This window comes from Micromonospora sp. CPCC 205739, assembly GCF_036906795.1.
Taxonomy (GTDB): domain Bacteria; phylum Actinomycetota; class Actinomycetes; order Mycobacteriales; family Micromonosporaceae; genus Micromonospora.
Genome location: NZ_JBAKHS010000016.1, coordinates 55,960 through 113,210 on the forward strand (window position 1 = coordinate 55,960; position 57,251 = coordinate 113,210).

The following is a 57,251-nucleotide window of genomic DNA, read 5'->3' on the forward strand; positions in this document are numbered from 1 at the left end:
CGGTGCGCGGGTCGCGCGGTGCGCGTACACGCTCAGGTCGCAGCGGGAGGCGCTGCGGGCGCTCGGGGCCGACGGCGGCCGACCGCCACTGAGCCAGGCCTCCCGCGACCCGGCCGGCTACCTGCGGGCGCTGGCCGCCGCCTCGGCGGTGGCCGAGCTGACCGACCCGGTCGGCCTCGGCGGGCACTGGTGGCTGCGGCAACCGGTCGGCGTCGACCCGGCGGCGTTCATGGCACGATGACGGACATGACCACGGACGCCGGCGACCTCCGCGAGCTGACCGTCGGCACCGGCGCGGGCGGCGAGCAGCTCGGCGCCGACATGGTGCTCAACATCGGCCCGCAGCACCCGTCGACGCACGGGGTGCTCCGGCTCCGGCTGGTGCTCGACGGCGAACGGGTCGTCGCGGCCGAGCCGATCGTCGGCTACATGCACCGAGGCGCGGAGAAGCTCTTCGAGGTCCGCGACTACCGGCAGATCATCGTGCTGGCCAACCGGCACGACTGGCTGTCGGCGTTCTCCAACGAGCTGGGCGTGGTGCTCGCCGTCGAGCGGCTGATGGGCATGGAGGTGCCCGAGCGGGCCACCTGGCTGCGGATGGCCCTCGCCGAGCTGAACCGGGTGCTCAACCACCTGATGTTCCTCGGCTCGTACCCGCTGGAGATCGGCGCGATCACCCCGGTCTTCTACGCGTTCCGCGAGCGGGAGACCCTCCAGGCGGTGATGGAGGAGGTCTCCGGCGGCCGGATCCACTACATGTTCAACCGGGTCGGCGGCCTCAAGGAGGAGGTGCCCGCCGGCTGGACCGGCCGGGCCCGCGCCGCGATCGGCGAGGTCCGCCGCCGGATGCCCGACCTGGACCGGCTCATCCGGCGCAACGAGATCTTCCTGGCCCGCACCGTCGGGGTGGGCGTGCTCTCCGCCGCCGACGCCGCCGCCTTCGGCGCGTCCGGGCCCGTCGCCCGCGCCAGCGGCCTCGACCTCGACCTGCGCCGCGACGATCCCTACCTGGCCTACGACGAGTTGGACGTGCCGGTGGTCACCCGCACCGCCGGGGACTGCCACGCCCGCTTCGAGGTGCTGCTCGACCAGGTGTACGCCTCGCTCGACCTCGCCGAGCAGTGCCTGGACCGGGTCGACCGGCTGACCGGGCCGGTGAACACGCGACTGCCCAAGGTGGTCAAGGCCCCCGAGGGGCACACCTACGCCTGGACCGAGAACCCGCTCGGCATCAACGGCTACTACCTGGTGTCCCGGGGCGAGAAGACCCCGTGGCGGCTCAAGCTGCGCACCGCGTCGTACGCGAACGTGCAGGCGCTGGCCAGCCTGCTCCCCGGCGCCCTGGTGCCGGACCTGATCGCCATCCTCGGCTCGATGTTCTTCGTGGTCGGTGACATCGACAAGTGACCGGCGGCTGACCGGGGCGGATCAGCGCCAGCGGCCACCGGCGCGCGGCGAGTCGTCCTGCGGCGGGTGGCCGTACCGCTGCTCACCGCCCCACTGCTGACGGGCGCGCGGCTCCGGCTCGGCCGACCGCCACGAGTCGACCGGCTCCCGCTGGGCGGGCGGCCGCCACTGCTCGGCCGGCCGTTCGCCCCACGACTGCTCGGCGGGCTGCTGGCCCCGCGCCGGCCCGCGCCACTCGTGCGGCACCGGCACCCCGCCGGCCGGCAACGCGGGATGCTCCTCCGGCTCGACCCAACCGCCGCCGCCCCACTGCTCGGCGGGCCGGCGGGGCTCGTCGTGGCGGACCGACGCCCACCGGTCCTGCACGCGGAACTCGGCGCCGTCGGCGTGCAGCTCCGCCCGGCGCTCACCGACCCGGACCTCGCGGCCCCGCCCGTCGTCGCGGACCTCGGCCCAACGGTCGCCGGCCCGCACCCCGGACCAGCTCTCCTCCGCCGGGTACGACCCGCCCGCCCGGGACTGGTCGGCGCGGTCGTCGGCGGCACCCGGCCAGGACCGCTCCTCCGGCTGGCCGCCGGACCAGGGCCGCTCCTCGCGCTGACCGCCCGACCAGGGCCGCTCCTCCCGCTGGCCGCCCGCGCGCTCGTCGCGCTGGCCCGGCCAGCCCCGCTCCGGCTCGGCCCGCTCCGACCAGGAGTTCTCCGCCTCCGCGCCGCCCCAGGACGACTCCTCCGGGGCCGGGGACCAGCGGCCGGCGTACCCGGCATAGGCGTTGCCCACCGCCGGGTCCGCCCCGTCGACCACGGTGTGCCGGGTGGTCACGTGCACGGTCTCGGTGTGCCGCACCACCGGCCGGCCGCTCGGCTCCGCCGCTGCCGCGCCCCGCGCCTCGCGGGCCGCGCCGTACACGCCGGCCTGGCCGGCGGCGGGACGCTCCGCGCCGTACCGGCGGCCGGCCGGCTCCTCGTCGTCCCGGTCGGTGGCCGCGCGCCCCCAGGATGCCGGGGCCTCCTCCGGCGCGGCGGCCCGCCGGCGCCCGCCGGACGGGTGGTCGTGCGCCTCCGGGGCGGGCACCCGCGCCCGGCCGGCGCCGGCGGGCTCCTCGGCGACCGCCCCGGTGATGCCGGCGGCCGCGGCGATACCGGCCGCCGCCGCGTCCAACCGGCGGCGCAGCGCGGTCATCTGGTCCTCTACCCGCTGGGACTGATCGAGCGCCTGGTTGCCGCGCTGGGCGGCGGCCACGATCTCGGCCCGCAGTTCCCGGCGCAGCTGCTCCAGCTCGTCGAGGAACTCCTCGCCACGCGGCTGGCCGCCGTCGGCGCGCAGCGCGATCGACAGACCGATCAGGACCACGGCCATGATGGCCAGTACGGCGGCGAACCGGAGCGGACCGTTGCCGTCGGCGATCAGCAGGATCAGCGCCGCGATGGGCGCGATCGCCACACCGATCCAGAACAGGACGGTCAGCAGCTGGGGGTTGTACTTTTCGGGCGCGACCGGGGCGGGCATGGCTGTGGAGCCTACCGAGAGATGCCCTGCGTGGGAACGGTCCCGAGGACCGGATCGCGACGTCGAAAAGGGTACGGCCGGGCGCGGCCGGCGGCGTGCCGCCGCGCCCGGACCGTGGTCAGCTGGTGGCGAGCGCGCCGTCGGAGGAGAGGACCAGACCGACGCTGGCGGTGCCGGTCTTCAGCGCGTTCTTGGTCTGCGGACCACCGGCGTCCAGCGAGCTGAACGAGCCGGCCTTGAAGTTGTAGACCTGCACCAGACCGGCCTGGCACTTCGGCCGCTGCGGGCACTCCGGCGGGCCGGCCAGCACGGTCGCCGAGCCGGAGCACTTGGCCGCCAGGTCGGAGATCGTCGTGAGGCCGTGCTTGTCGGCGAACGCCTTGGTGACGGCGAAGGCGTTCTGGTCCTGGGCGGCGGCGGGCGCGCCGAAGGTGATGCCCACCTTGTCCCCGGCGGCCTTCAGCGCGGTGACGGTCTTGTCCAGTTCCGGCGAGGAGACCGGGGCGGCGTTCTGGCCGTTGGCCTTGGTGTTGAGGAACTCGGCCATGGTCGCCGCGTACTCCGGGACGACCTGGATCTCGCCCTTCTCCAGGGCCGGCTCGTAGAGCTCGCGGTTGCCGATCTGCTGCACCTTGACCTCGTAGCCGGCCGCGGTGAGGGCGATCTTGTACAGCTCGGCCAGGGTCTGGCTCTCGCTGAAGTTGCCGGCGCCGACCACGATCTGCCCGCCGGGGCCCTTGGCGAGCCCGGTGGTGAGGTTGTTGGCCGAGGCGAACTCCTCGGCGGCGGCCTTCGGGGTCTTGCGGTCGACGTCGACCGCCTTGTTGAGCGCGATCAGCTTCGGCGTGTCCAGCGCCGCGGAGACCTTGTCCAACGCGGCGAGCAGCTGCGGGTTGGCCGCGTCGGCGTTGACCGCCGGGATGATGTTGTCGGTGTTCTGGAGCTTCCTGTCGTCCGCCAGGACGACCAGCTGGTCCCCGGCGACCGGGGCGCACCCGGCCCCGCTCGCGCCCTGCTCGGGTGCGTCCGTGCCGGAGGACCCCTCGTCCCCGCAGCCGGTGAGCAGACTCGCCATGGTGAGCGCGCCGATCGCGCCGACCGCCAGTCGTGTCCGTACGCGCATGATCGCGCCCGCCTTCCGTGTCCCGGCGCGACCCGAGGTGGGCCGGCCGCGTGTCCGACGGGCGATCCGATCGGCCGCCCGCGCCTCCAGCCAATATCCTCCGAGCCCGACCGACAAATTTCGGGCGTGGTTCGTCACCGGATCGTCACCGGTGCGCTCAATTTCCGGTGACCGCGGCAGCCGCCCGCCGGGCTGCCCGGCGCCGTGCCCGGCGCAACGGGCGCGGGGTGACGACCCGCTCGACCAGCGCCAACACCCCTTCCACCAGCAGCGCCAACCCGGCCACCAGCACACCGCCGGCGATGATCTGCCCGCCGCCGGCCGCGATGTCCAGCCCGAAGCCGGCCCGGATGATCTGGCCGAGCCCGCCTCCGTTGACGAACGAGGCGAGCGCCGCGGTGGCGACCACCTGCACCGCGGCGGTCCGGAATCCGGCCGCCAGGTACGGCACCGACAGCGGCAGCTCCACCCGGCGCAGCACCTGGCCCCCGGACAGCCCCATCCCCCGGGCCGCGTCCCGGGCCTCCGGGTCGGCCTGCCGCACCCCCGTGTACGCGTTGGCCAGCAGCGGCGGCACCGCGAAGACGGCCAGGGCCGCCACCACGGCCGGCCGGCCGAAGCCGAGGAAGGTCAGCGGCAGGATGGTCAGCAGCGCCAGGGTAGGGATCGCCAGCGTGACGTTGGAGATCAGCAGGACCAGGCCGCCGCCCCGGCCGGTGTGCCCGAGCCAGAGCCCGATCGGCCAGGCCACCAGGCAGCCCAGCAGCACCGCGGCGGCGGAGATGCTCAGGTGCTCACCGAGCCGGTCCAGGATGCCGCCGGGGTTGGTCCAGTTCAGCGGGTCGTTGAGCCAGACCACCGCCTGCTCGACGGGATTGGTGTCCGCCCTGGCGTCCGCGCCGGTCATCCGGTCCGCCCGCGCAGCCACGGCGTGAGCAACCGGCCCACCCCGGCGAGGATCAGGTCCAGCACCAGCGCGAGCAGGACGCAGAGCAGCGTCCCGGTCATGATCTGGGCCTTGTAGAAGTTGTTCTGGAAGCCGGCGAAGATGAGCTGCCCCAGCCCGCCGCGCCCGACCACCACCCCGACCGTGACCAGGGCGACCGTCGAGACGGTGGCGAGCCGCACCCCGGTGAGGATGCCGGGCAGGGCCAGCGGCAGGTCGATGCGGAACAGCCGCGCCCAGCGGCCGTACCCCATGCCCTCGGCCGCGTCGCGGACCTCGGGAGGCACCTGGTTCAGCCCGGCCACCGCGTTTCGCACGATCACCAGCAGCGCGTACAGCACCACCACGGTGAGCACGGTGATCGCGCCGATGCCCAGGTAGGGGGCGATGAAGGCGAAGAGTGCCAGCGACGGGACGGTGTACAGCACGCCGGTGAGCGCCAGGATCGGGCCGGCGAGGGACCGGAACCAGTACGCCGCCACCGCCAGCGGCAGGGCCACCAGGGCGGCGATCAGCACGGCCCGGGCGGTCAGCGAGGCGTGTTCGCGCAGCGCGGCGAGGATCGTGTCAGAGTTGTCCCGCACGTACTGCCAGGAGAACCACGGGTTACCCGGGTCAGCCCGGTAACTGAGGTGGAGGGACACACGTGGACGTTACCCCGGGCACCACCGGCGACGCGGGACACAGCGCGGCCTCGATCACGCTGGACGGCATCCGCAAGCGCTACCCGGACGGCACCGAGGCGGTACGCGAGCTGAGCCTGGAGGTGAAGGCCGGCGAGCTGGTGGTGCTGATCGGCCCGTCGGGGTGCGGCAAGTCCACCGTGCTGCGGATGGTCAACCGGCTGATCGAGCCGACCGGTGGCCGCATCCTGCTCGGCGACGAGGACATCACCCGGGTCGACCCGGTGAAGCTGCGCCGGCGCATCGGCTACGTGATCCAGAACGTCGGGCTCTTCCCGCACCAGACGGTGCACACCAACGTGGGCACGGTGCCCCGGCTGCTCGGCTGGCCGAAGGAGCGGATCCGCCGCCGCGCCGACGAACTGCTGGAGCTGGTCGGGCTGGACCCCGCGCAGTTCGGGCGCCGCTACCCGCACGAGCTCTCCGGCGGGCAGCGGCAACGGGTCGGGGTGGCCCGGGCACTCGCCGCCGACCCGGTGGTGCTGCTGATGGACGAGCCGTTCTCGGCGGTCGACCCGATCGTCCGGACCCGGTTGCAGGAGGAGTTCCTCCGGCTCCAGGCCGAGGTCCGCAAGACCATCGTGCTGGTCACCCACGACCTGGACGAGGCGGTCCGGCTCGGCGACCGGATCGCGGTGCTCTCCCAGGGGGGCCGGCTGGAGCAGTACGACCCGCCGGCCGCCCTGCTCGGCGCCCCCGCCTCGCCGTTCGTCCGCGAGTTCGTCGGCGCCGACCGGGGCATCCGCCGGCTGGCCGTCACCCCGCTCACCCGGGACGCGCTCGCCCCGCTGGCCGGCGTGACCGCCGACCTGCCGGCGGTGCCCCTCGGCGGCTCCGCGTACGACGCGCTGGCGACCATGCTGACGACGGGCTCCGAGGCGGTCGTGGTGACCGCCGACGGCGAACCGGTCGGCGCGCTGAGCCGGACCCGGGTGCTCGAACTCGGCCAGGCCGGGGTCTGAGAAGGCCGCGCCGGCCGGAGGTCGTCGGGGCGGACGACCTGGCCGGTCCGGTGTCAGCTTCGGCGGGCGGTGGTCAGGCCCGACCGCCGAGGCTGGCGGTGCCGATGATCCAGCCGGCGAAGAAGCCGTAGGTCGCGCCCGTGCCGGTGGTCTGGAAGTCGGCGAGCAGCGGCCCGTCCGAGGTCAGCAGCGCCGCCAGCAGGGTCGCGGTCGCGGCGGCGAGGACGTACGCGGCCCAGCCGGAGAGGAACTGGCTGACCGATCCCTGCACCCGGGCCACCTGCGAGGTGGGCAGCAGGTAGAGGAAGGTCGCGGCGAACACCAGCAGCAGGATGGCCCGCAGGTCGGTGGCGAGCACGCTGTGCTCCCCGCCGGCGGCCTCCAGCCGCCAGGCCGGCCAGGCGAGCAGCCGCAGGAACCAGCCACCGGCGGAGTTCGGGTCGGTGTGCGCCTCGGCCCAGTCGACGTACCACGGGCTACCGCCCACCCCGACCAGGATGAGCGCGGCCAGGGTGCCGGTGCCGGCGGCGGTGCCGTACCCGCTGACGGTCCGGGGGCGGTTGGTGAGGGCCATGCGGCGGGAAGTTCCCGACCCACCCCGGCGGGCAAACCTGCCCCACCCGGCGATCCGACCGGTCAGTGCTTCACCAGGTAGTCGATGAACGCCGCCCGCAGCAGCGGCTCCGCCTCCTCGTAGCCGTGGCCGGTCAGCTCCCGCCACAGTGCCGAGGCCTCGTCGATGATCGGGCCGATCGAGTTCGGCGCCCCGTCCAACACTGCGGCCTCGTCGGCGTTCGGCAGGTGCCGCAGCACCGACCAGAAGAAGCCCACATCACGGCGCTCCCGAGCCAGCGCGAAGGCCCGCTCCCGCAGCTCCTCGGTGGAGAGCGCGTCGAGCTCGTCGAAGGTGCGGCCGGTACCGGCGGAAGGAGTCTCGCTCATGCTCGCGAGCCTAACCGCCGAGATCACCTACGGCCCGTCATCCCAGCGGCGCGGCCGCACCGGTCGTCGTCGGACGCGGCACGGTCTCAGCGGGCGTCGTCGTCCCAGCGGCGCGGCCCGGTCTCCCAGCGGGGAGCCTCCCACGGGTCCGGTGGGGTTCCGGTCGACTGGGCCGGCAGCGCGGGCGGCCAGTTGTCGACGCTGCTCGACCGGGGCAGCGACCAACCGGAGCTGATCATGCCGTCGCCGGCGGGCGTCACCTCGGCCGGTTCGCCGGCCGCCCCGCGCGGTCGCCCGCACGCCTCGACCAGCCGGGTCACCACCAGCCCGGCGCCCAGCGCCGCGCCGCCGACCGTCCATCGGGAGACCGTCCAGCCGTGCGCGGTGGCCCAGGTCAGGAAGACCACCACCACGCCCACCGCGAGCAGGGTGCCGAAGATGCCGCCCCGCCGCCCGTACGCGCTGGTGCCGGCGAGCATCGCCACGCCGACCGCCAGCACCGTCCAGTCCAGCCCCGGCACCGGTGCGACCGGGCCGGTGCCGTTGGCGGCCAGCAGCACCCCGGCCAGCATGGCGAGCACGGTCGAGCCGACCAGCGCCACGGCGGTGACCAGGGCCGCCAGCACGCCCCGGCGGCGGGCCGGGTCGACCACCGGCCGGAACCGGCCGATCACCCGCCGGACCGCCCGGATGGCGCCGAAGAGCCCGCCCAGCGCGGCGACGGCCGCGAACCCGGCGAAGAGGTAGTAGGCGGTGCGGCGCGGGTCGTAGTCGGCCTGCACCGCGACCGGGGTGGTGCGCCGCTCGATGTAGACGATCACGCCTGCGGCGGCGGCGAGGCTGGCCGCCCAGCCGGGCACGTGCAGCACCACCACGGCCAGGGCCAGAGCCAGGCCACCGGCGGCGGCGACCACCAGGGCCGGGGTGAGCGCCGCCGTGACACCCCGGTCACCCTGCTCGGCGAAGTGCAGCGCGGCGGCGACCGCGACCGGACCGACCGCCAGATTCACCGCCGCGGTGCGCAGGCTCAGCCCGGCGGCGAGGGCGAGCAGTCCGAGCGCGACCACGTCGACCAGGAGGGTGCGCAGGCCGTCGCCGCGCAGCGTGTCGGCGTCCTCGCGGCGGAGCAGGACAACCAGGGCGACCAGGCCGACCAGGAGGACCGTCTCCCACACCAGGTGCACGGCGACCCGGTCCCGGCCCGGCTCACCGTGCGCGGGATCGTCGAAGACGTTCTCCAGCACGGCGGCGGGCACCCCCGGCGTGGGCTCCACGGACCCGGCCCGGCCTGGTTCGTCGTACGCCATGCCGCGCGCCTCCCACGTGCCCGGCCGTCCCCGTCGACGGCCGTCTGCTCCGGTCGCCAGGGACGGTACCTGCGCGCGCGGCCGGGCGTAACCCCCCTGATCAGCGGCGGGGCTGGGGGCCCTGCCGCTCGCCGGGCTCGCGGTCCTCGTCGTCCTCCTGCGCGGGAACCCGGCAGGCGCGTTCGAGCCAGAGCGCGGCGACGGTCAGGGCCAGCGCGGCGAGCAACCCGGCACCGGCCGCCGGACGGTCGTCCATGGCGGCGTTGGTGTCCTCGAGGAAGAGCCACGCGGTCAGCCCCGCGTAGAAGCCCGTGAAGATCGCCCCGGCCAGCGAGGACGCCTTGGCCAGCACCACGAACCGGGCGACCAGCAGCGGGTTCACCGGGTCCCGGCCGGGCCGGCGCTCGATCCGGCTGCGGGTGTTGGCCGCCGCGTACGCCTCCAGCACCGCGAGCGTGCCCAGCGTGACCACCGGCAGCCAGGGCAGGTCCGGCGCGACGTCGTAGTAGAAGGTGCTGATCAGCAGCACGGCCACCGCTGCGGCGGCCAGGGCGGCGACGACCAGGGTGGAGATCCGGGTGGGGCCCATCCGGAAGCGGTCGGGTTCGCTCCCGCGCGGGGGCTGCGCCTGGGTCATGCCGGCCGGCTCCACTCGGTCATGGGGTCGACTCTAACGCCAGATCGGGCCGGGGGCTCAGTTCCAGCGCGTCACCGGCCAGCGGCTCGGCGTTGAGCAGGTCGGCCAGCCAGCCGTGCCCGGGCAGCCGACCGTGCGGTTCGATGTCGATCCACGGCCGCAGCACGAACGCCCGCAGGTGGGCCCGGGGATGCGGCAGGGTCAGCTCGGGGTCGTCGCTGAGCACCGGCTCGCCGGCGGCGTCCCAGACGGCGACGACGTCCACGTCCAGGGTGCGCGGCCCGAACCGGCGCTCCGGGTCGCGGACCCGGCCCGCCGCCCGCTCGGCGGCCTGGGCCCGGTCCAGCCAGTCGCGGGGGGTCGCCGCCGGGTCCGCGACCATCACCGCCGCGTTGAGGTACGCCGGCTGCTCGGCGTCCCCCCACGGTGGAGTCTCGTAGACGCCGGAGACCACCAGGACCGCGTCGCCGAGCGCCGCGACGGCCCCCCGCAGGTGGGCGAGGCGGTCGCCGAGGTTGCTGCCGAGGGAGAGCACGGCCCGGGTCATCGGGTACGCCGCATCGTCACGGCCACGTCGGCGAAGGTGTGCGGGATCGGCGCCTCGGGCTTGTGGACGGTGACGGTGGCGGCGGCGACCAGCGGCTCGGCCAGGCAGACCGCGAGCAACCGGTCGGCGAGCGTCTCGATCAGCGCGACCGGTTCGCCGGTGATCACCGCGACCAGCTTCTCGGCCAGCTCGCCGTAGTGCACCGTGTCGGTCACCTCGTCGGAGCGGGCGGCCGGGCCCAGGTCGAGTTCGAGCACCGCGTCGACGACGAACTCCTGCCCCTGGGCGCGTTCGAAGTCGTACACGCCGTGCCGGCCGCGCGCCCGCAGGCCGGTCAACTCGATCCGGTCGGTCATCCTGCTCCCTCGTCCCGGCCGGCGCGCCCGGCCGTCCCCACGCCGGACGCGGTCACCGCGTCCGCTCGCTCTCGTACCGCCGGCGTGCCCGGCGACACCTCGGACGCGCTCACCGCGCCCGCTCGCTCTCCCGCCCGCCGCCGGCCGCAGGCGCGCCGACACCGCCGGGATCCCCGGTGTGGAGGCCGGAGCGGTCGGCGGCGGGCTCGGCGGCCAGGCGCGGGCGGCCGGTGGCCTGCCAGACGGCGAGCGCGTCGGCGGTGCCGCGCACGTCGTGCACGCGTATCCCCCAGGCGCCGGCGGCGACGGCGAGCAGACTGGTGGCGACGGTGGCCGCCTCCCGGCCATCGGTGGGCCGCGGCTCGCCGTCCGCGTCGGCCAGCAACCGGCCGAGGTACGACTTGCGGCTCGCCCCGAACAGCAGCGGGAAGCCGAGCGCGACCAGCTCGGGCAGGCGGGCGCTGAGTTCCCAGTTGTGCGCGGCGGTCTTGGCGAAGCCGAGGCCGGGGTCGACGATGATCCGGTCGGCGGCCACCCCGGCGGCCAGCGCCTCGTCGACCCGCTGGCCCAGCTCGGCGCGCACGTCGGCGACCACGTCGGTGTAGCTGGCCAGCTCGCGCATCCCGCGTGAGTGGCCGCGCCAGTGCATCAGCACCCAGGGGCAGCCGGCGTCGCGCACCACCCGGGCCATGTCCGGGTCGGCGAGCCCGCCGGAGACGTCGTTGACCACGGCCGCCCCGGCCGCCAGGGCCGCCTCGGCCACCGAGGCCCGGCTGGTGTCGATGCTGACCGCGACGCCGGCCGCGACGAGTTCCCGGATCACCGGCAGGACCCGGGCCGCCTCGGTCGCGGCGTCGACCCGGTCGGCGCCCGGCCGGGTGGACTCGCCACCGACGTCGACCAGCGCGGCGCCCTGGGCGCGCAGCCGCGTTCCGTGCGCGACCGCGGCGTCGAGGTCGGCGTACCGGCCGCCGTCGGAGAAGGAGTCGGGCGTGACGTTGAGGACGCCCATCACCACCGGGGCCTGGGCCCGTACCAGATCGGTCACGACTAGACGGTACCGGTCGGGCAGGCCCCGCCCGGCGACCCCCTGACATGCGGATTGGAACAGGTGTACGATCGGACGTCCGGGTCGAATCGGGCCGACTCTTCGCGGGTTGTCGCAAAGGGGGGCGGCCCGTACGCTGTGGAATTGCCCAGCATCGAGATGGCGAAGCCTGGAGGGAGGGCCGAAGCGGGAAGAATCCCCCCAAAGCTCGCCACTCTCCGTGGTGGGTAACGAACGTAGCGTCGCCGACGCTGCGCCGAGTGAGCACATTTCCCGCCAGGCTTGCCTACTGCACCGCCGCGGCACCGCCGGCCGCGACATGGGGAGGTTCCAGTGATCGCCTTCGAGCTCATGCAGACGGCGACGTCCGGCGTCGCGCAGGCCCTGCACACCCTGGCGACGGCACCGCTCGCCGAAGCGGCTCCGAAGGGCATCGACACCAACGGCGTCGTCACCTTCTTCGCCAGCAAGATCGCGCCCATCCTGCTCGCCGTGCTCGGCGTCATCTTCATCGGCCGCGCCAGCCGGGGTGAGATCTCCAAGGTGCTCACCAGCTCCGCCATCGCGATCGTCGGCCTGGCCTTCATCGCCGGGGCGGCCACACTCTTCTTCGTCGGTGACTACCTGATCGACCTGATCTTCGAATAGGCCCGGGCGAGACATGCGGCTGCGCACCGACGACGACATCTACCGGGCCCGCCTGGTCTACCTCGGGCCGCCCGGCTACACCCTTCCCGTCCACCTGCCGTACGCCCAGTACGGCCTGTTCATGCTGCTCGTACCCCTCTACATGTTCATCCACTGGTTGTTCACGCTGCAGGTCGAGCTCTTCCCCGCCTGGGAGATCGCGCTCGCCATCGTGAGCACCTCGTTCATCTTCCGGTACGTCGACCCGGACCGGCCGGCACGGATGGTCATCCGCACCGCCCTGACCGACTGGCGACGCACCCGGGAGCCGGCCGCCGAACTGCGGGACCCCCGCCTGGTCGGCAGCCGGATCAGGATCCGGGAGGAACTGGCATGACCGGGCGTACGTCGATCGGGCAGTTGAACCACGCGGGTGAGGCGGTCGCATGAGTCGCTCTTCCACGCCGGGTTTCCCGGCCGGACGGCACAGCGCCCCGCACGGTAACCGTGCGCGGTCGCTCGACTACCCGGAGGAGGAGGCCCGGGACGAGCAGCCGTACGACCCGGCCCTGGTGACCAGCCCCGGGCACGGTGGCGTCGGCGTCTTCCAGGCCCCCCGGCCTGCGAACGGCCGAGGCGTACCGCCGGTCGAGCCGGGCCCGCCGATGCTGGTCGGCGACGGCACCGACATCGACTCCCCGTTCCTCGACCTCTTCGGCGGCCCGGCCGCGCCGCCGCGCCCCGGACCGCCGCCCCCGGTCTCGGCCCCGCGCCACGGCGGCCGGGAGCACCCGCCGATCCCGCACCAGCCGGCGGCCCCGCCCGCGGCGGCCGCACCGGTGCCCGCCATCGAGTCGCCGGCGCCCCCGGCGATCGAGGCCCCGCCGGCCGCCGACCGGCCGACGCGTGGCCGCGTCCCGCACCAGCCCGGTGACCGCCTGCCCGTGCTCCGTCCGCCGGCCGAGGCCGAGACGGTCCCGGACCGACCGGCGCAGCCGCCCGCCCCGCGCTCACCGCGCGCGGGGGACGCCGAGGCACGCACCGCGCGCGAGGCCGCAGAGCGGGGCCGACGGGAGGCCGTCGAACGGGCCCGGCGGGACAGCGTCGAGCGCGCCCGCCGGGAGACCGTCGAACCGGTCCGTCCCGAGCCGGCCGAGCCGGAGTGGCCCGAGCCGGACGAGCTGCCCCGGTCGGTGCCGGCCGGGTCGTCGCGGCGCGGGGTCGGGGAGCCGACCCGCCACGCGGTGGCCGAACCGGGCCGACGCGGGCTGGCCGAGCCCGGGCCGCACGAGCCGGCGGAGCGGGCGTCCCGGGAGCTGGCGCCGCCGCGCCAGCGTGCGGCCAGCCGGCGCACGCCCGCCAAGCCCGTCCGGGTACGCCCTCCGAAGATCAAGTTCGGCGACCGGGACCCGTCGATCGAGCTGGCGATCACCGAGATCGCCGGTCACCTGACCTTCACCCCCAACACCGTCACCGCCTGGTACTGGCTGCCCGAGGTGCGCTGGGCGTTCCGGCCCGACGCCGAACGGGAGGCGCTGCTCTCGGCGATCTCCGAGCAGTACGCCGGCCTGGCCGGGTTCCGGCTGCATCTGCGCCGCACCACCCGCCCGTTCCCGGCCGACGAGTGGGCCCGCACCATCGACACGCACACCGCCGCGCCGCTGCCCGACGTCCCCGGCACACCCGGCTGGGCCGACCACCTGGTCGCCGCCCAGCGGCACCTGATGTCGGTCAACCACGCCGAGGGGCAGACCTACCTCGGGGTCACCTTCGCCCGGCGCTCGCTCGGCGACTCGCTCACCGAACGGGTGCTGCGCGCCTTCGGCCGGGGCACCGCCGACGGCGAGCGCCGCAAGCTGGGCCGCACCGTCGAGCAGTTCGACGAGGTGCTGGGCGCGTTCGGCATGCGCGGTCGCCGGGTGACCGCGCAGGAGCTGGAATGGCTGCTCTACCGCTCGGTCGCGCTCTGCATGGCGCCGCCGGGCACGCTCTCGCCGGTGACCAACGGCCGGTGGGAGCGGGGCGACCTGCTCGCCCTCACCGAGCAGGTCGAGCGCTACCGCACCCCGTACGGCTCGACGGTCAAGCTGGTCAACCGGATGACCGGCGAGGAGCGGCACGTCGCCGTGCTCGCGGTCGGCCGGATGGAGCCGCTGGAGATTCCCGAGCGGCACGAGCCGTGGCTGCACTTCCACGAGCGGCTGCCCTGGCCGATGGAGATCTCCACCCGGGTCGACATCCTCGGCTCCGGTGACTCCTTCCGTAACCTGGAGCACCGGCTGCGGATGATCCGCTCGCAGCAGCTCGACTACGCCGAGCACGGCATCGACGCCCCGCCCGAGCTGGAACGACTGGCCAAGCGGGCGCTGGTGATCGGCGACGAGATGACCACCGGCCTGCCGGTGGACTCCGCCCGCGCGCACGGCTGGCACCGGATCGCCGTCGGCGGCCGGACCCGGGAGGAGTGCCTGGAACGGGCCCGCCGGCTCATCCAGCTCTACTCCCGCGAGCTGCGCATCTCGCTGCAGCACCCGAAGAACCAGGACTGGCTGGCCCGCGAGTTCATCCCCGGCGAGCCGATCGCCAACACCGGATACGTCCGCCGGATGCCGGTCAACCTGCTCGCCGCCGCGCTGCCGCAGGCCGCCTCCACGGTCGGCGACCGCCGGGGCGACCTGATCGGGCGTACCGCCGGCACCTGCCGCCGGCCGGTCTTCCTCGACCTGCACTTCCCGATGGAGGTCCGGGAACGCTCCGGCCTGGCGGTCTTCGTCGCCGAGCCGGGCGGTGGCAAGTCGACCCTGCTCGGCGCCCTGGGCTACCTGGCCGCCCGGCGCGGGGTGCAGGTGACCCTGCTGGACCCGTCCGGCCCGCTGGCCCGGCTCTGCGCGATGCCGGAGCTGCGGCCGTACTCCCGGGTGCTCAACCTGACCGGGTCGGAGCACGGGACGCTGGCGCCGTACTCGCTCATCCCCACCCCGCTGCGCAGTGAGTTCGGCAGCGGCGCGGCCGGCGACCGGGAGTTCGCGATCGCGGTCTCCAACGCCCGCGCCGAGCGCCGGATGCTGGTGCAGGACATCTGCATGATGCTGGTGCCGCCGCAGGTGGCCCGCGAGGCGTCCACCGCGACCCTGTTCCGGCACGCCGTACGCCAGGTGCCGGCGGAGGAGACCTCCACTCTGGACGACGTCGTCGCCTGCCTGCAGGGGATGGACGACGACGCCGGCCGGGAGCTGGCCAACCTGCTGCTCGACACCGCCGAGATGCCGCTGGCGATGCTCTTCTTCGGCCGCCCGTCGGAGGGGCTGCTCGGTGCCGACGCGGCGCTCACCGTGATCACCATGGCCGGCCTGCGGCTTCCCGACCTCAAGATCGAGCGGGAGTACTGGTCCGCCGAGGAGGCGCTGGCGCTGCCGATGCTGCACACCGCGCACCGCCTCGCCGTGCGCCGCTGCTACGGCGGGTCGATGTCGTCGCGCAAGCTGGTCGGCCTGGACGAGGCGCACTTCATGGAGGGCTGGCGCTCCGGCCGGTCGTTCCTGGTCCGGCTCGCCCGGGACTCCCGCAAGTGGAACCTCGCCGCCCTGGTCGCCTCGCAGAACCCGAAGGACATCCTCGGCCTGGACGTGCAGAACCTCGTCTCCACCGTCTTCGTCGGGCGGATCGCCGAGGACGCCGAGATCGCCTCCGAGGCGCTGCGGCTGCTCCGGGTGCCGGTCGACGACGGGTACGAGGCCACCCTCGCCTCGCTCTCCGCCGTCGACGCCACCTCGGCCGACCGGCTCGGCTTCCGCGAGTTCGTCATGCGCGACGTGGACGGCCGGGTGCAGAAGGTCCGGGTCGACGTGTCGTACGTCGAGGGGCTGCTGCAGCACCTCGACACCACCCCCGCCGCGGTCGCCCAGGTGGCCGGGCAACTGCCGACCGTCCTGGCTGACCTGGAGGCGTGACATGGCGAGGGCCCGGGCACGGATCGCGGCGCTCCTCCTCGCGCTCGGCGTACTCGCCGGTGCCACGATCGCCTGGCCGGTGGTCGGGGCGACACCGGCCGCAGCGGCCCCGCCGGTGACGGCCCAGGCGGCAGCGGAGCTGTGCAGCACGAAGGAGTGGCAGGCCGACTTCCGCGCCTGCGTCGCCAAGCTGCAGCAGGTCGCTGACGAGGAGGTGAAGTGCCGCAACGCGCCGGTGCCCACCACCCCGGATTCGGGACTCGCGGGATGGTTTGCCTCGAGGCCCGACTCGTCCAAGCTCGCCGGTCCGAAGGGTTTCTACAGCGACTACGGCTACGCCGGCTACAGCTTCAACACCTACGACCTGGACGAGGGATGCGCATCGTCGGTGCTGCACCCCGACTACAAGTTCACCACCACGGTCGCCAACGGCGAGTTCATGTTCGCCACGTCGATCATCGGCGCCTCGAACGCCCTGCGGGAGCGGGCCTGGGACCCGCGCTCGATGTGGGGCTGGGCCGACCCGCTGGTGGAGAAGTCGACCAAGGCCGTCTACCAGAAGGTGTTCAGCGTCTTCGGCATCGTCACGCTCTGCGTGGTCGGCCTCTACCTGCTCTGGCGGTCCCGCCAGTCGGACATGAGCAACGCGATGACCACGGCTGGCTGGGCACTGCTGGTGATGGTCGCGGTGACCGCCCTGGCCGCCTGGCCCGTCAAGTCCGCCAACATCGCCGACGGCACCCTCATCACCACCCTCGGCGTCGTGCACGACGCGGTCGGTCCGGCGTCCCGTGACACTCCCCCCGGCCAGTGCGACGACCCAAACCCGGCGGCGTGCAGGGACAACCGGCCGCCGGCGATCCGGGCAAGCGACACCGCTACAGAGTCGATGCTCTACCGCAACTGGCTGCGTGGCGTGCTCGGGTCGGCGGACAGCGAGACCGCCAAGAAGTACGGCCCCGCGCTCTACGACGCCAAGTCGCTCTCCTGGGAGGAGGCGGAGAAGCTCCGGCAGAATCCCGCCACCCGACCAGCGACGATCAAGGCCAAGCAGCAGCAGTGGGCCAGGGTCGCCGCTGAGATCGAAAAGGAGGACCCGGAGGCGTACGAATACCTCAAGGGCACCCGGGACATGGACCGGATCGGTTCCGGCTTCATCGCCGTGCTGGCCGCGCTGCTCTTCGCGATGTTCGACCTGACCGCCTCGCTGCTGGTGCTGCTCGGCTTCCTGATCTTCCGGTGGGCGGTGATCGCGGCGCCCATCCTGGGCACGGTCGGCCTGCTGCGGCCCGCCAGTGCCGGGCTGCGCCGCCTCGGCAACGCGGTGGTCGCCGCCCTCTTCAACATCGCCATCTTCGGCACCGGAGCCGCCATCTACCTCTTCGCGGTGGACCTGATCATGAGCACGCCCACCCTGGCCGGCTGGCTCCAGGTGGTGCTGGTCTGGCTCTGTGGCGTGGTCGGCTGGCTGCTGCTCCGCCCGTACCGGCGGATCACCCAGCTCGGAGGCAAGGACAGCAGCGAGGCGGTCAGCTCGGCCGGCTCCTGGCACCGCCGCTTCTTCCGGGACATGCGGGTCGCCGCGCGGCTCGACGTGGTGGAGCCGGGCGGCACGACCGAGCCGGCCCTCGCCCGGCGCCGCGGGCTGGCGCTGGAGCCGTCGAACCTGCGCCCGGAGGCCCGGCGCGAGGATCCCTCGCACGCCTCCACCACCCTCGCGGTGCGGGATCGACCGGACGGTCGGGAACGCGCGGACGAGACGGATCCGCCGGAGGTGCGGTCCGGCGACGGTGCGCGGACCACCGCGCCGCGTCCCCGCCGTCGACAGCCGGCCAGTTGGACGGAGCCGGACTTGCCCGAGGAGTCGCCCGCCTTCGTCGTGTACCGACCGGATTCCGCCGAGCGCACACCGGCCAGCAGGCCGAACCCCCGGGTGCGCTCCGAGGCCCGGTGACGGCGATGCGGCGAGCGATCGAGTTCCTGGTCACCCGGATCCTGCGGTCCCGGATCGGCATCGCGCTCGCGATCGCCGTGCTGGTCTTCGGGGTGATCGGGACCGCCCGCCTGGTAACCGGCCCGGTCGACCCGGCCGCCGGGCTCAGCAACCGCCCGAGCGAGCCGATCACCACGGTGGACCCGGCGGAGGGCGACGACGGCGTACTCGCCACGCCGCTGCCGGCGTCCCCCCGGACGCGTCCCGGTGAGCTGACCCCTCAGCAGACCGCGGACCGGTTCGCCAAGGCGTGGCTCGGTGGGCCGGCCGTCACGGCGGAGAAGTGGCACTCGGACCTGCGCCCGTTGTCCACGGCGGGGCTGACCGAGAAGCTCACGGGCGCCGACCCGGCGGGGGTGCCGGCGGAGAAGGTGACCGGGGAGCTGATCCTCCGGCCGCGCACGGAAGCCTTCGCGGAGGTGCTGGTCCCGCTGGAGACCGGACGGCTCCGACTGGAGTTGGTGGCGCCGGACGGGCGCTGGTTGGTGGACGCCGTGGACTGGGAGCGGGAATGACTGCCGAGCTGCCGGGGGTGGGCCAGCCACCCCGTCGCCGCCTCCGGATCGGCGCCGTGGCCACCGCGCTGACCGCCACCTTCACCCTGCTCTGCTGCGGCGGCGGGACAGCGGCCTTCTTCCTCACCAACCTCGGCGGCGAGGAGCCGAGCCTGGTCTCCACGGAGCAGACGTGCGGCGAGGACCACCGGGTCACCGTCACCGGCAGGATGCCGAGGATGGCCGCCTACGGCGACAGCCAGCTGCGCAACGCCGCCGTCATCATCAAGGTCGGGCAGGAGATGAAGGTGCCACCCCGCGGCTGGGTGATCGCGGTGGCCACCGCCATGCAGGAATCGGCCCTGCGTAACCTGGCCAACAGCACCGTCGCCGGCTCCCGCGACATCCCGAACGAGGGGGTCGGACGGGACCACGACTCGGTCGGCCTGTTCCAGCAGCGGGCCGGCTGGGGCAGCGTCAGGCAGCGGATGAGCCCGGACTACGCGGCCCGCAAGTTCTACGAGAAGCTGCTCAAGGTGGACGGTTGGGAGCAGCTCCCGTTGACCCTGGCGGCCCAGCGGGTCCAGATCAGTGCCTACCCGGATGCGTACGCCAAGCACGAGGACACCGCCGGCCAGATCGTGAACGCGTTGACAGAAGGCGGCGCCCGGACGGTGCTGATCGCCAACAAGGTCGTCTGCGACCGGGCCTCCGCCAAGACGATCGCCGCCTCCGGCTGGACCTCGCCGATCCCCGGCAGAGTGGGTTCCGGCTTCCGGACCGCGAGTCGACCGCAGCACAACGGGGTGGACATCGCCGCACCGAAGCGGACCACGCCGATCCACGCGGCGGCCACCGGGCGGGTACTCGTGGCCCGCTGCGATCCCGACCGCCAGGGCCGGCTCGACTGCGACGTGGACGGCTACCCCGGCAAGGGCGGCTGCGGGTGGTTCGTCGACATCCTGCACGCCGGCGGGTTCATCTCCCGCTACTGCCACATGGTGGAGAAGCCGCTGGTCGTCCCCGGTCAGGAGGTGCGGGCCGGTGAGGTCATCGGACGGGTGGGCAGCAGCGGCAACTCCTCCGGCCCGCACCTGCACTTCGAGGTCCACCGCGACGGCGACCGCAGCTCCCATGGGGCGATCGACCCGGTGCCGTTCATGCGGCAGCGGGGGGCGCCCCTCAACGGCTCGAGCGTGAGGCACGCGGAACGATGACCGGTCCGCTGCCGGATCCCTTCGCCGGCCAGCCCGACTGGGCGCCACTGACACCCCGGCCGGTCGAGATCGTGCCCGCCACCGGGCGGGTGGAGCTGCGTGGCCGGCGGGTGCTGGTCGGGCTGCCCGGTCTGGGCTGGCGGGGTGACCTGCGGGCCGACGAACGGGTGGTGCAGGGCAGCCGCACCTACGTGCCGGTGATCCCCGAGCACGAGTGGTACCGGGCCGAGTCCGACCAGGTCGAGGTCTTCGCGCCGTTGATCCCGGTGGATCGCGTCTGGGTCGAGACGCTCGGCGAGCGCCCGCGCCCGGGAACGGCCGGTCGAGAGCAGGGCATCCGGCTGGTCTCGCTGGACGAGCCGGCCCACCGGACGCCCACGCCGGTCTTCGAGGCGGACACGGTCAGCGGGCGACGGGTGGTGCACGTGGAGGACTCGGTCGAGCACCGGGACCTGCGCGCGGTGACCGAGACCTACTCCGGCGCCGACGGCGACATCTGCGTCCGGGTCACCCCCGAACTGGAGTGGTACCGGTGGGCCTGGCGTGGGCAGGCACCAACCACTCTGGAGGTCCCGGTACATCTCCTGTGGATTGAGTGAGTTGGTCAGGCAACCTTCCGAGCGCCGCAGACTCGCCAGCCATCCTTCGTGTCGACTACATCGAAGGTCCAGTCCTCGCGGCGGCTGCTCCGTTGTTGTCCGTCCGAGGACCCGGCGATCGTCAGGGTGCTGCTGACCGATTCGCCGCCGACCGACTTCGCTCGGGTGAGCGGCCCCCAACTGATCCGGACGACGACGTTGTAGGTGGCCTCGCGCTGCTCCGCCTCGGTCCGCAGGGCCGTGGCCGCGGTGAGGTCCGCATTCCCCTCGCAGACGAGCAGGCTGGCCCGCGCGTCGTTCCGGTTGACCAGATATTCGCGCAGGTAGTTGTCCACCACCACGTCCGGCGCGCTTCGATCCGGCGTCGTGGCCCGGTCGTACAGCACGTAGCCGATCACCGCGCCACTCACGCAGAGCAACGCCAGCACCCCCGCGACCACGGTGAGCACGGTGCGGGTCCGGCGGGGCGGCTGCTGCGGCGCCGGCGCGACGGCAGGGGGCGCCAGTTGGTCCGGCGGGGTCCGCTGCGCCGGTACGCGGGAGACCTGGGAACCGGCGGGGGGCTGCACTGATTCCACCCCCTGAGGCTATCGGCTGAGCGCCTCGTACCCAATGCCCCAGATCCTGCGGATGGTGACAGGACGAACCCGTGACGTGAGAGTTCGGCACGCTTTGCGACAAGACCGCTCCGCGCCGCCGCGCTTCCCGGGCGAGCGGACGGACCTGGGATACCGTCTGAGCTCGGGGAGGTTTCCAACCTCGGAAAGAGGGGTGGACACGGTGGCCGGTCCGAAGTCGCGCACGAACCGTGCCGCCGCTCTGCACCGGCGGGCCGCCGCCACCGCCGCCGCGGCCGCCGGCGTGCTCGACGAGACCCGCCCGGCCCCCGCGGACCAGCGCCGGCAGTACGAGCTGGCGGACCGGCTGCGGACGGCGGCGGCGGTGCTCGCCCCGGGCTGGGCCGGGGCCCCGCTGGACAGCCTGCCGCCGGACACCCCGGCGGGCGAGGTGAACCCGCCCTTCGTCCGGGTCGGTACCGCCGCACCGCTGGACGACGCCCGCTTCCCCGCGCTGGTGCCGCTGCTGGGCACCGGTCATTTGTCGCTCGACGTCGACGCCCGGGAGCCGCGGGCGGTCGGGCTGCTCCGGGCCGTACTGCTGCGTCTGTTGGCCGCGACGCCGGCCGGCTGCCTGCTGGTGCGCGCGGTGGACGGCGCCGGCGCGGGCGACACCTTCGCGCCCTTCGCGGCGCTGGCCGACGCGGGCCTGCTGCCGCCGCCGGCGGTGGACGTGGCCGGCCTGCGGGCGGTGCTCACCGAGGCCGAGCAGTGGGTCTCCCCCGGCACCGGCCGGCCGCGCCGGCACGACCGGACGCTGCTGCTGGTGATCGCCGGGCTGCCGGAGCTGACCGGGCCGAGCGACCTGGGCCGGATCGAGGCGCTGGCCGCGCAGGGCCGCCCCGCCGGCCTGCACCTGGTGGTCGCCGGTTGGCCGCCACCCGGCCCGTACGCGGCTCGCCCGCCGCTGCCGCAGGCCACCCGGTTGGAGCTGCGGACCGCGTACGCGCTGCTCGGGGATCCGCCGGGGAGCCCGTTCAGCGGGCCGGGCGGGGACTCGCCGGGTGGCTTGAACTCGCCGGTCTTCGTGGACGACGACCCCGGGGCGGACCTGATCGTGGCGGTCTGCCGCCGGCTCGCCGAGCAGGTGGAGGCCGGTTCCCGGCTGGGCCTGGCCGAGCTGCTGCTCCCGCCGGAGGAGCCGCTGTGGCAGGCCGGCTCGGCCGACGGGCTCTCCACGACCGTGGGCGACGCGAACGGGCGGCCGGTGACGGTGGGCTTCACCGAGCTGACGCCGCACTGGCTGGTCAGCGGTCGCTCGGACGCCGGCCGGTCGGCGTTCCTCACCAACGCGCTGCTCGGTCTCGCCGCCCGCTACGGCCCGGACGAGCTGGCGCTGCACCTGGTGGACCTCGGCGACGGCGAGTCCTTCGTGGAGTTCCTGCAGACCGAGCGGGACCGCTCCTGGGTGCCGCAGGTCCGGGCCGCCGCGATGGCCGCCGACCCGGAGTACGTGCGCGACCTGTTCGACCAGCTGACGGCGGAGATCCGCCGGCGCGAGGAGGCGGGCGCACGGGCGGGCGGGCAGCGTTACGCGCAGCTACGGGAGCACCAGTCGCTGCCCCGGATCGTCTGCGTGATCGACAACTTCCCGTTGCTGCTGGCGACCCGGGACCCGGTCGCCGCCGACGTGCTCGCCCGGCTCGACGGGCTGGCCCGCGCCGGGCGCGCGTACGGGATCCACCTGGTGCTGGCCGGCGCGGGTGACCTGGGCATCGGCGCAGGGCCGGCGCCGCGGGACTCGGTGCTGGGGCAGTTCCCGGTGCGGGTGGCGCTCTCCGGCGGTGGCGCGGTGCTCGCGCCCACCAACGACGCCGCGGCGGGCCTGGCGGTGGGCAGCGCGGTGGTCAACACCGCGGGTGGACTGGGCGGCCCGCGTGGGGCCACCCGGGGTCATGAGCGGCTGGTCCGCTTCCCCGACCCGCACGACGCCCCGGAGATCGTCGAGCGGCTGCGGCACCGGCTCTTCGAGGCCCGCCCGGAGGGGACCACCCCGCCGGTGGTCTTCGCGGGCTGGGCCCGGCCGCTGCTGCGCAACGACCCCCGGCTGCGGGCCGCCCTGGCCGGGCGGGCCGGTGGGCCGGCCGCCCTGCTCGGCCGGGCGGTGGACGTGGCTCGGACGACGGTGGCCGTCCCGCTCGGCCCGGTGGCCGGGCGTAATCTCGCCGTCCTCGGGGCGGGCGCGGGGGCGGCCGGGCTGCTGGCGAACGCCGCGCGCAGCACCGCCGCCCACCATCCGCCGGGTACGGCCCGGTTCGTGCTCGCACCGCTGGCCGAGGGGTCCGCCGCGGTGGCCGCCGGGTTGTCGGCCGAGCTGGCGCAGCGGCAGCGGGTGGAGACGGTCGACGCGGCGGGGCTGCTGGGCGCGATGGACGGTGCCGGGCCGGCGTACCTGGTGGTGTTCGGGGTGGACCTGGCGACGGCGGAGGAGTTGCCGGTGGAGCGGCTGCGCACGCTGCTGCGCGAGGGCCCGCCGGGCGGGGTCCACCTGCTGGGCTGGTGGCGGACGGTGCCGCCGTTCGCGGCGCTGCTGGCGCCGGACGGCGAGGTGGACAAGCTCGCCGCGGTCGCCGCGGTGGACGTGCCGGGGGCGATGCTCGGTGCGGTCTTCGGTCGGCCGGTGGAGTGGCGGCCCCGCCCCGGCCGGGTGGTGCTCTGGGACGGTCCGGGTGAGCGGGGCACCGTGCTGGTGCCGTTCGCCGACGGGGAGGAGCCGGCGTGAGCGGGCGTGGTGAGGGGGCTGCCGTGGTGGGCGTCGGCGAGGCGACGACGCCGGTCCGGCAGCGGGTCGGTGACGAGCCGGTCGGCGCGGTGGCCGCCGCGTGGACGGACTACCTGGCCGCCGCCCGGCAGCTGGACGGGGTACGCCGCGCCGCGGCGACCGCCGCCGCGGAGCAGGCCCGGGCGGTGGAGGCGGCCCGGGGGGAGCTGACCGAGCTGCACGCTCGGTTGGCGCCGCAGCAGGCCGGGCTCCGGGAGCAGGGCGTACCGGCGATCTCGCTGACCCCGACGCCGCCGGAGCTGACCGAGGCGGTCCGGTCGATGGTCGGCGGCCCGGCGGCCGTGCTGGCCGCGCTGCGGGTGGCCCGCGGGTGGGCGGACGCGGCCGACGCGACGCTGGCCGCGCGGGGTCCGCTGCGGCCCGCGGCCTGGCCGCCCCGGGCCCGCAACCTGCTGGTGTACGGCCCGTTGGCGCTGCTGGTGCCGGTGGTCCAGCTGGTCGTCCTCGTGCTCGCCGGGCCGGGCGCGGCGAGCCTGGTGGCGCTGGTCGTGGGGCTGCCGATGCCGGCGGTGGCGTTCGGGACGGGCTGGGTGGCGGTGGGTCGGCTCTTCCCGCCCCGCCCGGGTGAGCGGCTGGACCGGACGCCCCGGCTGGGCGCGCTGACCTGCCTGGTTCCGGCGGTGGCGACCGCGAGCGCGATCATGCTGGCGATGCTGGCCGGCTGAGACGCGGCGGCCGCGCCGCTCCCTCGGGGAGCGCCGCGGCCGGTCGGACGGTACGGATCAGCGCGGGATGATCAGGGCCATCGCCTCGGCGCGCGACTTCGCGTCGTGCTGGAGGGTGCCCCGCACGGCCGAGGTGATGGTCTTGGCGCCGCTCTTCTGGATGCCGCGCATCGCCATGCACATGTGCTCGCAGTCGAGCACCACGACGACGCCGCGCGGTGCCAGCTTGCTCATCAGCAGGTCGGCGATCTGCGAGGTGAGCCGCTCCTGGACCTGGGGGCGCCGGGCGAAGACCTCGACCAGCCGGGCCAGCTTGGACAGGCCGGTGATCCGGCCGTCGGGCCCCGGGATGTAGCCGATGTGCGCGCTGCCCCGGAACGGCAGCAGGTGGTGCTCGCAGAGGCTCATCACGTCGATGTCCCGGACGAGCACCAGTTCCTCGTGGTTGGCCTCGAAGGTGGTGCTGAGCACCTGGGCCGGGTCGACCCGGAGGCCGGCGAAGAGTTCCGCGTACGCCCGGGCCACCCGGGCCGGAGTCTGCTGGAGTCCGTCCCGGTCGGGGTCCTCCCCGACCGCGATGAGGATCTCGCGGACGGCCTTCTCGATCCGGCCGAGGTCCATGGTGTCCTCGATCGGGCGGCCGGTCAGCTTGCCGCTGATCAGTCGCGCGGCCACGTAGTCCAGGGCCTCGTCGCCGTCGGGTTCGGTCGACGAGGCGGCCAGCCCCGATCGCTCGGGGCTGGCCGCGGCGTCGGTGTTCAGTGGGTACCGTCCGAGTTGTTCGAGCCGCCGACGGACAGGCCGTCGGCCTGGGCCTGCGCCTTGAGCTTGTCCTTCTCGGCCGGGGTGAGCACCGGGGGCTCGGTGGAGGGCTGACGCTTGCCGAAGCCGTTGTAGGGGGCCATCGGCGGGCGCTTCGCCACCCGGGCGCAGATCCGGGCCATGTCGGCGGTGGAGAGAGTCTCCTTCTCCATCAGCTCCAGGACGATGTTGTCCAGGACGTCCCGGTATTCCACCAGGATCTCCCAGGCCTCGTCGTGGGCCAGCTCGATCAGGGCCCGCATCTCGCCGTCGATCTCGGCGGCCACCGCGTCGGAGTAGTCCCGCTCGTGGCCCATGTTGCGGCCGAGGAACGGCTCGTCGCCGCTGGTGCCGTACTTGATCGCACCGAGCTTGGAGCTCATGCCGTACTGGGTGATCATCGCGCGGGCCAGCTGGGTGGCCTTCTCGATGTCGTTGCCGGCGCCGGTGGTCGGCTCGTGGAAGACCAGCTCCTCGGCGGCCCGGCCACCCAGCGCGTACGCCAGGGTGTCGACCATCTCGGCGCGGGTCTGGGTGTACTTGTCCTCGGTCGGCAGGACCAGGGTGTGGCCCAGCGAGCGACCACGGGACAGGATCGTCACCTTGTGCACCGGCGCGGCGTGCGGCAGCGCCCAGGCGACCAGCGCGTGGCCACCCTCGTGGTACGCGGTGATCTTCTTTTCCTGGTCGCTCATCACCCGGGTCCGGCGCTGCGGACCGGCGATCACCCGGTCGATCGACTCCTCCAGGGAGTCGTTGGTGATCGCCCGCTGGTCCTTGCGGGCGGTGAGCAGGGCCGACTCGTTGATGACGTTGGCCAGGTCGGCACCGCTGAAGCCGGGGGTCCGCCGCGCCACCGAGTCGAGGTCGACGTCGGGGGTGAACGGCTTGCCCTTGGCGTGCACCCGCAGGATCGCCTTGCGGCCCTCCATGTCGGGGGCGTCCACCGGGATCTGCCGGTCGAAGCGGCCCGGGCGCAGCAGCGCCGGGTCGAGGATGTCCGGCCGGTTGGTGGCGGCGATCAGGATGACCCCGCCCTTGGTGTCGAAGCCGTCCATCTCGACGAGCAGCTGGTTGAGGGTCTGCTCGCGCTCGTCGTGGCCGCCGCCCATGCCGGCGCCACGGTGCCGGCCGACGGCGTCGATCTCGTCGACGAAGACGATCGCCGGGGCGTTCGCCTTGGCCTGCTCGAAGAGGTCGCGGACCCGGCTGGCGCCGACACCGACGAACATCTCCACGAAGTCGGAGCCGGAGATCGAGTAGAAGGGCACCCCGGCCTCGCCGGCCACCGCACGGGCGAGCAGCGTCTTACCGGTACCGGGCGGGCCGAAGAGCAGCACGCCCTTCGGGATCTTGGCGCCCAGGGCCTGGTACTTCGCCGGGTTCTGCAGGAAGTCCTTGATCTCGTGCAGCTCCTCGACGGCCTCCTCGGCCCCGGCCACGTCCGCGAACGTGGTCTTCGGCGTGTCCTTGGTGATCATCTTCGCCTTGGACTTGCCGAAGTTGAGCACCCGGGAGCCGCCGCCCTGCATCTGCGACATGAAGAAGATCAGCAGGAGCACCAGCAGGGCGATCGGGAGCAGGTTGACCAGCAGGCTCACCCAGATGCTGTCGGACGACACCTTGGCGTCGGCCGGGCCGGTCACCCGGTTGGCCGCCTTGGCCGCGAGGACGTCGTTCCAGACCTCGTCGCCGACCTCGTACGGGAACTGGGCCTCGATCCGGTCGGTCGTGGTGTCGCCGAACTTGGTCTTCTGGGCCAGGTTGAGCTGGAGCGTCTGCTCCTTGTCCTGGAAGACGACCTTGTTGATCTTGGCGGTGTGGAGCTGGTCGAGCGCAACGGAAGTGTCCACGCGGTGGTAGCTGGGACCAGCGGTGAACAGCTGACTGAGCACAACGGCGCCGAGGATGACCAGGATGATCCAGACCACCGGTCGGCGGAAGAAACGCGTACGTTCCATGCTGTTGTCGAGCGCCGAGACGCCCGCATCCTCCTGATCGACGTCCTGACCGTCTGAATGGTGTCGCCGCCTTGGCGGCGCCGAGCCGCCGTGCGGGCCGGCCTCGACCCCGAGGCGCGCCAACTGCCGCGCCGCGGTCATTCGACGGTACACCGTGTGCGCCAGCAGTGAGCTTCTGAGCCCAGCACTTACGCGGACGGCGAACCAGGGTTTCAGCCGGTGTGGCGGGAGCTCCGCACCCGGCCACCCGACCGCCGGTCACACACGGGTCGAGGGGTCGGGCGTGGAGACTACCTCCACGCCACCGGCACCTACCGTAGTCCGATTTGCTGAGAGCCCGCTGAACGTCCGCTCGATGAAAGCCGATACGACCAGCTCCCGAGCCGGTCGGGCGAGGGCTCAGGCCCGGGCGTAGACCTCGGGCTTGAGCACGCCGACGTAGGGCAGCTCGCGGTAGCGCTCGCCGAAGTCGAGGCCGTAGCCGACCACGAACTCGGTCGGGATGTCGAAGCCGACGTACTTCACCGGCACGGGGACCTTCACCGCGTCCGGCTTGCGGAACAGGGCGACCACCTCGACGCTGGCCGCGGAGCGGGACTCCAGGTAGCGCAGCAGCCAGGAGAGGGTCAGCCCGGAGTCGACGATGTCCTCGACGACGACCACGTGCCGGCCGGCGATGTCCCGGTCCAGGTCCTTGAGGATGCGGACCACCCCGGAGGAGGTGGTGCCCTGGCCGTACGAGGAGACGGCCATGAACTCCAGTTCGGCCGGGGGGCCGTGCCGGCCCAGCGCCCGGGCGAAGTCGGCCATGAACATGACCGCGCCCTTGAGCACGCAGACGAGCAGGAGTCCGTCCTCGACGCCGGCGTAGTCCGCCGAGACCTGCTTGGCGAGTTCCGCGGTCTTCTCGCGGATCTGCGCCTCGGAGATGATCACGTGATCGATGTCGGCGTCGTACCAGGAGCCGTCAGCCATGCTCCTAGCCTGCCGTACGCCGACTGACCTCCGTCGGCGGGGCCGCCCCTTTTGGCGCGGTCCCGCCGTGGATTTTTTCGGCAATCCGGACCAATCACCTCAGCAGGTGCGGGACTGCCAGCGGCGACCCTGGTCGGTCGGCTTCCAGTCGGCCGAGTCGTGGCTGTCCGCGGTGAGGCCGGCGGCCGAGGCGACGGCCAGGGTGACGAGGAAGAGCAGTAGCAGCAGCAGTTCCATGGCGGCGCTCGCTTTCGCGTTGGTTTGGAGTGTTTTCGCCGCCGGTGCGCACCGGACTGGTACCAGTTTCCGCCCGCCACCCCGACCCGGACAGTGGCAGAAATGCCATTGCCCCTCGATTTACTGCCATCGGTGGCGTTACCCTCGTCACATGCTTCGATCCGTCGCCGTCGTCGCCCTCGACCAGGTCGCCCCGTTCGAGCTCGGCGTGCTCGCCGAGGTCTTCGGCACCGACCGCACGGCCGACGGTTTCCCCGGCTACCGGTTCGCCGTCTGCACCGCCGACGGCGGCCCCGTCCGCACCTCCTCCGGCTTCGGCCTGACGCCGCACGCCGACCTCGGCCCGGTCGAGGAGGCCGACCTGGTCGCCGTGCCGGCCCACAGCCAGGGCTGCGCGGTGCCCGAGCCGGTGCTGGACGCGCTGCGCCGGGCGGCCGATCGGGGGGCGTACCTGCTCAGCGTCTGCTCCGGCGCCTTCGTGCTGGGCGCGGCCGGGCTGCTCGACGGCCGGGAGTGCACCACCCACTGGCGGTACGTCGACGAGCTGCAACGCCGCCACCCGGCCGCCCGGGTCCGCTGCAACTCGCTCTACGTCGCCGACGGGCCGGTGCTCACCAGCGCCGGCACCGCCGCCGGCATCGACGCCTGCCTGCACCTCGTCCGGCAGGAGCACGGCTCGGCCACCGCCACCCGGCTGGCCCGCCGGATGGTCGTCCCCCCGCACCGCGACGGCGGCCAGTCCCAGTACGTCGAGGCGCCGATCCCGGTCACGCCGGAGGCCCCCACCCTGGAACCGGTGCTGAGCTGGCTGATCGGGCACCTGGACCGGCCGACCACCGTGGACGAGCTGGCCGCCCGCGCGGGCATGTCGGCGCGGACCTTCGCCCGCCGGTTCCGGGCCGAGACCGGCACCACCCCGCACGACTGGCTGACCAACCAGCGGGTGCTGCTGGCCCGGCGGCTGCTGGAGGAGACCCGGCTGAGCGTGGAGACCGTGGCCGACCGGGCCGGCTTCGGCGACGCCGCCGCCCTGCGCCACCACTTCACCCGCCGGGTCGGCACCACCCCCCAGGCCTACCGCACCACCTTCCGCGACCGCGTCACCGCCACCACCTGACGTCGCGCACCGCCACCTCGCCCGCCGGCTCCCGGCACCACCGCAACCACCGCAACCACCAAAGATCCCCACCCCGCCGGCGCTGGTCCCCGGCCCGGCCACGAGGTTTCGCCGGAGCCCGACCCGCGCAGGGATCAAGCCTGACCGCCCGGAGCGGGTCGGGCTCCGGCGAAACCCCACCCCGACAACGACGGACCGCAAACCTCAGAACCCGACCGCCGCCCCGTCCACCCGCGACTCCGTCCCCGCCACGTAACCCCCCGAGGACACCCGCCACAGCGCCTGCCCGTACCCGAACACCGAAGGCTCCGCGGCGACGGCGACCTCGTGCCCCCGGGCGCGCAACCCCGCGACCAGGCCGGGCACCGCGGCCAGCGCCGGCTCGACCAGCAGGGTCCGGCCGGTGTGCCAGTACCAGCGGGGGGCGTCCAGCGCCGCCTGCGGGTCGAGGCCGGCGTCGAGCGTGGCGCAGACCAGCTGGACGTGCCCCTGCGGCTGCATGTGCCCGCCCATCACGCCGAACGGCCCGACCGGGGCGCCGTCGCGGGTCAGGAAGCCCGGGATGATGGTGTGGAAGGGACGCTTGGCCGGCCCGACCACGTTCGGGTGCGCCGGGTCGAGGCGGAAGCCGAGGCCCCGGTTCTGCAACGCGAAGCCGTACCCGGGCAGCACCACCCGGGAGCCGAACGCCAGATAGGTGGACTGGATCAGGCTGACCATCATCCCGCCCGCGTCGGCGGTGCAGAGGTAGACCGTGCCGCCCCGCTCCGGGTCGCCGGCCGCCGGGTCGCCGGCCCGCTCGCCGACCAGGGTCCGGCGGGCCGCCGCGTAGCCGGGGTCGAGCAGGGCGGCGGTCGGCACCGGGGCCCGCTCCGGGTCGGCCACGTGGGCGTGCGCGTCGGCGAAGCCGAGCTTGACCGCCTCGATCTGGCGGTGCAGCCGGGCCTCGGGGTCGAGCGCGGCGAGGTCCGCGCCGTCCAGGATGTTCAGCGCCAGCAGGGCGGCGATCCCCTGCCCGTTGGGCGGTAGCTCCCAGACCTCGTGCCCCCGGTAGCGGGCGCTGACCGGGTCCACCCAGGTGGAGGCGTGCCGGGCCAGGTCGTCGCCGGTGAGCAGGCCACCCGTGCGGGCCGCGTGGGCGTCGAGCGCCGCGGCGATGTCCCCCCGGTAGAAGTCCTCCGCGCCGGTCTCGGCGATGCGGCGCAGGGTGCGGGCGGCGTCCGGGTTGCGCCACCGCTCGCCGGGGCGCGGCGCTCGCCCGCCGACGGTGAACACCCGGTGGAACTCGGCGTACTCCTCGCCGCCCGGCTCGACCCGGGCGGCCAGCGCCCGGTCCCAGGTGGCGGCGGTGCCGGTGGCGACCGGGTAGCCGTGTTCGGCGTAGGAGATCGCATCGGTGAACAGCTCCGCGAAGGGCAGCGACCCGAAGCGGTCGTGCAGGTCCCGCCAGCCGGCCGGCGCGCCCGGCACGGTCACCGGCAGCCAGCCCCGCGCGGGCATCGCCGGGCCGCGTGCCTGCGCACCCCCGAGCGCGTCGACCGCCGCCGGCGCGTGCCGCCCGGTCGCGGTGAGCACGACCTCCCTGGTCAGCGCGGCCGGGGACCGGCCGGAGGCGTTCAACCCGTGCAGCCGCTCGCCGTCGAAGACGATCGCGAACAGGTCACCGCCGATGTCGTTCGAGGGCGGCTGCACCACCGTGAGCGCGATCGCCGTGGCCAGCGCGGCGTCGACGGCGTTGCCGCCGCGCCGCAGCACGGCCAGACCCGCGGCCGCCGCGAGCGGCTGGCTGGTCGCGACGGCACCGTTCGGGGCGAAGAGCGGCTGTCGGGGGTACGCCATCCGCCATGTCTACCGCCTCCGGCGGCTCCCGGGGAGAGTCGGCGTCCCCTGCTCATGATCGGGATACCGGAACCACCCCGACCCGCCGTCGAAGCGTTAACGGCGCGATCGCTGCTACCTCAGTCGACCCGGATCAGCCGGCCGCCGCGGCGGGCCACCCGCAGCCCGCCCGGCAGGTGCGTCGCCCCCTGCCCGCGCCAGTCGGTGACCAGCGCGTCCAGCGCCGTCACGTGCCGGTGCGACAGCGCTGCACCGGAAGCGCCCAGTTCCCGCGCCCAGGCGTGCAGCACCCGGGTACGCACCGCCGGAGCCAGCCCGGCCAGGGCCGCCACCGAGAGCCCCCCGTCGACGGCCCGCACCCCCACCGGGCCGGCGAGGGCGGCGGCGGCCAGGTCGTCCAGCGCGGCGGTGTCGGCGGCGACCAGCCGGGCGGTGCGGGCCAGGTTGTCCAGCACCCCCGGGCCGAGCGCCCGCAGCAGCACCGGCAGCACGTCGGTGCGTACCCGGGCCCGGGCGTACGAGGGGTCGGCGTTGTGCGGGTCCTCCCACGGGGTCAGCCCGAGCGCGGCGCACGCCTTGCGGGTCTCGTCCCGGGTGACGTCGAGCAGCGGACGCAGCAGGGGCACCCCGTCCAGCTCCCGGCGCTCGGGCATCCCGGCCAGCCCGCGCGGGCCGGCGCCCCGGGTCAGCGCGAGCAGCACCGTCTCGGCCTGGTCGTCGCGGGTGTGCCCGACCAGCAGCGCCGCCGCGTCGTGCCGCCGGGCGGCGTCGACCAGCGCCTGGTAGCGGGCCTCGCGGGCGGCCGCCTCCGGGCCGCCGGGGCGCCCGGCCACGGTCACCGGCACCGCCTCGACCGGAGCCAGGCCGGCCTCGACCGCCCACCGCGCCACCGCCCCGGCCCGCTCGGCGGAGCCCTCCTGCAACCCGTGGTCGACGGTCACCAGGCCGGCCGGCAGGCCGAGCCGGGGCGCCACGAAGGCGGTCGCGGCGGCCAGGGCGAGCGAGTCGGCCCCACCGGAGCAGGCCACCAGCACCGGTCCGTCGGCCGGCAGCCCGGTCAGCGCGCGGCGGACCGCGACCCGGATCGCGGCGACCGGCGGGGCGAGGGCGGCCACGGCCGTCCGCTCAGCCGGCGCTCGGGGTGGCGCCGGCCGGCCCGTGCACCCGGGCCACCCAGGCGTCCGGGTCACCCAGCTCGTCCAGCCGGGGCAGGGTCAGCGGGGAGCCGAAGATCTTGTTGAAGCCGTCCATGCCGACCCGGTCGACCACGCCGTGCACGAACTTGCGGCCCTCGGCGTACTGGCGCATCTTGACGTCGACGCCGAGCAGCCGGCGGATCGCCTTCTCCAGCGGGTTGCCGGCCTCGCGGCGCCGGTTGAACCCCGCCCGGATCCGCTCCACGCTGGGGATGACCTGCGGGCCGACGCCGTCCATCACGAACTCGGCGTGCCCTTCCAGCAGGGTCATCAGCGCGGTGAGCCGGTCCAGCACGGCCCGCTGCGCCGGGGTCTGCACGATGTCCAGCACGCTGGTGCGGCTCTCCGGGTCCTTGACCGCGTCGGAGAGGGTGGCCACGCCGCGGCGCAGCCGTTCCAGCAGGTGCTCGTTGCCCTGCGAGGCGTCGACGAAGGCGTTCACCTCGCCGAGGAAGTACGCCCGCATCCAGGGCACCGAGGTGAACTGGGTGCGGTGGGTGACCTCGTGCAGGCAGACCCAGAGCCGGAAGTCGCGCGGGTCCGCCTCCAGCTTCCGCTCCACCTCGACGATGTTCGGCGCGACCAGGAGCAGCTGCCCCGGGTCGCCGGAGAAGACCTCGTACTGGCCGAGGACCCGGCCGGAGAGGTAGGCGAGCACGGTGCCGGCCTGCACCCCGGTCAGCCGGGAGCCGATCGCCTCGGTGAGCGGGCCCGGGCGCTTGTCGCCGGAGAGCCGGCTGACCAGCGGGGAGATCACCTCCCGCAGGCCGGCGATGTTGGCGGCCGCCCAGTCCCGGCGGTCCACCACCCGTACCGGCGGGTGCGTCACCTGCGAGCGCAGCCCGGTGTAGTCGGCGACGTGCCCGGCCGCCTCCTCGGTGAGCCGACGCAGGTCGACGACCACCTCGGTGGCCTCGGCGTACGACACCCGGGGGCCCGACTTGCTCAGCGCCCCCGCGGTCGCGGCGGCCAGATCCCAGTCCACGAACTGCGCCATGCACCCACCGTACCCGCGCCGGAACACCCCGGCCCGGCACGCGAGCAGGGGCTCCGGCGGTCGGGTCAGCGGCAGCCGCAGCCGGCCAGGGCGCCGGCGATCCGGTCGAGGGCCTGGCGGGTGACGTCCGGGTCGCCGGCCGGGGCCCGGTCGGTGAGCACCGCGAAGGTGAGCAGCCGACCCTCGGCCGTGGTGACCAGCCCGGCGAGGGCGTGCACCCCGGTCAGCGTGCCGGTCTTGGCCCGGACCACCCCGGCACCGGCGGCGGTCGTGGTGACCCGGTAGCGGTCGCCCAGGGTGCCGGACCAGGCGCCGACCGGCAGGCCGCCGAAGATGGCGCCCAGTTCCGGGTGGTCGCCCTTGCCGGCGAGCGCGATCAGGTCGGTGAGCAGGGACGGGCTGATCCGGTTGTTCCGGGAGAGCCCGCTGGCGTCGGCGAGGCTGATCTCGTCGGCCGGCAGGCCCAGCTCGCCGATGACCTCGTCCATCGCCGCCGCCCCACCGGCGAAGCTCGCCGGCTTGTTGCGGGCCAGCGCCACCTGCCGGGCCAGCGCCTCGGCGATCACGTTGTCGCTGTCGCTGATCATGATGTCGACGAGCCGGATCATCGGCGGCGACTCGACCTTGCCCAGTTCGGTGCCGGGCGCCGGGGCGCCGGTGGCCGCGGCGCCGCCGGCCGCCGGGGCGGTGCCCTGGGTCACCTGGGCGTCCCCGCCGAGGCCGAGGAGCCGGGCGAAGGAGCGGCCGGCGGTCAGGTCGGGCCGCGGGACCCGCTCGGCCGCGCCGTGGGTGTCGTCGAAGGTCCTCCGGGCCGCCTCGGGGTCGCGGCGCGCGCCGTCGGTCATCAGCGCGGTGATCGACGCGCCGAAGCCATCGACCGGGATGTCCTCGGTCCAGCCGGGGGCGTGCACCGGGCCGGGGAAGAGCGAGGAGTCGACGGTGACCTTCGTCGGCGCGGTGCCGCCGAGCGCCTGCTTCACCTGCTTGGCCAGCGTGTCGAGGCGGGCCGCGCCGGGGTAGAAGCCGTCACGGTCGACCGCCAGGGTCGGGTCGCCCCCGCCGACGAGCACCACCTCGCCCGGGGTCGCCCCGGCCACCGCCCGGGTGGGGATCCGGTACCCGGGGCCGCGGGCCTCCAGCACGGTCACGCCGGTCGCCAGCTTGGTCACCGAGGCGGGCACCGTGCCGTCGTCGCCGCCCCGGGTGTAGAGGGACTCCCCGGTGGTCGCGTCGGCCACCGAGATGTTCACCCGGCTGCCGAGGGCGGCGGCCCCGAGCAGCGGCTCCACGGCGGCGCGTACCCCGGCGGGGGTGGGCTGCGGGGCGTTGGCGTCCGGACCGGCGAGCACCGGCGACGGGTCGGGCTCCGGCGCGCCGGCGGAGGCCGCCGGCCCGGCGGCCTCGTCGCCGAGCCACCCGGCGACCGGCCCGGGACGAACCACCACGGCGACCCCGGCCAGGACCAGCAGCAGCACGGTGGCGAGCACCGCGACCGGCAGCAGCCGGCGACGTCGGCGCGGCGCGGGTGGCGGCGGGGACAGCGGCCCGGCGCCGGCCGGCGGCGGGGAGATGGGTGCGGCGGCGGCCGGGGAGACCGGCGCGGCGCCGTAGAGCTGACCCGGCCCGCTCACCGGGGCCTGCCAGGACTGCGGCGGCCCGGACGGCACCCGGGCGGAGCCGGCGGCGGGTCGACCGGGCGGGTTCACCTCGGGGAACCGGCCGGCGTTGCGGGGATCGCCCGGCCAGACCGGTGGAGCCTGCCCCGACGGCGGCTGCCCGGCGCCCGGCCCGTGCGGGGCCGGAGACCGGTCGGCCGGGTGCACACCGGGCACCGGGACCCGCCCGCTCGCGGATCCGCCGGACCCGCGTCCGTCAACCCCCTCTGGGCGGTAGTGTGAATCTTCCCTCCCCACGACCCCCTCCTCCCGCCTCCGGAACCAGCCTGGGTGACACTACTTCGGTCCGAAGACTATGCGGCGTCCGGAGCCGGCGGGTGGCCAATCACCCGTACCGGGGGCGTCTGTGGTTCCGTTCAGCCAGCGTGGGCAGACGAGGGAGCGTGGGAGATGGATTTCGACGTCACGGTTGAGATCCCGAAGGGTCACCGAAACAAGTACGAGGTGGACCACGTGACCGGCCGGATCCGGCTGGACCGCACCCTCTTCACGTCGACCCAGTACCCGGCCGACTACGGCTTCATCGAGGGCACCCTCGGCGAGGACGGCGACCCGCTGGACGCGCTGGTGCTCGTCCCCGAGCCGACCTTCCCGGGCTGCCTGATCCGCTGCCGCACGATCGGCATGTTCCGGATGACGGACGAGAAGGGCGGCGACGACAAGGTCCTCTGCGTGCCCTACGAGGACCCGCGCCAGGAGCACCTGCGCGACATCCACCACCTGGGCGAGTTCGACCGGCTGGAGATCCAGCACTTCTTCGAGGTCTACAAGGACCTCGAGCCGGGCAAGTCGGTCGAGGGCGCGACCTGGGTCGGCCGGGTGGAGGCCGAGGCCGAGATCCGCGCGTCGTACCAGCGGGCCAAGGACGCCGAGGAGCACGGCGACGCCGCGCACTGACACCAGCACCTCGACGAAGGGCCCGGGAGCGTTCCCGGGCCCTTCGTCGTCGGCTCAGCCCAGCAGGCCGCGGGCGGCGTCGTAGAGGCCCAGCACCGCACAGGCCACCGGCACGACCGCGACCACCAGCGCGGTGTCGGTCAGGTCGGCCACCCGACCCACGTACGGCGACACCGGCCGCCGGGCGTACGTGGTGCCGCCCGCCACGGCGGTGAGCGCCACCAGCAGCCCGCCCACGGTCAGCACCGGCAGCCCCGCCGCACCGGCGCCGACGGCGAGCCCCACGCCGAGCACCGCGAACCCGGCCAGCCCGGCCAGTACCGGCGGCACCCGGTGGCGTACCGCCACGAAGAGCCGGGAGCGCAGCAGCAGCACCGCCGAGACGACCGCCACCAGCAGCCGCCCGGCCAGCCCGCCGGTGCCGCCGAGCACCAGGGCGGCGGCGAGCGCCAGCCCGGCGTGCCCGATCAGCATCCCGGTCAGCATCTCCTCGGTCCGGGCCACCGCCGCGTGCACGCGGGCCCGGTCGGGCAGGTCCCGGACGCCGTCCGGGCCGCCGGTCGGACCGGTCGGCAGAGTGATCGGCGGCAGCGGCATCTTGCCGAGCCGGATCGCCAGCAGCGGCAGCCCGCCGAGGGCGAAGACCAGCACGCAGAGCAGCACCGCCGCGGTGCCGGCCGGGTCGAGCAGGAGCCCGCCGAGGGCGGCTGCCGCGCCGACCGCGCCGACCGTGGCGCCGGCCACGAAGACCCGCAGCCGGGTGGCGGTGCCGAGCAGGCCGAGCACCGACACCAGCAGCAGCGCCACCGCGCCGGCCAGCAGCTCGGGGGCGCCCAGCCAGGGCAGCGGCCGGAACGTACCGACCGGGTCGCCGGAGCTGACCGCGAGGGCGCCGGCCGCCGCGGCGTACGGCAGGGCGTACCCGCCGAGGGTGGCGCCGGTCGGGCCGTCCCCGTACGCCCGGGAGGCGACCGTGCCGGCGAGCGCGAGCAGCAGCGCGACGGTGACCGCGAGCGGCCAGCCGGCGGGGTGCTGCGGCCCGCCGGCCAGGACGGCGACCAGCCCGACTGCGAGCGGCACGCCCGCCCCGGCGAGCGCGGCGGCCCGGGTGGCCGACGGCGACCAGGCGCTGCCCCGCCGCCGGGCACCGTCGGCGATCGCCTCGACGACGTCGTCGTACTCCAGCTCGGGCCACTCGGCGTGGGCCGGGACGAGGTGCAGCACCTCGCCGTCGCGCACCCCCTGGGGCAGCAGCGCCTGCGCGGTCGCCAGCACCGCCCCGTCCGTGCGACGCAGCACCCAGCCGCCGTGCCGCTCGCCGTCGTCGGCCAGCCCCTCGCCGGCGTGCCGCAGCACCTCAGGCAGCAGCTCGGCGAGGGGGACCTGCTCCGGCAGGGCCACGTCGACGCGTCGTTGCGGAGCGCTGATGGTGACCCTTGCCAGCCCGGTGGTCATCGAGTGGTCTCCATATCGAGCGGGAGCGGTGGCTGACGGACGACAGGACTTTACCTACGATGAGCCAGGCTCGGGTTACCGAGCGCCACCCTGGAGGGCCAGTGTCCACTGTCGTCATCAAGCGCCCACCGCGCCGGCCCGCGCCGGAGATCCCGGTCGGCGAGCTGCCCGTCGAGGCGCCGCCGGAGATCCCGGCGGTGACCGGCGGCCGCTGGCAGCAGGCGCTGATGGTGCTGCCCATGCTCGGCGGCACGGTGGCGATGGCGATGATGTTCGGCCGGGGCGGCGGCGCCTACTCGTACGTGGTGGGCGGCATGTTCGGGCTCTCCTCGCTGGCGATGCTGGTGACCTCCTGGGGCAGCGCCTCCGGCACCCCGAAGAAGTCGGAGATGATGGCCGCCCGCCGCGAGTACCTGCGGCACCTGACCGCGCTGCGCCGCCGGGTCCGGCAGACGGCCGGGCAGCAGCGGGCCGGGCTCTACTACCGGCACCCCGACCCGGGCCGGCTCTGGTCGACGGTGGAGAGCCACCGAGTCTGGGAGCGCCGGCCGGGCGATCCGGACTTCGCCGTGGTCCGGGTGGCCGTCGGCCCACAGACCCTGGCCACCCCGCTGGTCCCGCCGGTCACCCGGCCGCTGGAGGAGCTGGAACCGATGACCGCGGGGGCGCTGCGGCGCTTCCTCGACGCGTACTCGGTGGTGCCGGACCTGCCGGTGGCGCTGTCGATGCGCAGCTTCGCCCGGGTCTTCGTCCGGGGTGAGGCGGTCCCCGGCGACGCGCGGCCCGGCACCGGCTCGCCCGCCGCCCAGGCGCTGGCCCGGGCCATGCTCACCCAGCTGGCCGTCTTCCACGCCCCGGACGAACTGCTCATCGCGGTCTGCGCCGGGCCGGAGCGGCGGGCGCTCTGGGAGTGGGTCAAGTGGCTGCCGCACGCCCACCACCCCGGCCGCACCGACGCGCTCGGCCCGGTCCGCCTGGTCACCAGCTCCGCCGCCGACCTGGAACGACTGCTCGACGAGGTGCTGGCCAGCCGGTCCCGGTTCAGCCCGGCCGGTCCGGCCACCGACGGGCCGCACGTGGTGGTCCTGCTCGACGGCGGCGACCTGACCGGGGCGACCGACCTGGCCGGGGACGGCGGCATCGACGCGGTCACGGTCATCGACCTGGACACGCCGCCGCCGCGGCTGCTCGACCGCTTCGCCCTGCTGCTGGAGCTGCGCGGCGACCGGCTGCACTCCTGGTCGGCCGAGGGGCACGCGGAGGTGGGAACCGCCGACCGGCTGGAGATCGCCGACGCCGAGGCGGTGGCCCGGCGGCTCGCGCCGCTGCGGCTCGCCACCACCGTACGTGGGGGCGAGGCCGCGCCCGGGGCCGAGCTGGGCCTGCCGGAGCTGCTCGGCATCGGCGACCCGGAGAGCTTCACCGCCGAGCAGGGCTGGGCGCCCCGCTCGGCCCGGGACCGGCTGCGGGTGCCGATCGGCGTCGGCGCCGACGGCGGCGCGATCGAGCTGGACCTGAAGGAGTCGGCGCAGGACGGCATGGGTCCGCACGGCCTGCTGATCGGCGCGACCGGCTCCGGCAAGTCCGAGCTGCTGCGCACGCTGGTGCTCGGGCTGGCCGCCACGCACAGCTCGGAACAGCTCAACTTCGTGCTGGTCGACTTCAAGGGCGGCGCCACCTTCGCCTCCTTCGACCGGTTGCCGCACACCGCCGCCGTGATCACCAACCTGGCCGACGCGCTACCGCTGGTCGACCGGATGGTGGACGCCATCAACGGCGAGCTGATGCGCCGCCAGGAGCTGCTGCGCCGGGCCGGCAACTTCGCCAGCCTCCGCGACTACGAGCGGGCCCGGGCCGCCGGTACCCCGCTGGCGCCGCTGCCGTCGCTGCTGCTGATCTGCGACGAGTTCTCCGAGCTGCTCTCCGCCAAGCCCGACTTCATCGACCTATTCGTCCAGATCGGCCGGCTGGGCCGCTCGCTCGGGGTGCACCTGCTGCTCGCCAGCCAGCGCCTGGAGGAGGGGCGGCTGCGGGGGCTCGACACCCACCTGTCGTACCGGATCGGGTTGCGGACGTTCTCCGCGCTGGAGTCCCGGACGGTGCTCGGGGTGCCCGACGCGCACGAGCTGCCCCGCTCCCCCGGGCACGGCTACCTGCGCGCCGGCACCGACCCGCTGGTCCGGTTCAAGGCCGCGTACGTCTCCGGGCCGGTACGCCGGCGCGGCGCGGCGGCCGGCGGCGGCGGCGCGGGCGGCGGCACCCGGCTGCTCACCTTCTCCACCCACCTGGCGCCGGTCCCGGAGCCGGCCACCCCGGCGCCGCCCGACGTCGAGGAGGAGACCTCGAAGCTGCTGGACGTGCTGGTCGGCCGGCTGGCCGGGCAGGGCCCGCCGGCCCACCAGGTCTGGCTGCCGCCGCTGGACACCGCACCCGCCCTGGACGAGCTGCTCGGGCCGGCGGCCGCCGACCCGCAGCGCGGCCTCACCGTCGCCAACCCGGAGCTGCACGGTGCCCTCCAGGTCCCCGTGGCCGTGGTGGACAAGCCCTTCGAGCAGCGCCGCGACCTGCTCTGGCTGGCGCTGGACGGCGCGGCCGGGCACGTGGCCGTGGTCGGCGGGCCGCAGAGCGGCAAGTCGCACCTGCTCCGGACCCTGATCTGCGCGCTGGCGCTCACCCACACCCCGGCCGAGGCGCAGGTCTACTGCCTGGACTTCGGCGGCGGCGGGCTCGCCGCACTGCGCGACCTGCCGCAGGTCGGCGGGGTCGCGGGCCGCGCCGACCCGACGGTGGTGCGCCGGACCGTCGGCGAGATCGCCACCCTGCTCGCCGAGCGGGAGCGCCGCTTCGCCGAGCTGGGTGTCGAGTCGATGGCCGCCTGGCGGCAGCGCCGGTCCGCGCTGGCGGCGGCCGGGCAGCCCGCCGTCGACCCGTTCGGCGACGTGTTCCTGGTGGTCGACGGCTGGGTCACCCTGCGCGGCGAGTACGACGACCTGGAGCCGCTGGTCACCGACCTGGCCACCCGCGGCCTGTCGTACGGGGTGCACGTGGTGGCGAGCGCGGTCCGCTGGACGGACTTCCGTCCGGCCATCCGTGACCTGTTCGGCTCCCGCCTGGAGCTGCGCCTCGGTGACCCGTCGGACTCGGTGGTGAAGCGGGTCGCGGCGGCGAGCGTGCCGGAGAAGTCCCCCGGCCGGGGCATCACCGCGCAGAGCCTGCACTTCCTCACCGCGCTGCCGCAGCTGACGGGCACGGAGACGGCCGATCTGGTGAAGGCGGTCGCGGGCGCCTGGTCCGGCCCGCCCGCCCCCCGGGTACGGCTGCTGCCGCCGGTGCTGCCCTACGCCGAGCTGGACACCTCCGCCGCCACCGGGCTGGCCTTCCCGATCGGTGTGGCCGAGGCGGACCTGCGCCCGGTGGCGGTGGACTTCGCCACCGAGCCGCACTTCGTGGTCTTCGGCGACGCGGAGTGCGGCAAGTCCTCGTTCCTGCGCGCGCTGGCCACCTCGATCATCGACCGGTTCACCCCGGAGCAGGCCCGGATCATCCTGGTCGACTACCGGCGCAGCCTGTACAGCCTGATCGACGACCCGCACGTGATCGGGTACGGCAGCGCGGCGGCGCACACCGCCGAGCTGGTGGAGTCGGTGGCCGGCTACATGCAGGCCCGGCTGCCCGGGCCGGAGGTGACCCCGGCGCAGCTGCGGGAGCGGTCCTGGTGGTCCGGGCCGGAGCTGTTCGTGCTGGTCGACGACTACGACCTGGTCGCCAGCGGCCCGGCGAACCCGCTGCGCGGCCTGGAGGAGCACCTGCCCCAGGCTCGCGACATCGGGCTGCACCTGGTGCTGGTGCGCCGGTCCGGCGGCGCCGCCCGGGCCCAGTACGAGCCGATCGTGCAGCGGCTCCGCGAACTCTCCACCGCCGGGCTGGTGATGAGCGGCAGCCCGGACGAGGGACCGCTGGTCGGTCAGGTCCGTCCCGGGCCGCTGCCGCCCGGACGCGGACGCCTGGTCACCCGGCGTGAGGGCGTACGCCTGGTCCAGTTGGCGCATCTGCCGCCACCGTGAGCGTGTCCGGCGGAACGTCCCGCCGCGGCGGGGAAAACCGGTAATCTGCCGAGCAGCACGTGTCAGGAACGATGAATGGCGGAGGATGTGACCAGGGTTCGGCACGGCGCCCCGACCGCGTTCGACCGGTTCGCCGGGCGCGCGCTGCTCGGGGTCGCGGCGACCGCCGTGACGGTCGTCGGCGTGGCGCCGCCGCCGGCCGCCGCGGCCCGACCGGTCACCGTGGCCGCGCCGGTCGCCGGCGCACCGCTGGCCGAGCCGGGCTTCACCCCGGTGGAGACCACCGCCCGGGCCGACCGGATCCGCGACGAGCAGTGGCAGCTGGACAAGTTGCGCGCCAGCACCGCCTGGAGCACCTCCACCGGCCGGGGGGTCACCGTCGCGGTGATCGACTCCGGTGTGGACGGCTCGCATCCGGATCTCGTCGGCCAGGTGCTGCCCGGCATCGACCTGGTCTCCCCCGGCGCCGAAGAACCGGACCCGGTGGGCCACGGCACCACGGTCGCCAGCCTGATCGCCGGCCGCAACGACGACCGCAAGGGCGTCGCCGGGCTGGCCCCGGGCGCCCGCATCCTGCCGGTGCGGGTGCTCGACGACGAGAACCGCTACGACGACGCGATGATCGTCGCCAAGGGGGTGCGCTGGGCGGTCGACAACGGCGCCCGCGTGATCAACCTGTCGCTGGGCGGCAGCGGTGACAGCCCGGCGCTGGCCGCCGCCCTCGACTACGCCTTCGCCCGGGACGTGGTCGTGGTGGCCTGCACCGGCAACGTCGCCACCTCGACCAACTCCAAGGTCTGGTACCCGGCCCGGGAGCCCGGCGTGATCGCCGTGACGGGGCTGGAAGGCGACAGCGAGAACCTCTGGTCCGGCTCGATCACCGGGCACGCCACCACCCTCAGCGCACCGGCGACCCGCCTGGTCGGCGCCCGTCCCGACGGCCACTGGGGGGTGCAGGGCACCAGCTTCGCCTCGCCGCTGGTGGCGGCGACCGCCGCGCTGGTCCGCGCCCGGTACCCGGAGATGTCCGCCGGTGACGTGGTCAACCGGCTGCTGGCCACCGCGAAGGACATCGGCCCCACCGGCCGCGACGACCGCTTCGGGTACGGCCTGGTCGACCCGGTGGCCGCGTTGACCGCGGACGTGCCGCTGGTGCACCGCAACCCGCTCGACGACCAGACCTCCCCCGGCGTGGTCGGTTTCGGCCCGGCACCCGGGTCGGCCGACGACGCCCAGGCCGGCGGCACCGGCTCCGACCCGCTCGGCTTCACCGCGCCCCGGCAGCACACCCGCTGGTCGGCCCAGCCGGCCGGTGCCGGGGACGACACCGCGCCGCGCCGGCTCTGGATGGGCGTGGCCATCCTCGTCGCCCTGGTCACCGGTACCGCACTGATGATCCGCCGATTCCGGCTGTGGGGCCGCTGACCCCGGCCTGATCGGCCGCGCCCCTGGGTAAGTGATGACGCCATGGACTCCCCCGGTCAGCGCACCTCCGTGCGCCCCCCGACCCGCTCCTGGCGGGACCGCCGCCTGGACCCCGACCACTCGCTCGGCCTGCGGCTGACCCTGGCCTCGGCGGCGGCGTTCCTGGTGCTGGTGCCGTTCGCGCTGCTGGCCGTGCTGGTGGTGGGTGTCTGGCCGCCGCTGCACGACCTGGACGCGGCGGTGACCGAGGCGTGCTACCGCTACGCCCTCGACCACCCGGCCTGGGTGCGGGCGATGAACCTGTGGACCGACGTCTTCGGGCCCGGGCCGCTACGGGTGGCGGCGCTGGCCCTCGTGGTCTGGCTCTGGTCCCACCGGGCCCATCGGCTGGCCCTCTGGGTGGTCACCACCATGGCCGTCGGCGGGCTGCTCGGGGCACTGCTGAAACTGCTGGTCGGCCGGGACCGGCCGGACCTGCTCGACCCGGTGGCCCGGGCGGCCGGCTACGCCTTCCCGTCCGGGCACGCGCTGAACGCCACCCTGGCCGCCGGGGTGCTGCTGCTGGTCTTCCTGCCCTACGCCCGGGGTCGGGGGGCGTCCCGCGTCGCGCTCTGGGTGGCCGCGGTGCTGCTCGCCGCGGTGACCGGGCTGAGCCGGGTGGCGCTCGGCGTGCACTGGACCAGCGACGTGCTGGGCGGCTGGCTGCTCGGCGTGGCGGTGCTGGCGGCGACCTCCGCCGCGTTCACCACCTGGCGGGAGCGGACCGGCCGGCCCGCGGCCCGGCTGACGGCCGACGGCGTGGAACCGGAGCTGACCGACCCCGACCGGCCCGACGCGTAGTTCCCCGCCGCCGGCTCAGGTGCAGTCGCCGGTGCCCACCCCGCGGGTACGCTCCGCGCCCTCCAGCGCCACCGGGCGCGCCTCCGCCGCGGTGACCGCGAAACCCGTGTTCGGGTCGTCGGCCGCCGCCGCGAAGATCACGCCGAGTACCAGGCCGTTGGAGGAGACCAGCGGGCCGCCGGAGTTGCCGCTGCGGACCAGCGCCCGGATCGTGTAGATCTCCCGGGTCACGTCGCCCGAGGAGTAGATGTCCGGCCCGGTGATCCGGTCGACGTCACGGACCCGGGCCGGGCGGGCGTCGTACGGGCCGTCGAGGGGGAAGCCGAGCACGATCGCGTCCGAGCCGCTGCCGGCCTGCCCGGCGGCGAAGCGCAGGGACGGGCCGGGCAGCCCGGGCACGTGCAGCACGGCGAGGTCGCGGTCCGGGTCGTAGACGACCACCTCGCCGTCGTACCGCTCGCCGCGCAGTTCCACCGCGACGGAGCGGGTGCCGGCCACCACGTGCGCGTTGGTCATCACCCGGTCGTCGGCGTACACGAAGCCGGAGCCCTCGATGCGGCGCGCGCAGCTCGGCGCGGAACCCAGCACCTTGACCACCGAGCGCTGGCTGTTGGCCACCACCTGGGAGCCGGCCAGGGACGGGTCGGGCGGGGAGACCTGCCGCGCCTGGGTGCGGCCCAGGCCGTTGAAGACGTCCGGGAAGCCGTCGGTGTCCACCGTGTCGCGCAGGGCGGTGGAGAGCTCCTGGGCCCGGTCGGGCAGGACCGCGTCCACCACGGTCAGCAGCGCGCTGTTCTTGACCGAGGCGGACAGCCAGGGCAGCGGGGAGGAGGCCAGCGGTACGGCGACCAGCCAGGCCACCAGCATCACGGCGAAGAGCGAGACGAACGCGCCGCCGATGTCGTCGGCCCGCTTCGCCACGTCGTTGGTGATCGTCCTGCGCAGGTGCGAACCGAGCCAGCCGGCCAGCGCCTGCCCGAGCACGGCCAACCCGAAGACGGCGACCAGGGAGATCAGGACCCGGGTGCCGCTGTCGACGAACTGCCGGGCGAAGATCGGGCCGACCTGGAGGCCGAGGAGCGCGCCCAGGAAGAAGCCGGAGAGCGAGAGCGCCCCGATGGCGAAACCCTGGCGGTATCCGCTGATCGCGAACACGAGCATGAGCAGGAGCAGGACGAGATCCACGACGGACACGCGTCAAGGGTACGGGCACCGGGCACGACCGGGGCGTTGCGCTTGCGGAACGTGATGATCAGGTCAGCGGACCGGCCATCTCGTCGACCTCGTCGGTGCCGGCCGAGGGTGCCGGGGTGGCGCCGACGGGTGGCAGCTCGATCACCCGGCCGCGCGGCCACGGGCGGGCCCAGCCGCCCATCTCCAGCAGCGTGGCGATCACCCCGGCGGTGAAGCCCCAGACCAGCATGCCCCGCACCGAGAAGGCCGGGCCGATCCAGCCGCTCGGGTGGCGGACCCGCATCCGGTTCTCCGGGTCGACCAGTTCGGCCACCGGCAGCCGGGCGACGTGCGCGACCTCGGCCGGCTCCCGGGGGTGCACCAGGTGCGGCGTGTGCCACCAGGCCAGCACCGGGGTCACCACGAAGTCGCTGACCGGGATCCACAGCCGGGGCAGCTCGGCCAGGACGGTCACGCTGGCCGGGTCCAGGCCGACCTCCTCGTTCGCCTCGCGCAGCGCGGTCGCGGAGGCGTCGGCGTCCTCCGGGTCGGCCGCACCGCCGGGGAAGGCCGGCTGGCCGGCGTGGTTGCGCAGGGTCGCGGCCCGCTGGAGCACCAGCACGTCCGGGCCGACGCCGGACTCCTCGCCGAGCAGCACCAGCACGGCGCTCTCCCGGCCGCCCTCCTCGGGGGTGGTCAGCCGGGTGAAGTCCTCGGCCCGGGCGGTGCCGAGCCGGCCCAGCAGCGGGTCGATCCAGGCCGGCGGGCGGCGAGTCACGGCGTCACCTTCGTTCGCGACTGCGGGGCTCGCAGAACCGGCTCACTCCTCGCGCTCACGGTGCCACCTTCGTTCGCGACTGCGGGGCTCGCAGGATCGGCTCACTCCTCGCGCTCACGGTGCCACCTTCGTTCGGCGACTGCGGGGCTCGCAGAACCGGCTCACTCCTCGCGCTCATTGCTGCACCTGCACGCCGAGGTGCTGCCGGACCAGCGCGGCGAGCCGGGCGTCGTCGAGGGCGCCGGTGGCGTCGGTGTGGCGTACCCGGCCCTGCGCGTCGACCAGGAGGGTCAGCGGGAGGGCGTTGCGGCCCAACTCCCGTTGCAGCGCCTCACCCTGGTCGAAGAGCATCGGGAAGCGGACGCCGTAGTCCTCGCCGATGGACTGGGCGGCGGTGCGGGTGTCCCGGCTGTTCACGCCGATCACCTGGAGCGTGCCGGTCGTCCGCTCGCTGAGCCGCTGGAAGGCGGGCAGCTCCTTGCGGCAGGGCGGGCACCAGGAGGCCCACAGGTTGACCACGGCGGGGCCACGGACGTCCCGCAGCGCCACCGGAGCACCGCCGGTGAAGCAGGAGAGGGTCAGCCCGGGCAGCAGCGCCCCGGTGCCCTGGTCGCCCGGCGCGGCGGTACCGGTCGCGGCGGTACCGGTCGCGGCGGTGCCGGAGGGCGCGGCGTCAGCGGTAGCGGGCGTCGACGCGGACGCGCCGGGCGGGCGGGTCAGCGTCGCGCAGTCGGCGAAGGGCGAGGGGCGTTCGGCCCGGCCGGTCGGGGTGGTGGCGCTGTCCGGCCCGGTGGCGGTGCAGCCGGCGAGGGCCAGCAGAGCGGGGACGAGCAGAGCAGCGAGCCGCCGGTTCACGGCACCTCCGCGACGACGGCCTGCTGTGGCACCAGGTCGGGGTCGACCCCGGCGGCGACCGCGAGGTCCCGCGCCCGGGGGCCCTTGAGCAGCTTCGCGGCGGCGGACGGCTCGGTCGGCCCGGTCCCGTACGACGGGCAGAGCTTCGCCAGCGTGCAGGCCCCGCAGGCCGGCTTGCGGGCGTGACAGACCCGCCGGCCGTGGAAGATGATCCGGTGCGAGAGCATGGTCCACTCGCGCTTCGGGAAGAGCGCGCCGATCTCGTGCTCGATCTTCACCGCGTCGGTCTGCGCGGTGAGCTCCCAGCGCTGGACCAGCCGCTGGAAGTGGGTGTCGACGGTGATCCCCGGGACGTCGAAGGCGTTGCCGAGGATCACGTTGGCGGTCTTGCGGCCGATCCCGGGCAGCGTCACCAGGTCGGCCAGCCGGCCGGGGACCTTGCCGTCGTACCGCTCGACGAGCGCCTGACCCAGCTTGATCAGCGAGTCCGTCTTGTTGCGGTAGAAGCCGGTCGGCCGGATCAGCTCCTCCAGCTCCGCCCGGTCGGCCCCGGCGTAGTCGGCCGCCGTCGGGTAGCGGACGAAGAGCTTCGGGGTGACCTCGTTGACCTTCTTGTCGGTGCACTGCGCGGAGAGGATGGTGGCGACGGCCAACTCCAACGCGTTGGAGTGGTCGAGTTCACAGTGCGCGTCGGGGTGCGCCTCGGTCAGCGCCCGGCCGATCCGCCGGGCGCGCCGGGTGCGGCCGAGGTCCGTCTCGGCCCGGCCGGGGGAGCTGATGGTCACGCCGGCCAGCCTACGTCGCCGGGCCGACCAGCCGCCGCGCCCACGCCCGGCCTCGCCGGTCAGCCGGCCTGCGGGGCGCTGATCTTCCCGGCGGCGTCGAACCGGGCGCCGGTGCGCGGGAAATCGGCGCGGCTGAGCTGTTTGACCAGGCCGAGGCCCTGGTCGGCGGAGTCCATGGTCGGCTTGCCCACCGAGTTCATCCGGGTGGAGGTGAACGAGCCGCCGGCGAAGCTGCCGTCCGGCTTGAGCGAGACCTTGAGCACCCCGCCCCAGCCGAGCCGGCCGGTCGGGTTCAGCGACCGGCCGCCGCCGGCGAAGTTGCCGAGGCTGTAGGCGATCAGCCGGCCCTGGTAGAACTCCATGCCGCGCAGCACGTGCGGGCCGTGCCCGACGATCAGGTCGGCCCCGGCGTCGATCATCGCGTGGGAGAACTTGACCGGGTCGCCCCGGTTCTCGCCGTAGAACAGCTCGGTGCCCGGCTTGACCTTGGTCTTGTCGGCCCCCTCGGCGCCCATGTGCACCTGCACCACGACGATGTCGGCCATGGTCGCGGCCTTCTCGACGACCGCCGTCGCGGCGTCGATGTCGGTCAGGCTGTTGGACCAGGGGTACGAGGAGAAGCCGGCCACCGCGATCTTGACGCCCTTGACCTCCATCACGGTGATCTGGTTCGGGGCGCCGGTGTGCTTGAGGCCCTGCTTCTCCAGCGCCTTCTGGGTGTTCGCGTACCCCTGCGGGCCGTAGTCGTAGCCGTGGTTGTTGGCCTGGTTGAGCAGCTCGAAGCCGGCTTCCTTGAGGTGCGCGGCGTAGCTGGACGGGGCCCGGAACTGGTAGCAGGCGGTGGAGTTCGCCCCGCACTTGCCGGTGCCGGTGTCCTCGGTCAGCGGCTCCTCCAGGTTGCCCATCACCAGGTCGGCGGCGAGCGCGTCGGAGATCTCGTCGAAGAAGCCCTTCCCGTTGTTCGCGGGGAGCCGGGAGGGGGCGTTGCCCATGATGATGTCGCCGGTCGCGGAGAGCGACACGGCCTGGTCGGCGGTCTCGGACCCGCCGGCGGTCGGGGCCGGTGCGGCGCTGGTGGTTGCACCGCCGCCGCGCTGCCAGACCGGCGGGGCGTCGTCGTCCGAGGTGCTGCAGCCCGCGGCGAGCAGCACGGCGAGGACCGCGCCGGCGGCGAGCGCGGCGCGGCGGCGGGTCCTGGGGAACGCGGGTGCGTACATCGTTGGCGACCCTACCGGGTAGGTAGCGGTGCGACGATGGCCGATCGGATGGAAGTTCAGCCCGCCAGCCGGTCCGACCAGGGCACGCAGGGCACCGACCCGCCGTCGCGGACGGCGGCGTGCACGGCCCGGGCGAGCGGTGCACCCCAGGTGGACCGGGGGCCGCCGTAGGGCTCGGGCGGACCGTCGGCGGGGCAGAGCACGGTGACCGCGTCGGTGGGCGTACCGGTGGCGGGCAGGCCCAGCTCCCAGATCGCCTGCGCCTTCGCCTCGGTCGCCGTGGCGACGGCGTTGACCAGCGCGGCGTCGCTGAGCGCCGCCGGGACGTACACGACGATGTTGACCGTGCCGACCCGCTGGGCCGGCGCGGCCGGGGCGGGCGCGGCGGCCCAGACCGGCGTGCCCAGCCCGACCGTCGCCCAGGCCCGCACGCCGGTGTCGGCCCGGGCCACCACCTCCGCGACGTCCACCCCGGTGAGCAGGCCGACCCCGGGCCCGGCCAGGCCGAGGCCGTCGGCCAGCCCGGCCAGGTGGGCCGCGGGGTCGTCCCGGTGGTACGACATCGGCACGGTCGCGTTCACGACCCAGTTCCGGACGCCGATCCCGCCGCCGAGCGGGCCGGAGCCGGCCGCCCGCAGCGGTCCCCCGGCGCGCCACACCAGTAGCGGAATGTCCCACCCGTCCTCGGCACGGGTGGTCAGGGTGGGGTCGCTCAGCACGCCGGTCACCCTACGGCCATCGACGGCGACGCCCGGTCACCCCCCGGTCACGGTCGCGCGATCGTAGCCCCTGATCAGGGCGGGAAGGTTACGCCCAACGATCAAGATTCCAGGGGTGCACCTCTGATTCGTGCTCACGTGCGCCTAGACTTGTCGGCGCGCGAGGGATAAGCGGACGGCGGACCCGGCCGACGGACGGCGGCGCGCAACCGGAGGTGCGCGATGGACGAGGTACTGGCCCGCAGCGGGATCTTCCAGGGTGTCGACCCGGAGGCTGCCGAGGCGCTCGCCAAGGAGATGGAGACGATCGACGTCCGCAAGGGCGAGATCGTGTTCAACGAGGGCGAGCCCGGCGACAGTCTCTACATCCTCCTGTCGGGCAAGATCAAGGTTGGGCGTCGGGCAGCCGACGGCCGGCAGAACCTGATCGCCGTGATGGGCCCGTCGGACATGGTCGGTGAGCTGTCGCTCTTCGACCCCGGTCCGCGTACGGCGACGGCCACCGCGGTGACCGACACCCGGCTGGTGCGGCTGCGCAAGCAGGCGCTGCGGCCCTGGCTGAACAACCGGCCCGAGATCGCCGAGCAGCTGCTGCGGGTGCTGGCCCGCCGGCTCCGCCGGACCAACGACTCGCTGGCCGACCTGATCTTCACCGACGTGCCGGGCCGGGTCGCCAAGAACCTGCTCCAGATGGCCGGCCGCTTCGGCACCCGCGACGGCGGCGTGCTGCGGGTGACCCACGACCTCACCCAGGAGGAGATCGCCCAGCTCGTCGGCGCCTCCCGGGAGACCGTCAACAAGGCGCTGGCCGACTTCGCCTCGCGGGGCTGGCTGCGGCTGGACGGCAAGAGCATCATCATCCTCGACCCGGAGCGCCTGGCCCGCCGCGCGCGGGTCTGACCCGATCGACGACCAGGCCAGGGACACCGCAGGGTGTCCCTGGCCTCGTCGTGTCCGGGGCGCTCTGCCGAGCGCAGAATTCCTCGACATCGTGGCCGCCGCCCGGCACGGTGAGCGCATGCTCGAACGCGTAGCCGTCCTCTCCGACGTCCACGGGGCGCTGCCCGCGCTGGAGGCCGTGCTGGCCGAGCCGGACGTGGCCGCCGCCGACCTGATCGTGCTCACCGGCGACATCGCCGCCGGACCGCAGCCGGTCGAGGTGCTGGACCTGCTCGCCGGCCTCGGCGACCGGGCCTGCTGGGTCGGCGGCAACGCCGACCGCGAACTGGTCGAGGCCCGGGCCGGCCGGAGCTCTCCGATCGCGATCTCGAACTGGGCCGCCCGGCAGCTCCGGGACGATCAGGCGGCCCGGCTGGCGGCGCTGCCGCTGACGGTGACCCTGGAGGTGGCCGGCCTCGGTCCGGTGCTCTTCTGCCACGCCACGCCCCGCGACGACGAGGAGGTGGTGCTGGTCGACTCCCGGATGGACCGCTGGGCCGAGGTGTTCGCCGGGGTGCCGGCCGAGGTGGGCACGATCGTCTGCGGGCACACCCACATGCCGTTCACCCGCCTGGTCGACCGGCGGCTGGTGGTCAACCCGGGCAGCGTCGGGATGCCGTACGGCGGCGCCGGGGCGTGGTGGGCACTGCTCGGGCCGGGCGTGCAACTGCGCCGCACTCCGTTCGACGTGGAGGCCGCCTGCGCCCGGGTCGCCGCCGAGTCGGGTTTCCCCGATGCCGCCGAGTGGGCCGACGAGTACCTGCGCTCCCGGCACAGCGACGCCGACGCGCTCACCGTCTTCGGCCCCCGGGACGGTCGCTGACCCCCGGCGGACCTCCCAGAGCAGGAGGCCCGCCGTGCGATGCTGCGCCGCTCAGGGGCTCAGGGGCTCAGGGGCTCAGGGGCTCAGGGGGCTCAAGCGACTCAAGCGGCTCACGCAGCCGGCGGCTGCCGGGCCGGCGCGGCCCATGCGGCCGGCGCGGCTGGTGCCGACGGCGCGGCTCGTGTGGTGGCGGGTGTGGACGGCTGCCGGGGCTCATCCCATCGCCCAGGCCACTGGCGGGTCCTGTGGAGCTGATGACGTAAACGGATCGTCCGCTGAGTCGTCTACGTCATCAGCTCCACAGCGCCGAAAACACCACCACAAGGGCCGGGAAGAGGCCGTTCTCGCGACACCGGCGTGCGGCGCCGGGCAACGCCCTCCGGCCCGGCGGTCGAGAGCCCGCCCGGGCCGAAGCGGACCCGGGCGAGGCCGAAGCAGACCAGGGCGAGGCGGGAGCGGACCCGGGCGGGACGGACCCGGGGCGGGCGCGCGGAGCGGCGGAAGCAGAAAAAGTCAGTCTTGACTGTTTGTTTCGGGGACGGCACGCTGTCCCCGTGTCCACCGCATCGACGCGCGTCCCTCAGCAGGAGCGCAGCCGCGCCACCCAGGCCCGGCTGCTGGAGGCGACCGTCGACTGCCTGGTGGAGCACGGCTGGTCCGGCACCACCACCACCGTGGTGGCCGCCCGGGCCGGTGTCTCGCGCGGCGCCCAGCTGCACCACTACCCGACCAAGGCGGCCCTGGTCACCGCCGCCGTCGTCCACCTCGCCGACCGGCGGGCCGCGGAGCTGCGCGCCGAGGCGGAGGCCCTGCCGGCCGGGCCACAGCGGCTCGACCGGGTGGTCGACCTGCTCGGCGTGGCCTTCACCGGGCCGCTCTTCGTCGCCGCGCTGGAACTCTGGGTCGCCGCCCGCACCGACGCCGAGCTGCGCGACGCCCTGGTGCCGCTGGAGGCCCGGGTCGGCAGGGAGATGCACCGGCTCACCGTGGCGCTGCTCGGCGTCGACGAGCGCCGGCCCGGCGTACGGGAGGCCGTGCAGGCCACCCTCGACCTGCTCCGCGGGCTGGGCGTGGCCAATCTGCTCAGCGACGACTCCGCCCGCCGTACCGCCCTGCTGCGCACCTGGAAACGCCAGCTCGCCACCCTGCTCACGCCCGACGCCGCCCCACCGGAGCACGCCGCGCCGGCCGGGGCGGGGCCCGGACACGAGCGGCCGTGACCTGACCCGCCCGTCCTGACCGGCACACCCGCCCGGAGGCACCATGGTCGACCTGACAGCACTGCTCGCGGATCTGGCCGCCGAGTCCGAGCAGCTCGACGCCCTCGTCGCGCCGCTGCCGCCGGAGGCTTGGGCGCGGCCCACCCCGGCTCCCGGGTGGACGGTCGGCCACCAGATCGCCCACCTCGCCTGGACCGACGAGATGGCCCGGCTCGCCGCCACGGACGTCGCGGCGTTCTACGCGTCGGTCACCTCCGCACCGGACGTCAGCCGGCTGGTCGACGACGCCGCGGAGCGGTTCCTGGCCCCACCGGCCGAGCTGCTCGACCGCTGGCGCGGCGGCTGGGCCGCGCTCGCCGACGCCCTCACCGCCGTCCCGCCCGGGGAGAAGCTGCCCTGGTACGGCACCCGGATGTCGCCCGCCTCGATGGCCACCGCCCGGATCATGGAGACCTGGGCGCACGGGGAGGACGTGGCCGACGCGCTCGGGGTCACCCGCACCCCGACCGGGCGCCTGCGGCACGTCGCGCACCTCGGCTTCCGTACCCTCGGGCACGGCTTCGCCGCCCACGGCCGGGCGCTGCCCACGGCGCCGGTCCGGGTCGAACTGACCGCACCCGACGGTGACACCTGGGCCTTCGGGCCGGCGGACGCGGCGGACCGGGTCACCGGCCCGGCCCTCGACTTCTGCCTGCTGGTCACCCAGCGCCGGCACCGCGCCGACCTGGCGCTCGTCGCCACCGGCGACACCGCCGACGAGTGGCTGGACGTGGCCCAGGCCTTCGCCGGGCCGCCCGGCGCCGGCCGGGAGCCCCGCGCGGCGAGCGGCACCGGGGTCCCGGCATGAGCGGCGCGCTGCGGGTCGGCAACGCCTCCGGTTTCTACGGCGACCGCTCCACCGCCTGGCGGGAGATGCTCGACGGCGGCGAGCTGGACGTGCTCACCGGCGACTACCTGGCCGAGCTGACCATGCTGATCCTCGGCCGCGACCGGATGCGCGACCCCGCGCTGGGGTACGCGAAGACGTTCCTGCGCCAGCTCGAAGGCTGCCTCGGCACCGCGCTGGACCGGGGCGTGCGGATCGTCACCAACGCCGGCGGGTTGAACCCGGCCGGCCTGGCCGCCGCGATCGGCTCGCTCGCCGACCGGCTCGGCCTCACCGTCCGGATCGGGTACGTCGAGGGCGACGCCCTGGCGCGTCCCGACGCGCTCACCGCGAACGCCTACCTCGGCGCGTTCGGCATCGCGGCCTGCCTCGACGCCGGGGCGGACGTGGTGGTGACCGGCCGGGTCACCGACGCCTCGCTGGCCGTCGGGCCGGCGATCGCCCGGTTCGGCTGGGGCCGGGACGACCTGGACGCGCTCGCCGGGGCGACCGTCGCCGGGCACCTGATCGAGTGCGGGGCGCAGGTCACCGGGGGAAACTTCAGCTTCTTCACCGAACTGCCCGACGGTGGCCACCGGCCCGGCTTCCCGATCGCCGAGATCCACCCGGACGGCTCCTCGGTGCTCACCAAGCACCCCGGCACCGGCGGGGCGGTCACCGTGGAGACCGTCACCGCCCAACTGCTCTACGAGGTCGGTGGGCCGGCGTACCTGGGGCCGGACGTGGTGACCCGGCTGGACACGGTGAGCCTGCACCAGGAGGGGCCCGACCGGGTCCGGGTCTCCGGCGTCCGGGGCACACCCCCGCCCGGCACCCTCAAGGTCGGCGTCAACAACCTCGGCGGTTTCCGCAACTCGATGACGTTCGTCCTGTGCGGACTGGACGTTCCGGCCAAGGCGGCCCTGGTCCGGGGCCAGCTCGAGGAGGCCGTCGGCAAGGAGGGGCTGGAGTTCACCCTCGCCCGCACCGACCACCCGGACGCGACCGACACGGAGGCGGCGAGCGCGCTGCTGCACGTACACCTGCGCGACGGCGACAAGGCGCGGGCCGGGCGGGCCTTCTCGGCGGCGGCGGTGGAGCTGGCGCTGGCCTCCTACCCCGGCTGCACGCTGACCACGCTGCCCGGCGACGCCACCCCGTACGGCGTCTTCACCGCCGACACGGTGCCGCAGGACGCGGTCGACCACGTCGCGGTGCTGCCCGGCGGCGAGCGGATGCCGATCCCCCCGCCGGCCCGGACCGACGCAGCGCCCGGCGGCGACCTCCCGCCGCCGGCCGAGCCGGCCGCCGCTCCCGACGGTGACGGGGCCACCCGGCGGGCACCGCTGGGCGAGCTGGTCGGGGCGCGCTCCGGAGACAAGGGCGGCGACGCCAACCTCGGCGTCTGGGCCCGCACCGACGCCACCTGGGCCTGGCTGCGCGGCTGGCTCACCGTCGAGCGGCTGGCCGCGCTGCTGCCGGAGACCGCGCCGCTGGCCGTCGAACGGTACGAGCTGCCCCGCCTGCGGGCGGTCAACTTCGTCATCCGGGGGCTGCTCGGGCAGGGGGTGGCCGCCTCGACCCGGTTCGACCCCCAGGCCAAGGCGCTCGGGGAGCTGCTCCGCTCCCGCGTCGTCGACCTGCCGGCGGCACTGCCCGCCGGCCCACCGCAGGGCGGGGAGGCGGGCGCATGACCATCGTGGACACCCCGGAGCGGCGGCAGCTGCGCGAGCTGACCCGGGCCTTCGTGACCCGGGAGGTGCTGCCGCACCTGGACGACTGGGAGCGCGCCGGCGAGGTGCCGCGCGAGGTGCACGCCACCGCCGCGAAGATCGGCCTGCTGGGCATCGGCTTCCCCGAGTCGGTCGGCGGCAGCGGCGGCGACCTGCTCGACTCGATCGTCGTGACCGAGGAGATCATCCGCTCCGGCGGTTCGTCCGGGCTGGTGGCGGCGCTGTTCACGCACGGCATCGCGCTGCCGCACATGGTCGCCGCCGCGGGCGCCCGGACCGGGGGCACGCTCGGCGGTCGGCTGGCCGGCGACCGGACGGCGGGCGACGACGACCTGGTCGACCGGTACGTCCGCCCCACCCTGGCCGGGACGATGATCGGCGCGCTGGCGATCACCGAGCCGGACGGCGGCTCGGACGTCGCCGCGATCCGTACCACCGCCCGCCGGGACGGCGACCACTACGTGGTGAACGGTTCCAAGACCTACATCACCAGCGGGCTGCGGGCCGACTTCGTCACCACGGCGGTCTGCACCGACTTCCCCGGCAGCGGCGAGCTCAGCCTGCTTGTGATCGAGAAGGGCACGCCCGGCTTCACCGTGGGGCGTCGGCTGGAGAAGCTGGGCTGGCACTGCTCGGACACCGCCCAGCTCTCCTTCGTCGACGTCCGGGTGCCGGTGACCAACCGGATCGGCGAGGAGAACACCGGCTTCCTGGCGATCATGCAGCACTTCGCCGCCGAGCGGCTCTCGCTGGCCACCCAGGCGTACGCCACCGCGCAGCGCTGCGTGGAGCTGGCCACCCGCTGGTGCCGGGACCGGGCCACCTTCGGCCGCCCGCTGGCCAGCCGCCAGCTGATCCGGCACCGGCTCGCCGAGATGCACACCCGCACCGAGGCGGCCCGGTCGTACGTGCACGAGGTGGCGGCCCGGGTGGCGGCCGGCGAGCCGGTGGTGACCGAGGTGGCGATGGCGAAGAACGTCGCGGTGGCCGCCTGCGACCACGTGGTCGACGCCGCGCTGCAACTGCACGGCGGCTTCGGCTACCTGCGCGACGCCGAGGTGGAGCGGCACTACCGGGACGCCCGGATCCTCGGCATCGGCGGGGGCACCACCGAGATCATGAACGAGATCATCGCGAAGGGCATGGGGCTGTGAGCACACTGGACAGCGCGGTCGACCCGTCCACGCCGGCCCACCGGGCCAACCGTGAAGCCCTGCTGGAGCGCCTGGCCGAGCTGGACGCCGCGCTCGGACAGGCCCGCGCCGGCGGCGGCGAGAAGTACGTGACCCGGCACCACAAGCGCGGCAAGCTGCTCCCCCGGGAACGGATCGAGCTGCTGCTCGACCCGGACAGCCCGTTCCTGGAGCTGTCCCCGGTGGCGGCGTACGGCACCGACTTCCCGGTGGGGGCCAGCGTGGTCACCGGCATCGGAGTGGTCGAGGGCGTGGAGTGCCTGGTCGTCGCCAACGACCCGACGGTACGCGGCGGCGCGGTCAACCCGTGGTCGCTGGCGAAGACCCGGCGGGCCGGCGAGATCGCCCTGGCCAACCGGCTGCCGATGATCAACCTGGTCGAGTCGGCCGGGGCGGACCTGCCCACCCAGGCGGAGATCTTCATTCCGGGCGGCCGGGTGTTCCGCGACCTGACCCGGCTCTCCGCGGCGAAGATCCCCACGGTCAGCGTGGTCTTCGGCAACGCCACCGCGGGCGGCGCGTACGTGCCCGGGATGTCCGACTTCACCATCATGATCCGGGACCGCTCGCAGGTGTACCTGGCCGGCCCGCCGCTGGTGAAGATGGCCACCGGCGAGGTCACCGACGACGAGTCCCTCGGCGGCGCGGCGATGCACGCGTCGACGTCCGGACTGGCCGACTTCCTGGCCTCCGACGAGCGGGACGGCATCCGGCTGGCCCGGCAGTGCGTCCGCCGGCTCAACTGGCGCAAGCAGGGCCCACCGCCGCGCAATCCGGTGCCCCAGCCGCCCAAGTACGACCCGGAGGAGCTGCTCGGCATCGCCAGCGCCGACCTGAAGGTGCCGTTCGATCCGCGCGAGGTCCTCGCCCGGGTGCTCGACGGCAGCGAGTTCGACGAGTTCAAGCCCAGCTACGGCACGGCGCTGGTCACCGGCTGGGGCGAGCTGCACGGGTACCCGGTCGGCGTGCTGGCCAACGCCCGGGGCGTGCTGTTCAGCGAGGAGGCGCAGAAGGCGGCCCAGTTCATCCAACTCGCCAACGCCGCCGACACCCCGCTGGT

At 74.7% G+C, this 57,251-nt stretch carries 51 protein-coding genes (2 of these 51 only partly in view); 24 read left to right on the forward strand and 27 right to left on the reverse strand.

Translation table 11 applies throughout. The features are described from left to right. On the forward strand, positions 1–241 hold the 3' portion of the coding sequence (locus V6U88_RS21760; protein WP_334455749.1) for an SAM-dependent methyltransferase. It extends 761 nt beyond the left edge of the window; the window shows 241 of its 1,002 coding nt (coding positions 762–1,002); the start codon falls outside the window, past its left edge; it ends in the stop codon at positions 239–241. Continuing rightward, a complete protein-coding gene (locus tag V6U88_RS21765) occupies positions 238–1,407 on the forward strand; it encodes an NADH-quinone oxidoreductase subunit D (RefSeq protein ID WP_334455659.1) in 1,170 nt (389 codons plus the stop codon). The genes V6U88_RS21760 and V6U88_RS21765 overlap by 4 nt, the downstream gene beginning before the upstream one ends. 21 nt (positions 1,408–1,428) lie before the next feature. On the opposite strand, the gene V6U88_RS21770 is transcribed toward V6U88_RS21765, so the two are convergent. From V6U88_RS21770 to V6U88_RS21785, 4 genes are all read right to left on the reverse strand, one after another. Beyond that, a complete protein-coding gene (locus V6U88_RS21770; protein WP_334455660.1) occupies positions 1,429–2,916 on the reverse strand; it encodes a hypothetical protein in 1,488 nt (495 codons plus the stop codon). 118 nt (positions 2,917–3,034) lie between these two features. Then, positions 3,035–4,039 carry a glycine betaine ABC transporter substrate-binding protein gene (locus V6U88_RS21775; protein ID WP_334455661.1) on the reverse strand — a complete coding sequence of 335 codons (1,005 nt, stop codon included), beginning with the start codon at positions 4,037–4,039 and terminating at the stop codon, positions 3,035–3,037. A 157-nt stretch (positions 4,040–4,196) separates the two neighbouring features. Then, positions 4,197–4,946 carry an ABC transporter permease gene (locus V6U88_RS21780; protein ID WP_334455662.1) on the reverse strand — a complete coding sequence of 250 codons (750 nt, stop codon included), beginning with the start codon at positions 4,944–4,946 and terminating at the stop codon, positions 4,197–4,199. After that, positions 4,943–5,629, reverse strand: coding sequence for an ABC transporter permease (locus V6U88_RS21785; RefSeq protein WP_334455663.1), 687 nt, complete (start codon positions 5,627–5,629; stop codon positions 4,943–4,945). Before V6U88_RS21785 ends, V6U88_RS21780 begins: the two co-directional genes overlap by 4 nt. 2 nt (positions 5,630–5,631) lie before the next feature. Here V6U88_RS21785 and V6U88_RS21790 point away from each other — a divergent pair, with 2 nt between their 5' ends. Further along, the gene (locus V6U88_RS21790; RefSeq protein ID WP_334455664.1) at positions 5,632–6,630 is read left to right on the forward strand and encodes an ABC transporter ATP-binding protein; all 999 of its coding nucleotides are present in this window, start codon (positions 5,632–5,634) and stop codon (positions 6,628–6,630) included. Between the two features lie 73 nt (positions 6,631–6,703). On the opposite strand, the gene V6U88_RS21795 is transcribed toward V6U88_RS21790, so the two are convergent. From V6U88_RS21795 to folP, 7 genes are all read right to left on the reverse strand, one after another. Continuing rightward, a complete protein-coding gene (locus V6U88_RS21795) occupies positions 6,704–7,204 on the reverse strand; it encodes a hypothetical protein (RefSeq protein WP_334455665.1) in 501 nt (166 codons plus the stop codon). Between the two features lie 62 nt (positions 7,205–7,266). Next, complete coding sequence (locus V6U88_RS21800; RefSeq protein ID WP_334455666.1) at positions 7,267–7,572, reverse strand: hypothetical protein; 306 nt, start codon at positions 7,570–7,572, stop codon at positions 7,267–7,269. An 86-nt stretch (positions 7,573–7,658) separates the two neighbouring features. Then, positions 7,659–8,879: an ABC transporter permease gene (locus V6U88_RS21805; RefSeq protein ID WP_334455667.1), complete on the reverse strand. Its 1,221-nt coding sequence runs from the start codon at positions 8,877–8,879 to the stop codon at positions 7,659–7,661. A gap of 100 nt (positions 8,880–8,979) precedes the next feature. Further along, positions 8,980–9,516 (reverse strand): DUF3180 domain-containing protein, encoded by a 537-nt coding sequence (locus V6U88_RS21810; RefSeq protein ID WP_334455668.1) that lies wholly within the window; start codon positions 9,514–9,516, stop codon positions 8,980–8,982. A gap of 19 nt (positions 9,517–9,535) precedes the next feature. Continuing rightward, positions 9,536–10,063, reverse strand: a complete 528-nt coding sequence (folK, locus tag V6U88_RS21815; protein WP_334455669.1) for a 2-amino-4-hydroxy-6-hydroxymethyldihydropteridine diphosphokinase — start codon at positions 10,061–10,063, stop codon at positions 9,536–9,538. Continuing rightward, positions 10,060–10,419 (reverse strand): dihydroneopterin aldolase, encoded by a 360-nt coding sequence (folB, locus tag V6U88_RS21820; RefSeq protein WP_334455670.1) that lies wholly within the window; start codon positions 10,417–10,419, stop codon positions 10,060–10,062. The genes folK and folB overlap by 4 nt, the downstream gene beginning before the upstream one ends. 109 nt (positions 10,420–10,528) lie before the next feature. Then, on the reverse strand, positions 10,529–11,467 hold the full coding sequence (gene folP, locus V6U88_RS21825; RefSeq protein ID WP_334455671.1) for a dihydropteroate synthase: 939 nt from the start codon (positions 11,465–11,467) through the stop codon (positions 10,529–10,531). Positions 11,468–11,800: 333 nt separating this feature from the next. Here folP and V6U88_RS21830 point away from each other — a divergent pair, with 333 nt between their 5' ends. From V6U88_RS21830 to V6U88_RS21860, 7 genes are read left to right on the forward strand one after another with little or no spacing between them, the layout of a single operon-like run. Then, positions 11,801–12,115 (forward strand): hypothetical protein, encoded by a 315-nt coding sequence (locus V6U88_RS21830; RefSeq protein ID WP_334455672.1) that lies wholly within the window; start codon positions 11,801–11,803, stop codon positions 12,113–12,115. A gap of 13 nt (positions 12,116–12,128) precedes the next feature. Beyond that, positions 12,129–12,491 (forward strand): hypothetical protein, encoded by a 363-nt coding sequence (locus V6U88_RS21835; protein ID WP_067302246.1) that lies wholly within the window; start codon positions 12,129–12,131, stop codon positions 12,489–12,491. Between the two features lie 49 nt (positions 12,492–12,540). After that, a complete protein-coding gene (locus V6U88_RS21840; RefSeq protein ID WP_334455673.1) occupies positions 12,541–16,044 on the forward strand; it encodes an ATP-binding protein in 3,504 nt (1,167 codons plus the stop codon). Position 16,045: 1 nt separating this feature from the next. After that, complete coding sequence (locus tag V6U88_RS21845) at positions 16,046–17,998, forward strand: DMT family transporter (protein WP_334455674.1); 1,953 nt, start codon at positions 16,046–16,048, stop codon at positions 17,996–17,998. Next, positions 17,995–18,552, forward strand: a complete 558-nt coding sequence (locus V6U88_RS21850) for a hypothetical protein (protein ID WP_334455675.1) — start codon at positions 17,995–17,997, stop codon at positions 18,550–18,552. Before V6U88_RS21845 ends, V6U88_RS21850 begins: the two co-directional genes overlap by 4 nt. Then, complete coding sequence (locus V6U88_RS21855) at positions 18,549–19,748, forward strand: M23 family metallopeptidase (protein ID WP_334455676.1); 1,200 nt, start codon at positions 18,549–18,551, stop codon at positions 19,746–19,748. The genes V6U88_RS21850 and V6U88_RS21855 overlap by 4 nt, the downstream gene beginning before the upstream one ends. Beyond that, positions 19,745–20,347, forward strand: coding sequence for a hypothetical protein (locus tag V6U88_RS21860; RefSeq protein WP_334455678.1), 603 nt, complete (start codon positions 19,745–19,747; stop codon positions 20,345–20,347). The genes V6U88_RS21855 and V6U88_RS21860 overlap by 4 nt, the downstream gene beginning before the upstream one ends. A gap of 5 nt (positions 20,348–20,352) precedes the next feature. Here the strand turns inward: V6U88_RS21860 and V6U88_RS21865 are convergent, their stop codons facing one another. Beyond that, on the reverse strand, positions 20,353–20,916 hold the full coding sequence (locus tag V6U88_RS21865) for a hypothetical protein (RefSeq protein WP_334455750.1): 564 nt from the start codon (positions 20,914–20,916) through the stop codon (positions 20,353–20,355). 202 nt (positions 20,917–21,118) lie between these two features. Between V6U88_RS21865 and V6U88_RS21870 the strand changes: the two genes are divergently transcribed. Next, positions 21,119–23,686, forward strand: a complete 2,568-nt coding sequence (locus tag V6U88_RS21870) for an FtsK/SpoIIIE domain-containing protein (RefSeq protein WP_334455679.1) — start codon at positions 21,119–21,121, stop codon at positions 23,684–23,686. Further along, complete coding sequence (locus V6U88_RS21875; protein WP_442934670.1) at positions 23,683–24,411, forward strand: hypothetical protein; 729 nt, start codon at positions 23,683–23,685, stop codon at positions 24,409–24,411. The genes V6U88_RS21870 and V6U88_RS21875 overlap by 4 nt, the downstream gene beginning before the upstream one ends. 57 nt (positions 24,412–24,468) lie before the next feature. On the opposite strand, the gene folE is transcribed toward V6U88_RS21875, so the two are convergent. From folE to V6U88_RS21895, 4 genes are all read right to left on the reverse strand, one after another. Continuing rightward, positions 24,469–25,134: a GTP cyclohydrolase I FolE gene (gene folE, locus V6U88_RS21880; protein ID WP_334455752.1), complete on the reverse strand. Its 666-nt coding sequence runs from the start codon at positions 25,132–25,134 to the stop codon at positions 24,469–24,471. Between the two features lie 35 nt (positions 25,135–25,169). Continuing rightward, a complete protein-coding gene (gene ftsH, locus V6U88_RS21885; protein ID WP_334455681.1) occupies positions 25,170–27,173 on the reverse strand; it encodes an ATP-dependent zinc metalloprotease FtsH in 2,004 nt (667 codons plus the stop codon). A 399-nt stretch (positions 27,174–27,572) separates the two neighbouring features. Next, entirely contained in the window at positions 27,573–28,148 is a 576-nt protein-coding gene (gene hpt, locus V6U88_RS21890; RefSeq protein ID WP_088976453.1) for a hypoxanthine phosphoribosyltransferase, read from the reverse strand. A 99-nt stretch (positions 28,149–28,247) separates the two neighbouring features. Continuing rightward, complete coding sequence (locus V6U88_RS21895; RefSeq protein WP_334455684.1) at positions 28,248–28,385, reverse strand: hypothetical protein; 138 nt, start codon at positions 28,383–28,385, stop codon at positions 28,248–28,250. Positions 28,386–28,536: 151 nt separating this feature from the next. Here V6U88_RS21895 and V6U88_RS21900 point away from each other — a divergent pair, with 151 nt between their 5' ends. Then, entirely contained in the window at positions 28,537–29,502 is a 966-nt protein-coding gene (locus tag V6U88_RS21900; protein ID WP_334455685.1) for a GlxA family transcriptional regulator, read from the forward strand. Positions 29,503–29,706: 204 nt separating this feature from the next. Here the strand turns inward: V6U88_RS21900 and V6U88_RS21905 are convergent, their stop codons facing one another. From V6U88_RS21905 to dacB, 4 genes are all read right to left on the reverse strand, one after another. Continuing rightward, positions 29,707–31,341, reverse strand: coding sequence for a gamma-glutamyltransferase family protein (locus V6U88_RS21905; RefSeq protein WP_334455686.1), 1,635 nt, complete (start codon positions 31,339–31,341; stop codon positions 29,707–29,709). Positions 31,342–31,460: 119 nt separating this feature from the next. Beyond that, positions 31,461–32,456 (reverse strand): tRNA lysidine(34) synthetase TilS, encoded by a 996-nt coding sequence (gene tilS / locus V6U88_RS21910; protein ID WP_334455688.1) that lies wholly within the window; start codon positions 32,454–32,456, stop codon positions 31,461–31,463. 10 nt (positions 32,457–32,466) lie between these two features. Then, positions 32,467–33,534, reverse strand: coding sequence for a zinc-dependent metalloprotease (locus V6U88_RS21915; protein ID WP_334455689.1), 1,068 nt, complete (start codon positions 33,532–33,534; stop codon positions 32,467–32,469). A gap of 65 nt (positions 33,535–33,599) precedes the next feature. Then, positions 33,600–35,075 (reverse strand): D-alanyl-D-alanine carboxypeptidase/D-alanyl-D-alanine endopeptidase, encoded by a 1,476-nt coding sequence (gene dacB / locus V6U88_RS21920; RefSeq protein ID WP_334455753.1) that lies wholly within the window; start codon positions 35,073–35,075, stop codon positions 33,600–33,602. 525 nt (positions 35,076–35,600) lie between these two features. Here dacB and V6U88_RS21925 point away from each other — a divergent pair. Further along, on the forward strand, positions 35,601–36,107 hold the full coding sequence (locus V6U88_RS21925; protein ID WP_334455690.1) for an inorganic diphosphatase: 507 nt from the start codon (positions 35,601–35,603) through the stop codon (positions 36,105–36,107). Between the two features lie 54 nt (positions 36,108–36,161). On the opposite strand, the gene eccD is transcribed toward V6U88_RS21925, so the two are convergent. Then, positions 36,162–37,562 carry a type VII secretion integral membrane protein EccD gene (eccD, locus tag V6U88_RS21930; protein ID WP_334455692.1) on the reverse strand — a complete coding sequence of 467 codons (1,401 nt, stop codon included), beginning with the start codon at positions 37,560–37,562 and terminating at the stop codon, positions 36,162–36,164. Between the two features lie 101 nt (positions 37,563–37,663). On the opposite strand from eccD, the gene eccCa reads away from it, so the two are divergent. From eccCa to V6U88_RS21945, 3 genes are all read left to right on the forward strand, one after another. Beyond that, positions 37,664–41,626 (forward strand): type VII secretion protein EccCa, encoded by a 3,963-nt coding sequence (gene eccCa, locus V6U88_RS21935; RefSeq protein WP_334455693.1) that lies wholly within the window; start codon positions 37,664–37,666, stop codon positions 41,624–41,626. Positions 41,627–41,701: 75 nt separating this feature from the next. Then, the gene (gene mycP / locus V6U88_RS21940) at positions 41,702–43,051 is read left to right on the forward strand and encodes a type VII secretion-associated serine protease mycosin (RefSeq protein WP_334455695.1); all 1,350 of its coding nucleotides are present in this window, start codon (positions 41,702–41,704) and stop codon (positions 43,049–43,051) included. Positions 43,052–43,093: 42 nt separating this feature from the next. After that, positions 43,094–43,891, forward strand: coding sequence for a phosphatase PAP2 family protein (locus V6U88_RS21945; RefSeq protein WP_334455696.1), 798 nt, complete (start codon positions 43,094–43,096; stop codon positions 43,889–43,891). A gap of 15 nt (positions 43,892–43,906) precedes the next feature. On the opposite strand, the gene V6U88_RS21950 is transcribed toward V6U88_RS21945, so the two are convergent. From V6U88_RS21950 to V6U88_RS21975, 6 genes are all read right to left on the reverse strand, one after another. Beyond that, positions 43,907–45,085 (reverse strand): MarP family serine protease, encoded by a 1,179-nt coding sequence (locus V6U88_RS21950; RefSeq protein ID WP_334455698.1) that lies wholly within the window; start codon positions 45,083–45,085, stop codon positions 43,907–43,909. Positions 45,086–45,143: 58 nt separating this feature from the next. Then, the gene (locus V6U88_RS21955; protein WP_334455700.1) at positions 45,144–45,842 is read right to left on the reverse strand and encodes an NUDIX hydrolase; all 699 of its coding nucleotides are present in this window, start codon (positions 45,840–45,842) and stop codon (positions 45,144–45,146) included. A 174-nt stretch (positions 45,843–46,016) separates the two neighbouring features. Next, positions 46,017–46,697: a TlpA family protein disulfide reductase gene (locus V6U88_RS21960; RefSeq protein ID WP_334455701.1), complete on the reverse strand. Its 681-nt coding sequence runs from the start codon at positions 46,695–46,697 to the stop codon at positions 46,017–46,019. Next, a complete protein-coding gene (gene nth, locus V6U88_RS21965; protein ID WP_334455702.1) occupies positions 46,694–47,482 on the reverse strand; it encodes an endonuclease III in 789 nt (262 codons plus the stop codon). Before nth ends, V6U88_RS21960 begins: the two co-directional genes overlap by 4 nt. A gap of 59 nt (positions 47,483–47,541) precedes the next feature. Continuing rightward, positions 47,542–48,699 (reverse strand): CapA family protein, encoded by a 1,158-nt coding sequence (locus V6U88_RS21970; RefSeq protein ID WP_334455703.1) that lies wholly within the window; start codon positions 48,697–48,699, stop codon positions 47,542–47,544. A 56-nt stretch (positions 48,700–48,755) separates the two neighbouring features. Continuing rightward, the gene (locus V6U88_RS21975; RefSeq protein ID WP_334455705.1) at positions 48,756–49,418 is read right to left on the reverse strand and encodes an adenosylcobinamide amidohydrolase; all 663 of its coding nucleotides are present in this window, start codon (positions 49,416–49,418) and stop codon (positions 48,756–48,758) included. A gap of 222 nt (positions 49,419–49,640) precedes the next feature. On the opposite strand from V6U88_RS21975, the gene V6U88_RS21980 reads away from it, so the two are divergent. From V6U88_RS21980 to V6U88_RS22010, 7 genes are all read left to right on the forward strand, one after another. Further along, positions 49,641–50,318, forward strand: a complete 678-nt coding sequence (locus V6U88_RS21980; protein ID WP_067306583.1) for a Crp/Fnr family transcriptional regulator — start codon at positions 49,641–49,643, stop codon at positions 50,316–50,318. Between the two features lie 118 nt (positions 50,319–50,436). Further along, positions 50,437–51,180 (forward strand): metallophosphoesterase family protein, encoded by a 744-nt coding sequence (locus tag V6U88_RS21985; RefSeq protein ID WP_334455706.1) that lies wholly within the window; start codon positions 50,437–50,439, stop codon positions 51,178–51,180. A 554-nt stretch (positions 51,181–51,734) separates the two neighbouring features. After that, positions 51,735–52,400, forward strand: a complete 666-nt coding sequence (locus V6U88_RS21990; RefSeq protein ID WP_334455707.1) for a TetR/AcrR family transcriptional regulator — start codon at positions 51,735–51,737, stop codon at positions 52,398–52,400. 43 nt (positions 52,401–52,443) lie between these two features. Then, positions 52,444–53,247 carry a TIGR03084 family metal-binding protein gene (locus V6U88_RS21995; RefSeq protein ID WP_334455708.1) on the forward strand — a complete coding sequence of 268 codons (804 nt, stop codon included), beginning with the start codon at positions 52,444–52,446 and terminating at the stop codon, positions 53,245–53,247. Beyond that, on the forward strand, positions 53,244–54,959 hold the full coding sequence (locus V6U88_RS22000) for an acyclic terpene utilization AtuA family protein (protein ID WP_334455709.1): 1,716 nt from the start codon (positions 53,244–53,246) through the stop codon (positions 54,957–54,959). Before V6U88_RS21995 ends, V6U88_RS22000 begins: the two co-directional genes overlap by 4 nt. After that, positions 54,956–56,152 carry an acyl-CoA dehydrogenase family protein gene (locus V6U88_RS22005; RefSeq protein ID WP_334455710.1) on the forward strand — a complete coding sequence of 399 codons (1,197 nt, stop codon included), beginning with the start codon at positions 54,956–54,958 and terminating at the stop codon, positions 56,150–56,152. The genes V6U88_RS22000 and V6U88_RS22005 overlap by 4 nt, the downstream gene beginning before the upstream one ends. Further along, positions 56,149–57,251: the 5' portion of an acyl-CoA carboxylase subunit beta gene (locus V6U88_RS22010; RefSeq protein ID WP_334455712.1), read on the forward strand. 499 nt of this gene lie beyond the right edge of the window; 1,103 of the gene's 1,602 nt are visible here — the first part of the coding sequence; its start codon is at positions 56,149–56,151; its stop codon lies beyond the right edge, outside the window. The genes V6U88_RS22005 and V6U88_RS22010 overlap by 4 nt, the downstream gene beginning before the upstream one ends.

Coding starts and splice junctions, on each gene's coding strand:
- V6U88_RS22000 (WP_334455709.1), top strand. CDS start 53,244: ATGAGCGGCGCGCTGCGGGTCGGCAACGCCTCCGGTTTCTACGGCGAC.
- V6U88_RS21800 (WP_334455666.1), bottom strand. CDS start 7,572: ATGAGCGAGACTCCTTCCGCCGGTACCGGCCGCACCTTCGACGAGCTC.
- V6U88_RS21860 (WP_334455678.1), top strand. CDS start 19,745: ATGACCGGTCCGCTGCCGGATCCCTTCGCCGGCCAGCCCGACTGGGCG.
- V6U88_RS21780 (WP_334455662.1), bottom strand. CDS start 4,946: ATGACCGGCGCGGACGCCAGGGCGGACACCAATCCCGTCGAGCAGGCG.
- V6U88_RS21845 (WP_334455674.1), top strand. CDS start 16,046: ATGGCGAGGGCCCGGGCACGGATCGCGGCGCTCCTCCTCGCGCTCGGC.
- V6U88_RS21945 (WP_334455696.1), top strand. CDS start 43,094: ATGGACTCCCCCGGTCAGCGCACCTCCGTGCGCCCCCCGACCCGCTCC.
- V6U88_RS21775 (WP_334455661.1), bottom strand. CDS start 4,039: ATGCGCGTACGGACACGACTGGCGGTCGGCGCGATCGGCGCGCTCACC.
- V6U88_RS21915 (WP_334455689.1), bottom strand. CDS start 33,534: ATGGCGCAGTTCGTGGACTGGGATCTGGCCGCCGCGACCGCGGGGGCG.
- V6U88_RS21985 (WP_334455706.1), top strand. CDS start 50,437: ATGCTCGAACGCGTAGCCGTCCTCTCCGACGTCCACGGGGCGCTGCCC.
- V6U88_RS21765 (WP_334455659.1), top strand. CDS start 238: ATGACGGACATGACCACGGACGCCGGCGACCTCCGCGAGCTGACCGTC.
- V6U88_RS21980 (WP_067306583.1), top strand. CDS start 49,641: ATGGACGAGGTACTGGCCCGCAGCGGGATCTTCCAGGGTGTCGACCCG.
- V6U88_RS21925 (WP_334455690.1), top strand. CDS start 35,601: ATGGATTTCGACGTCACGGTTGAGATCCCGAAGGGTCACCGAAACAAG.
- eccD (WP_334455692.1), bottom strand. CDS start 37,562: ATGACCACCGGGCTGGCAAGGGTCACCATCAGCGCTCCGCAACGACGC.
- V6U88_RS21805 (WP_334455667.1), bottom strand. CDS start 8,879: ATGGCGTACGACGAACCAGGCCGGGCCGGGTCCGTGGAGCCCACGCCG.
- V6U88_RS21900 (WP_334455685.1), top strand. CDS start 28,537: ATGCTTCGATCCGTCGCCGTCGTCGCCCTCGACCAGGTCGCCCCGTTC.
- V6U88_RS21855 (WP_334455676.1), top strand. CDS start 18,549: ATGACTGCCGAGCTGCCGGGGGTGGGCCAGCCACCCCGTCGCCGCCTC.
- V6U88_RS21895 (WP_334455684.1), bottom strand. CDS start 28,385: ATGGAACTGCTGCTGCTACTGCTCTTCCTCGTCACCCTGGCCGTCGCC.
- folK (WP_334455669.1), bottom strand. CDS start 10,063: ATGACCCGGGCCGTGCTCTCCCTCGGCAGCAACCTCGGCGACCGCCTC.
- V6U88_RS21840 (WP_334455673.1), top strand. CDS start 12,541: ATGAGTCGCTCTTCCACGCCGGGTTTCCCGGCCGGACGGCACAGCGCC.
- V6U88_RS21810 (WP_334455668.1), bottom strand. CDS start 9,516: ATGACCCAGGCGCAGCCCCCGCGCGGGAGCGAACCCGACCGCTTCCGG.
- mycP (WP_334455695.1), top strand. CDS start 41,702: ATGGCGGAGGATGTGACCAGGGTTCGGCACGGCGCCCCGACCGCGTTC.
- ftsH (WP_334455681.1), bottom strand. CDS start 27,173: ATGGAACGTACGCGTTTCTTCCGCCGACCGGTGGTCTGGATCATCCTG.
- V6U88_RS22005 (WP_334455710.1), top strand. CDS start 54,956: ATGACCATCGTGGACACCCCGGAGCGGCGGCAGCTGCGCGAGCTGACC.
- V6U88_RS21995 (WP_334455708.1), top strand. CDS start 52,444: ATGGTCGACCTGACAGCACTGCTCGCGGATCTGGCCGCCGAGTCCGAG.
- V6U88_RS21795 (WP_334455665.1), bottom strand. CDS start 7,204: ATGGCCCTCACCAACCGCCCCCGGACCGTCAGCGGGTACGGCACCGCC.
- hpt (WP_088976453.1), bottom strand. CDS start 28,148: ATGGCTGACGGCTCCTGGTACGACGCCGACATCGATCACGTGATCATC.
- V6U88_RS21905 (WP_334455686.1), bottom strand. CDS start 31,341: ATGGCGTACCCCCGACAGCCGCTCTTCGCCCCGAACGGTGCCGTCGCG.
- folB (WP_334455670.1), bottom strand. CDS start 10,419: ATGACCGACCGGATCGAGTTGACCGGCCTGCGGGCGCGCGGCCGGCAC.
- V6U88_RS21970 (WP_334455703.1), bottom strand. CDS start 48,699: ATGTACGCACCCGCGTTCCCCAGGACCCGCCGCCGCGCCGCGCTCGCC.
- V6U88_RS21770 (WP_334455660.1), bottom strand. CDS start 2,916: ATGCCCGCCCCGGTCGCGCCCGAAAAGTACAACCCCCAGCTGCTGACC.
- V6U88_RS21835 (WP_067302246.1), top strand. CDS start 12,129: ATGCGGCTGCGCACCGACGACGACATCTACCGGGCCCGCCTGGTCTAC.